The organism is Halomonas organivorans (genome assembly GCF_014192055.1).
Classification (GTDB): Bacteria; Pseudomonadota; Gammaproteobacteria; order Pseudomonadales; family Halomonadaceae; genus Halomonas; species Halomonas organivorans.
Genome location: NZ_JACHXM010000009.1, coordinates 1 through 54,597, shown reverse-complemented (window position 1 = coordinate 54,597; position 54,597 = coordinate 1). Strand labels below are relative to the sequence as shown.

Here is a 54,597-nt window from a genome sequence, read left to right as displayed (position 1 = left end):
CTCGAGACCGTCGACCTGCAGAGCTTCGGTGTGTCGCTGGACCACCACTGGAACGACGCCTGGATGAGTTCCATCGGCACCTCGGTGGTCAGCCAGGACCTGCCGGACGACGCCCCGGCCTTCCAGGGCATGACCGACACCGTGCAGTTCTCCCACGTCAACCTGATCTGGGACGTCAACTCGCGCATGACGGTGGGCCTGGAATACCAGTACGTCGACCTGGAGAAGATCAGCGGCGACGAAGTGGACGCCAGCCGGCTGCAGGCCAGCGCCCAGTTCCACTTCTGATCCGCCCGGCTTCGCCGGGAGCCGGAAGAGCGCCGCTTCGCGGCTGGAAGCTATGAGCTGTAAGAAAAACCGCCCCCAGGCGCTTGCCGTGGGGGCGGTTTCATTTATGTTGCCTGAGCTTCGAGCTTCGAGCTTCGAGCTTCGAGCTTCGAGCTTAGACGGCGTCCTTGTCGGTCTCGCCGGTGCGGATGCGGATCACCTGTTCCAGGGCGGTGACGAAGATCTTGCCGTCGCCGATCTTGCCGGTGTTGGCCACTTGAGTGATGGCATCGATCACCTGCTCTGCCATGGACTCGTCCACGGCCACCTCGAGCTTCACCTTGGGCAGGAAATCGACCACGTATTCGGCGCCGCGATACAGCTCGGTGTGGCCCTTCTGGCGACCGAAGCCCTTGACCTCGGTGACGGTGATGCCCTGGACGCCGATCTCCGAGAGCGATTCGCGTACGTCGTCGAGCTTGAACGGCTTGATGATGGCGGTCACCAGTTTCATGGTCATGTCCTCGCGTTGTCCGTATCCGATGGCGACGCTCGCCATCCGTCTGGGGTCATTGTGCCAGAGCATACACCCGCTGCGGGCGGAAAAAAAAATGGCCCCGCGTGGGGGCCATCTTCGTGGAGCGTCGTGGGCAGGTCACTGGGGACGCGGTGTCATGGGCTGGGGCTGGCCCAGGCCTTCGGAGCGGCTGCGGCCGGTACCGCCGCCGTGCACCTTGGAGGTGGTGAACTCGGGGTAGGCCTCGAGCCCGCATTCGGCCAGGTCCACGCCTTCGTATTCCTCTTCTTCGCTGACGCGCACGCCCATGATCGCCTTGATGATCAGCCACACGACCAGGCTGGCGACGAAGACCCAGGCGAAGATGCCGACGATGCCGATGATCTGGGCACCGAAGGTGGCGCCGTCGTTGGTCAGCGGCACGGCGAGCACGCCCCAGATGCCGGCTACGCCGTGGGCGGAGATGGCACCGACCGGATCGTCGAGCTTGAGCTTGTCGAGGCCGACGATGGCGACCACCACCAGCAGGCCGCCGATGGCGCCGATCAGGGTGGCACCCAGGGCACTGGGCGACAGCGGGTCGGCGGTGATGGACACCAGGCCGGCGATGGCGCCGTTGAGGGCCATGGTCAGGTCGGCCTTGCGGAACCAGGCCTTGGCCAGGATCAGCGCGGCGATCACCCCGCCGGCGGCGGCGGCGTTGGTGTTCACCAGCACCTGCGCCATGTTGTTGGCCGAGCTCACGTCGGACACCTTCAGCTCGGAGCCGCCGTTGAAGCCGAACCAGCCCATCCACAGGATGAAGGTACCCAGGGTCGCCAGCGGCAGGTTGGCGCCGGGGATGGCGAAGATGCTGCCGTCCTTGCCGTACTTGCCCTTGCGCGGGCCGAGCACCAGCACGCCGGCGAGTGCCGCGGCCGCACCGGCCATGTGTACGATGCCGGAACCGGCGTAGTCGGAGAAGCCGACCTCGGACAGCCAGCCGCCGCCCCAGGTCCAGTAGCCGGAGACCGGATAGATGACGCCGGTCATCACCACGGCGAAGGCCAGGAAGGCCCACAGCTTCATGCGCTCGGCCACGGCCCCGGAGACGATGGACATGGCGGTCGCCACGAACACCACCTGGAAGAAGAAGTCGGCGCGCATGGAGTAGTAGGGCGCGTCGCCGCCGCCGGCGGTCACCGCGGCCACGGTGTTCTCGTCGCCCAGCATGAAACCCAGGTTGGGCAGGATGCCGCCCGCGGGGCTGGAGTACATCAGGTAGTAGCCCAGCAGCAGGTACATGGTGCAGGCGATGGCGAACAGGGCGATGTTCTTGGTCAGGATCTCGGCGGTGTTCTTGGAACGCACCAGCCCGGCCTCGAGCATCGAGAAGCCGGCGGCCATCCACATCACCAGGACGCCGCAGATCAGGAAGTAGAAGGTGTCGAGCGCGTAGCTCAGCTCGGTCAACTCAGTCATGACGGTCACTCCTCATGAAAGGGGAAAGGCGGTCGGCTCAGACCGCATCGGCGCCGCGCTCGCCGGTGCGGATGCGGATGACGTCCTCGAGCGGGGTCACGAAGACCTTGCCGTCGCCGATCTTGCCGCTGTTGGCGGCGCTGCAGATGGCATCCAGCACGGTGTCGAGCCGGCCGTCGTCCACGGCGATCTCGACCTTGACCTTGGGCAGGAAGTCGACCACGTATTCGGCCCCCCGGTAGAGTTCGGTGTGGCCCTTCTGGCGGCCGAAGCCCTTGACCTCGGTGACGGTGATGCCCTGCACGCCGTTGTCGGCGAGCGCCTCGCGCACGTCGTCGAGCTTGAAGGGCTTGATGATGGCGGTGATCAGCTTCATCCCGGATCTCCCTGTTGGATGAGCGCGGTTCTCGTGCCGCGCGGTGGATGTGCATGTCTGTCATGCTGCTGCTTAAACCGTGCCAATTTTCTGAATATCACTTTTATTTCATTGTTTTGTGTGGCGGGCGGGACGTCATGGCGCCTCGCTGGTGCAGACTGGCAATGGCCTTTTGCACCGTTCTGGTGCTGATGCGCCGTCGAGCTGCGCCATCCGGGGGCGAGCCTTGGGGGGACGTCGAGAATGCGTCCGTCGAATGGCTTGCGTATCCTTGTCGTCAGCCCCCTACCGTGAGGAGAAAGAACATGGTCAGCCAAGACCGCATCGGCCGTCTGGCCCAGCAGATCGGCGAGCGCCTGCAGGGCGCTTCCCAGGCCCCGGAGGAAGTGCAGAAGGGCATCCAGCAGGTGGTGCGCGGTGCCTTCGATCGCCTGGAGCTGGTGTCGCGGGAGGACTTCGACATCCTGATGGACGTATTGCAGCGCACGCGCGGCCGCGTCGAGGCCCTGGAGAAGCAGGTCGCCGCCCTGGAGGAGGCGCTGGACGCGTCGCGTTCGGGTGAGGCAAGCAAGCCGCCGGCGGTCGGCGAGGAGGCGGCCATACCCGCGGACCGTCCCTCGTCGACGCCCGAGGAAGACGCCGGCGCCGGCGAGACCGGCCGCTAAGGCGACGAGCGGTCCCCGCTGCGCTGGACTAGCCTTGAGGGCAGACAACGTGCGAGGGACCGCCGATGACCCTGTCGATCGTGCGCACCCGGGCCGGCCTCGGTCTCGAGGCGCCCGAGGTGCTGGTGGAAGTCCATCTGGCCAATGGCCTGCCCGGCATCACCCTGGTCGGGCTGCCCGAGGCCGCGGTCAAGGAGAGTCGCGAGCGGGTGCGCAGTGCCCTGGTCAATGCCGGCTTCGACTTCCCGCTGCGTCGCATCACCCTCAATCTTGCGCCCGCCGACCTGCCCAAGGACGGTGGCCGCTTCGACTTGCCCATCGCCCTGGGGCTGCTGGTGGCCTCGGGGCAGATTCCGTCGGAGGCGCTGGCCGATACCGAGTGCGCGGGGGAACTGGCCCTGGATGGTGCACTGCGGCCCGTGACCGGCGTCTTGCCGATGGCCCTGGCCACCCGCCGCGCCGGGCGGCGGCTGATCGTGCCGCAGGCCAACGCCGACGAGGCGGCGCTGGCCGGAGAGCTCGAGGTGCTGCCCGCCGAGCACCTGCTCGAGGTGGTGGCGCATCTGCTGGGCCAGACGTCGATCTCGCCCCATCGGGCCTCGCGGCCACCCGCGAATCCCCGGGCGACCGCCGATCTCGACGAAGTGCGCGGCCAGCACCAGGCGCGACGTGCTTTGGAGGTCGCCGCGGCCGGTGGCCACAACCTGTTGCTGGCCGGACCGCCGGGGACCGGCAAGACCATGCTGGCCAGTCGCCTGCCCGGCATACTGCCGCCGCTGACCGAGGACGAGGCCCTGGAAGTGGCGGCGGTGCGCTCGGTGTGTGGCATGCCGCTGCGCGAGCACTGGGGCCAGCGCCCCTTTCGCGCGCCTCACCACACGGCCAGCGCGGTGGCCCTGGTGGGAGGCGGCTCGCGGCCGCGTCCCGGCGAGATCTCGCTGGCCCACCAGGGCGTGCTGTTCCTCGACGAGCTGCCCGAGTTTTCGCGCCAGGTGCTCGAGGTCATGCGCGAACCCATGGAGTCGGGGCGCATCCATATCGCCCGCGCCAATCACGAGCGCCGCTATCCGGCGCGTTTCCAGCTGGTGGCGGCGATGAATCCCTGCCCATGCGGCCATCTCGGTGACCCGCGCCAGGCCTGCCACTGCACCGCCGCGCAGATCCAGCGCTACCAGGCGCGCCTCTCCGGCCCGCTGCTGGACCGCATTGACCTGCAGGTGGAAGTGCCGGCGCTGCCGCCGGCGCAGTTGACGTCACGGGAAGCTGGCGAGTCGTCGGCCGCGGTGCGCGAGCGAGTACTGGCGGCCCGCGAGCGCCAGTGGGCTCGCGGGGCACTGAATGCCCACCTGGGCGGACGCGAGCTCGAGGCGGCCTGTGCGCTGGGCGGTGACGATCGGGCCTGGCTGGCCGGCGTGCTGGAGCGGTTGCAGCTCTCGGCGCGGGCCTTTCATCGGGTCTTGCGGGTGGCGCTGACCCTGGCCGACCTGGCGGGGGAGCCGCGTCCAAGCCGCGAGCAGCTGATCGAGGCCATCGGCTATCGCCAGCTCGATCGTCTATTGAAAGGCTGAGGGGCGGAAGGAAGAAGGCCTACAGGGCCGTGGCGTCCAGGGCGCCGTCCAGCTGCGATTGCCAGAGCGCTGCCTGGCTGCCGGGGCGTCGCAGGGTCAGCTGCAGGCGATAGGGCAGCAGGGTGCGGTCGGACAGCGTGAGTCGCGGGCCGGCGGCGACCAGCCGGCTGTCCAGGCGCCATTGGTTGGCGCCGGCCCCCTGGGAGAGCGATGGCTGCCAGTCGAGCACCTGGGGGCCCTGGTCGCGGCCCAGCAGGGCGCGGGTCAGGCTCTCGAGCAGGCGGTCCTGCGCCACGCCCAGTTGGGCGTCGACCTCCGGCATGGCCAGCAGCAGCACCTGGTCAGTGGCGGGGCGTGGCAGGGTGGGAGCTGCCACTACCGCTTCCGCGGCTCGCTCGCCCAGGCCGAACAGGGCCTGACGAACCGTCTGCGGACGTTCCGGAGGGCCGGCAGTACAGCCGGCGAGCAGCAGGATGAGCAGCAGGGTCAGCGCACGAGATGTCATCGGTGGCGGGCTCCCGAAGGTGTGGTGTCGTGACGTTCCTCCAGGCCAGCGATGAAGCGCTCGAGCTCCTCGAACAGCACGCGGCGAATCGGCTCGGCCTCGTTGACCAGATGGTGCCTGGCCTCGGGATGGCGATGAATCTCGGCGCGGGGAAACTTGCGTGCCAGGACCTCAAGGTTCCACTCCCAGTCGACCGTCAGGTCCTGTTCCCCCTGCAGGATCAGCGTCGGCAGCTGGCTGGCCGGCATGGCCAGCAGCTGCGGCATCCAGCGCCGCATGGCGTCCACCCACTCCATGGCCAGGCGATCCGGCTGCAGGGGGTCGCCCTCGCGCAGGAAGGCGGCGAAGTCGCTGTCGGTGGAGTTCTCGCGGAAGCGGCGGGGAATCGAGCGCACGAAGGGGCCCACCAGGCGGTGCAGCCAGCTCGACTGGGTCCAGCCCCAGGGGCGCACCAGCGGCGCCAGCAGGGCCAGGCCGTTCCAGTGGCCGTCATCGCCGCGGCGCAAGGCATCGGTGGCCAGGATCGCCGCCCCGGTACTCTGTCCGATGCCCAGCCAGGGCCGCGGGGCCAGGTCGCGAACCGCCAGCTGGGACTGCAGGCTGCGCAAGCAAGCGCCGTATTCGTCGAAATCGGCGATGGTGGCACGGGCACCGCTGGACAGGCCATGGCCCGGCAAGTCCCAAAGCACGACCTGCCAGCCGCGTTCGAGTAGGCACTCGAGCAGGTGACGATACAGGCCCAGATGGTCATAGTAGCCGTGCACCACGAAGATGGTGCCGCGCGGAGCGGGTGGACGCCATACTTGGGTCCACAGGCGAAAGCCCTGGGCGTCCACATACCCCACATGGAGACCGACCCGCTCGGCGAGCAGGGGCGCCAGGCCATAGTGGCCCAGATAGCCCTGTAGCGGGGTGCCGGACGGGTCGGCTGGCGCAATGGGCCCCAGGGCCTGTAAGGGGGTGAAGTCGCTCATTGGATCCTCCGCAATGCCTGCCCATGCTAGCGTTCCGTCAGGGCGGTCGCCAGCGTGATGACGAGCCGCTCATCCAACGCCGGGGTCTCGTCTATTGGTCTAGTCTGCGGGGTGGTTCGCAGGCTTTGGGTTTACATGTGGAAGTATTTTCCACAAAATTGTCATCACGCAGTCACCTTTCCCTGTCCGGCTGTTCGGCGCCAGGGGAGCGCCGAAACGCCCCGCATAGGAGAACGACCCATGACCCAACGCATCACCCGCCACCGCCTGCAGGTGGCCGCCGAGCTGGACCGGTTCATCAATGAGCAGGCCCTGCCGGGTTCCGGCATCGACCCCGAGGCCTTCTGGGCCGGCGTCGACGCCCTCTTTCATGATCTGACACCGAAGAACCGCGAACTGCTCGCCGAGCGCGATCGCCTGCAGGCCGAGCTCGACGGCTGGCATCGCGAAAACAGCGGACCGGTGCGCGACATGGCGGCCTATCGCGGCTTCCTCGAGCGTATCGGCTACCTGCAGCCGGTGCCCGCCGAGGTAGCCGTCACTACCGTCAACGTCGATCGCGAGATCGCCGTCCAGGCCGGTCCGCAGCTGGTGGTGCCGGTGAACAACGCCCGCTATGCACTGAATGCCGCCAATGCTCGCTGGGGCAGCCTCTACGATGCCCTCTATGGCACCGACGCCATCGCCGAGGAAGACGGCGCAGAGAAGGGCGACAGCTTCAATCCCAAGCGCGCCGAGAAAGTCATCGCCTACGCCCGGGGCGTGCTCGATCGTGCCGCACCGCTCGCCACCGGCTCCCATCGCGAGGCGGTCAAGTATGCGCTGCGTGACGGCCATCTGGTGGTGACCCTGGAAGGCGGGCGTGAAACCGGCCTCAAGGAACCGGGCAAGCTGGTCGGCTACCTGGGCGACGCCGCGGCCCCCTCTTCGGTGCTGCTGGTCAACCACGACCTGCACCTGGAGATCCAGGTCGACGCCGGCCACCCGATCGGCAAGACCGACCCGGCCGGGGTCAAGGACGTGATCGTCGAGGCCGCGCTGACCTCGATCATGGATTGCGAGGACTCCGTGGCAGCGGTGGATGCCGAGGACAAGGTCGGCGTCTACGCCAACTGGCTGGGCCTGATGAAGGGCGACCTCGAGGAGCAGATCGAAAAGGGCGGCAAGAGCTTCACCCGCAGGCTGGCGGCGGATCGCTCCTGGACCACGCCGGACGGCGGCGAGATCACGCTGCCCGGGCGCTCGCTGCTGTTCGTGCGCAACGTCGGCCACTTGATGACCACCCCGGCGGTGCTGGATGCCGAGGGCAACGAGCTGCCGGAAGGCATTCTCGACGGCATCGTCACCAGCCTGATCGCTCTCCGCGATCTGCAGAAGGGCGCCGGCGAGGCACGCAACTCCCGCGAGGGCTCGGTGTACATCGTCAAGCCCAAGATGCACGGCCCGGCGGAAGTGGCCTTCGCCAACGAACTGTTCGGACGCATCGAGGACCTGCTGGGCCTCGAGCGCGATACCCTCAAGATGGGCATCATGGACGAGGAGCGCCGCACCTCCGCCAATCTCAAGGCCTGCATCAACGAGGCCACCTCGCGGGTGGTGTTCATCAACACCGGCTTCCTCGACCGCACCGGCGACGAGATGCACACCGCCATGCAGGCCGGCCCCATGGTGCGCAAGGGTGACATGAAGCACACCGCCTGGATCGGCGCCTACGAGCGCAACAATGTCCAGACCGGCCTGGCCTGCGGGCTGCGGGGCCACGCCCAGATCGGCAAGGGCATGTGGGCCATGCCGGACCTGATGGCGGCCATGCTCGAGCAGAAGATCGGCCATCCGAAGGCCGGCGCCAACACCGCCTGGGTGCCGTCGCCGACCGCCGCGACCCTGCATGCCCTGCACTACCACCAGGTCAGCGTGACCGACGTGCAGCGCGAGCTGGAGACCCAGGGTGAACCGGACCTTCTGGACGACCTGCTCAGCGTGCCGGTGGCCGAGTCCCCGACCTGGAGCGACGAGGAAATCCAGCAGGAGCTGGACAACAATTGCCAGGGCATCCTCGGTTACGTGGTGCGTTGGGTCGAGCACGGCGTGGGCTGCTCCAAGGTGCCGGACATCCACGATGTGGGCCTGATGGAAGACCGCGCCACCCTGCGCATCTCCAGCCAGCACGTGGCCAACTGGCTGCATCATGGCGTGGTGGATGCCGATCGCGTGCGGGCGACCCTGGAGCGCATGGCCAAGGTGGTCGACGACCAGAACGCCGGCGACCCGGCCTATCGGCCGATAAGTGCCGACTTCGCTGCCTCGAATGCCTTCCAGGCCGCCTCGGACCTGATCTTCAAGGGCCTCGAGCAGCCCTCCGGCTACACCGAGCCGCTGCTGCATCACTGGCGGGCCGTGCACAAGGCGGGATAATCGGCTGCGGGCTGCGGGCTGCGGGCTGCGGGCTGCGGGCTGCGGGCTGCGGGCTGCGGGCTGCGGGCTGCGGGCCTCGGGCTGCGGGCCTCGGGCTGCGGGTTGCCGGCTTCTGGCCTCGGGCTTCGGGCTCGGGTTGTGAACCCGGGGTAGGGGCTTAGAGTGGTGCTCGTGGCTCATGGCTCATGGCTCATGGCTCGTGGCTCGTGGCTCGTGGCTCGTGGCTCGTGGCTCGTGGCTCGTGGCCACTGTGCGCGACCGTCGGGCTGGGCTATCTTGGGGCCAGCCCTATTCGCCGCAGGGAGTGCGCCCATGACCGTGATGACCGCCGCCGCCATCGAGGAATTCCTCGACGAGGTGTTTCCCCAGCGTGCCGGCACCATCGAGGGCGTCGGCGACTGCCGCGCCACCATGAGCCTGGCCATCGAGGACGAGCACTTGCGCCCCGGGGCCAGCGTCTCCGGGCCGACCCTGATGGGGCTCGCGGACGTTTGCCTCTATGTGGCGATACTGGCCCAGATCGGCCCCGAGCCGATGGCGGTTACCAGCGACCTGCACTGCCGCTTCCTGCGCCGCCCGCGGGGCGATCGTGACCTCATTGCCAATGCCCGATTGCTGAAGCTGGGGCGGCGGCTGGCGGTGGGCGAAGTGCAGCTTTTCTCCGACGGTGAGGAGGAGCCGGTGGCGCTGGTCACGGCCACCTATGTGTTGCCGGACGCTGATTGACGGCGCCAGGCCGTGGCGGCCAGTACCAGCCAGCCAGCGATCAGTAGCCCGCCGCCGAGCGGCGTGATCGCCCCCAGCACCTTCACGCCGGTGATCGCCAGGGCATACAGCGATCCTGAAAACAGCCCCATGCCGGCTAGCCACAGGCCCAGCGTCAGGCGCTGGCCGGGCAGCGGCCGGGCGGCGCGCCAGGCGAGCACGCCGAGCATCGCCAGCGTATGCCAGGCCTGGTAGCGCACTGCGGTTTCGTAGACCGCCATCAGCCGCGCGGACAGCGTTCCGTTCAAGGCGTGGGCGCCGAAGGCCCCGGCCATCACCATCAGGGCGCCGCAAAGCGCCACCACCAGCCACCAGCCTCGATCCCGCATCGCGTCTCTCCGGTTGTCTCACGCGCTTACCGTACCCGGGCGGGCCTCGAGGCGCTACAATATGGGCCCGCGAAATCGCAGCCCTGGAGGATGCCATGCAGATCCAGCTCAATGGCGAGTCTCGCCACCTGGAGGCCGAGGCCTCCGTGGCCCAACTGGTCGAGACTCTCGGCCTGGCCGGACGGCGCATTGCCGTGGAGGTCAACGAGGAGATCGTCCCCAGGAGCGCCCACGGCGAGACGCGCCTGGCCGACGGTGATCGGGTGGAAATCGTCCATGCCATCGGTGGCGGCTGAACCGCCGGCCGCCGAGACCCTTGCACAGGAGCACAACAAGATGACCGACTTCTTCCAGGATGCGCCGCTGCGCGTCGCCGGCCGCGAATTCGCCTCGCGCCTGCTGGTGGGGACCGGCAAGTACCGCGACTTCGACGAGACCGGTGAGGCCATCGCCGCCAGCGGAGCCGAGGTGGTGACCTTCGCCGTACGGCGCACCAACCTGGGGCAGGACGCCTCGGCGCCCAACCTGCTCGACGTGGTCTCGCCGGATCGCTACACCCTGCTGCCCAACACCGCCGGCTGCTACACGGCCCAGGATGCGGTGCGCACCTGCCGGCTGGCCCGCGAGCTGCTCGATGGCCACAACCTGGTCAAGCTGGAGGTGCTGGGCGACGACACCACCCTCTATCCCAACGTCGTGGAGACCCTGGCCGCCGCCGAGACCCTGGTCGAGGACGGCTTCGACGTCATGGTCTACACCAGCGATGACCCCATCGTGGCGCGTGAGCTGGAGCGCATCGGCTGCTGTGCGGTGATGCCGCTGGGCTCGCTGATCGGCTCCGGCCATGGCATCCAGAACCCGCACAACATCCGCCTGATCATCGAGCAGGCCGGCGTGCCGGTGCTGGTGGACGCCGGTATCGGGACCGCTTCCGAGGCCGCCCTGGCCATGGAGCTGGGCTGTGACGGCGTGCTGATGAACTCGGCCATCGCCCATGCCCGCCAGCCGGTGCTGATGGCCGGGGCCATGAAGCAAGCCGTCCAGGCCGGTCGCGAGGCCTTCCTTGCCGGGCGCATGCCGCGCCGCCAGGGGGCCGAGCCGTCCTCGCCGCTGGCCGGGCGCATCAACGCCTGATCCCTCTTTCTTCCTGAGTTTCGACCTTCACGAGTTTCGACGCCGCGCATGAACGACGAACAGAGCCCCGACACCTCCTCGACCACCGGTCCCGAGAGCCCCGACGCGCCGCTGCATCGCCGTGGCATCAAGAGCTACGTGCTGCGTGCCGGGCGCATGACCGCTGCCCAGACCCGCGGCCTCGAGGAGGTCTGGCCGCGGCTGGGATTGACGCTCGCCGACGGCCGCCAGGACCTTGAGGCACTGTTCGGGCGCCGTGCGCCGGTAGTGGTGGAGATCGGCTTCGGCATGGGCGCCTCGCTGATCGAGCAGGCCGAGACCCATCCGGAAACCGACTTCATCGGCATCGAGGTGCATACCCCCGGGGTCGGCAAGCTGCTCGACGAGGCCGACAAGCGTGGCCTGACCAATCTGCGGGTCTATCGTGAGGATGCCCTGGCGGTGCTCGAGCAGTGCCTGCCGGCGGGCAGTCTCGCGACCCTGCAGCTGTTCTTCCCCGATCCCTGGCCGAAGAAGAAGCACCACAAGCGGCGCATCGTCCAGCCGGCCTTCGTTGAACTGGTGCGTACTCGTCTCGCGCCCGGCGGCACGCTGCACATGGCCACCGACTGGGAGGCCTACGCCGAGTGGATGGCCGAGGTGATGGCCGAGGCCCCGGGTTACGAGAACACCGCCGCGGCCGACACTGCGCCCTACGTGCCGCGTCCCGAATTTCGCCCGTTGACCAAGTTCGAGAAGCGCGGCGAGAAGCTTGGCCACGGCGTGTGGGACCTGATCTTCCGTCGCGTCGACTGACCTTCCCGACCGGCGTTCAGCCCCGGCGTGTCGTCGGGGCGCTCGGCCTGACCACGCGCCGCGGCTTGCGCCGCACCGTCGGACTGGCGGTAGCGGCATGGCCGCCGGCACCCCGGCCGTGCCGGCGGCCGCTCGCCAGGGCCACTCCCGCTCCGAGCAGGCCCATGGCCATGCCCATGATACCCATAGCCCCCGGCCACTCGCTGAACATCAGGGCCGTGGCGGCGAGTGTCGCGGCCGGGGTCAGGGCGACCAGGGCCGCACTCTGGCTCACCCCGAAGCGCTGCAGGCTGGCGTTGAAGAAGCCGTAGCCGCCGAAGGTGGCGAGCACGATCAACCAGGCCAGCACGGTGAGCGTCTCCACGGATGGCCGCGGGGCCGGCAACCCGTCGCCGCGCCACAGGGCCGCCACTCCGAAGACCGCGGTGGCCGCCGCCAGTTGGGCGGTCAGTCGCACCGACATGGGCAGGCTTGCCGGTCGCCCGGCGCTCAATACGCTGCCCAGGCTGACCGCGGCCACCGCCAGCAGCGGCAACCCGTAGGCCCAGAGCGCTGCGCCGCCGAGCCCTTGCAGGTCATCCGCCACGCTCAGTCCCGCTCCCAGGGTCGCCGCGGCCAGCCCCAGCCACTGCACCGGCCGAGGACGCTCACCGAGCAGACCGCCGGCCAGCAGTGTTGCCGCCAGCGGCTGCAGGGCGCCGATCAGCGCTGCCACTCCGGCGCTTACCCCGCTCTCTATCGCCAGTAACATGGCCAGCAGGTAGCCGCCTACCGTGAGGCTGCCGACCAGTGCTTCGAAGCCCAGGGCGCTCGGGCGCCAGGCCCCCCTGTTCCGTCGGCCGGCCGAGGCCAGGGCCCACGCGCCGGCCAGCAGGGTGGCCAGGGCAAAGCGCCAGGCATACAGCGACAGCGTGGGGGTGTCCACCGCCAGGGCCAGCCGGCTGCCCACGAAGCCGCTGCTCCAGCACACCACGAAGCCCAGCGCGACGCCGAGGACGGCCAGCTGTCGAGGCTGCCGAAACCGCGGGAGTCGAATCTGTGGTATCGCCAGCATGGGGTTGCCTCCTCCTTCGAGCTTGCGGAAGCGAGTCTGGACCGGATAACGTCTTCAGAGAATCGAAACTTTTTTTATCGAGAGTTCAATATGGCTGAAGTCTCACCACAGGCCCTGGATCTGGAGGCCCTGCGCAGCTTCGTGGCGGTGGCTCGCCTGGGATCGTTGGCCGCCGCGGCGGCGGAGCGTCATCGCACCGTCAGTGCCTTGAGCATGCAGATCAAGCGCCTCGAGGCGCGTCTGGAGAGCCGGCTGCTGGTGCGTGGCGCCCGTGGCATGACGCTGACCGCCAGCGGCGAGACCCTGCTCGGCGAGGCCCGGGAGCTGCTGCGTCATCACGATGGCCTGGTGGCAAGGGTCAGCGGTCGTGGCCTGACGGGGCGGGTACGCTTCGGCATGCCGGAGGACTATGCCAGCCGACTGGTGGGACGCCTGCTGCCGGATTTCCTCGCCCAGCACCCCGATGTGGTGCTGGAGGCGGTGACCGCCACCAGCGGGGAGCTGGCGAGGCGCCTGGAGCGCGGCGAACTGTCGCTGATCGTGGCCCTGGATCGCCCCCATCGGCTGTCCGGGGGTGAGCCGCTGTGGCGGACCATGCCGGTATGGGCCGGTGCTCGTGAACTGGCGCTGGCGCCGGATGCCCCGCTGCCGCTGGCGCTGCACCCGGTGGACTGCCCCTACCGTCAACTGGGCATCGAAGCCCTGGACGGCAGTGGGCGGTCCTGGCACGCGGTGTTCACCAGCACCAGCATTCACGCGGTAGAAACCGCCGTGGAGGCCGGCCTGGCGGTGAGCATTCTCGAGCGTGATCGGCTGACGCCGGCCATGCGGGAACTCGGCGAGGCCGATGGACTGTCGCCGCTGCCCGGCTGTCAGGCCGAGCTGCACTATGGACGCCGGGTGACCGCGGCCTCGTGGCCGGCCGTGGAGGCTCTGGGCACGCTGATCAAGGCGCGGCTGGGGCAGCGCGAGTGAAGAAAAAAGGCCGCCATGACGGCGGCCGAGGCACTTCCCTGAGGGTATCGCAAAAGAAAGCCGCCCTGGGCGGGGCGGCAAGAGACCGTGACTAGCAATGAGGAGGAGAAACCGGCGCGAGGCACTGGCGGGGCCTCGTCCGGGATGGCGCCTCATCAACGCCATGTTGGTAAGGTAAATCATTCTCACCTTATTGGTCAATACAAACGAGAATTCTTTTTGTTTGTGTCGTGGCGTTCCCGCAACGGCTTTCCCGTAACGAAAAAGCCGCCCCGGGTGGGGCGGCAAGAGACCGTGACTAGCAATGAGGAGGAGAATCCCCGCGGGAGACTGGGTCGGCTCCCGCGGGCCATGGCGCCTCATCCGCGCCATGGCCTCAAGGTAAGACAGGCGGCGCTGGACTGTCAATGAAAACGAGAATGTTTTTTATTTAGTTAGGCGGCCAGGCGCAGCCACAGGGGTAGGCTGAGCATGGCGAACAGCGTCTGGCCGGTGATCAGGGCGGCCATCAGTTCGGCATCGCCGCCCAGCTGGCGCGCCAGGATATAAGCCGATGTTGCAGTGGGCAGGGCGGCGAAAAGCAGCGCCACGTCGCGGCTGATCGGGTCCAGGCCGAGCAGCAGTGCGATGCTCAGCACCAGCGCCGGCAACACGGCCAGCTTGATCAGGTTGGCCGCCCAGACGCCTGCATCGCGGCGCAGCAGGGCCTGCGGACGCAGCGCGACGCCCACCGCCACCAGGCCCAGCGGCAGGGCCGCTCGGCCGAGCAGGCCCACCGCTTCGCGACTCCAACCGGGCAGGCCGAGGCCGGAGAGGTTGAGGGCGATTCCGGCCAGGCAGGCCAGAATCAGCGGATTGCGAGCCAGCGCGGCGAGGCTTTTCCCCACGCCGCCCGCGCCGAGGGTGCCGGCGGCCAGGAACGTCAGCACGCACAGCACGTTGACGACCGGTACCATCAGGGCGACGGCCACCGCCGCCACGGTGGCGCCGGTCGGGCCATGCAGGGCGGCGGCGCCAGCTACCCCGACATAGGTGTTGAATCTCAGGGCGCCCTGGAACACCGAGGTGAAGGCCGGCGTGTCCAGGCCCAGGCGACGGCGCAGCGCCCAGAGTCCGGCGCCCAGCACCAGCATGGCGCCGAGCAGCGCGAGGGCGAGTCGCGCGACCGGCACGGCTTGAATGTCGGCTTCGGCCAGGGTGGCCAGGAGCATGGCGGGAAACAGCAGGTAGTAGATCAGCCCCTCGAGGCGCGGCCAGAAGTCGCCGCCCGGCCAGGGACCTCGGCCCAGGATCGCGCCCAGCAGGATCAGCAGGAACAGGGGACCGAGGGCCCCCACTACGCCTTCCATGACGCTTCCTCCTCGATGGATGGTAGGCCCTGGCTCCTCAGTCGCCGTCGGGGGCGGTCTGGAGGCGGTCGAGCATGGACATCAGGGCTTCGACCTGGCTGCCGTCGCGAGAGTCATGCAGCGGGTCCAGTTGCCAGGCGCTCTCGGCGAATCCCCACCAGTCCCAGCAACCCTTGGGGTTGGCCAGGCTCGGCTCCGCCTGAGGGTAGAGCATGATCCTCCGATCGGCGGCCGCCCAGGCGTTGAGGCCGCTGTAGCGAACGAAGCGCTCGTCGCCCTCGGCGGCGCTCATCTCGCAGCCGTGCAGGGCGATGGTGACCGGGCAGCCGCCGGCCTGGCAAGCCTCGGGAATGAACACATAGCCGGTGTCGGCCAGCCCTCGGGCGTCCTGTGTCGACTGGTCGAAGCGAACCAGCCGGCCGGCCGTCACGTCGGGCTCGTGCTCAGGGGCGCCGTGCAGCCAGGTCATGGCCTCGGCGGCGAGGTCACGATCGCAGGCCAGCAGATGGCCATCGCCGCCCTCCTCGCAGTCGGCCAGGACGGCCGCCGGCGCCCGGGTAGCGGTGCCCACCGGCCAGCCGTGGGCGGCGTCTTCGTCACGTTCCACGCGCAGCTGTCGGTCCGGTGAGGCCAGCCAGTCGTTCAATTGCTCGATCAGGGCGTCGCTTAGCGTCGGGTCGACGATGCGATCGTTTCCGCCATGCCAGACGAAGGCGCGCAGCCTGGCCAGGGCCTCGTCCGGGCCGGCCAGGTCGCGTGCCTGGTAGTCCTCGTGACGAGCCTCGATGGCATCCAGGTCCGGTGGGCCGAGGCGGGTGAACATGCACTGGCCGAGTGCCAGGCCAAGCTCGCCTCGGGCACAGCCCCAGGGGCCGGCGGCCACGACGCCCAGCCCCGCGAAGCGCGAGGGCCAGGCCACGGCCAGTTGAGCGGCCATGTAGCCGCCCGAGGAGACGCCGATCACGCTTGTGGACTCGGTGCTGGCGCCCAGGGCGGGCAGCGTGCCCGGCGTTTCCTGCGCCTGAAGCGTGGCGGCCGGCCCCAGGCAGAGGCCGGCCGCCAGCAACGCGGTCTTGAGCGTCATGCGCGTTGGATCACCCTTCCCCGTTGTCGCCTTGTGCCTCGTCGGCGGGGGTGACGTCGAGCAGTTCGACCTTGAACACCAGGGTCTCGTTGGGACCGATCGGGCCCTGGCCGCGGGCGCCATAGGCCAGATCGGCGGGGATCACGACTTCCCAGGTGTCGCCGACGCTCATCAGCTGCAGGGCTTCCTGCCAGCCTTCGATGACCTGGCCGACCCGGAAGCTGACCGGCTCGCCGCGCTCGTATGAGCTGTCGAACACGGTACCGTCGATCAGCTTGCCTTCGTAGTTGACCTTGACGGTGTCCTCGGCGCTCGGAGTGGCGCCGTCGCCGGATTCGATCTCGCGATATTGCAGGCCGGAGTCGGTGACGGTCACGCCGTCCTGCTCGGCGTTCTCGGCCTGGTAGGCCTCGCCTTCGGCCTTGTTGGCCTCGGCGCGCTTCTCGGCTTCGGCGGCGCGCTCCTGCATGGCCTGCTGCTGGAAGGCCTGCATGGTCGAGGCCATTTCCTCGTCGCTCATCTCCAGCTCATCGCCGGCGAAGACGTCCTGCACGGCCTGGGTGAAGGCGTCGACGTCGAGATTCTCGACGTCCTGCTGGATGCTCTTGCCCAGCGTCGCGCCGAGGCTGTAGCCGAGTTTCTCTGCGTCGGTCTCGGGCGCGGCGAGGGCCAGCGGCGCGGCGGTCAGCAGGGCCGTCAGGGATGCAGTGGTCAGCAGTCTCTTCATGAAAATGCCTTGTGTTCTGGCGCCTTGGCGCCAAAGTGGATGGAGTCCTTGGGACTCTAACAGGGCCGGGTCGGTTCCGCACCCGTCATGACGAGGCGGAACCGACCCGGCTGGGGCTGGGGAAAGGAGGCGGGCGTGGGCTCAGACGACCAGTGTTGGGCAGTGAGCCGATCCCGCCACGCGCTGGGAGACGCTGCCCAGCAGCAGGCCCTTGTCGCCGTTGGTGCCCTGGGCGCCGATCACGATCAGGTCGCAGTCTCGCTTGCGGGCGAAGCGCACGATGGTCCGAGAGGGGCGTCCGCCCTTGACGAAGGCGCGCACCTTGTCCGCGGGCACCCCGAGCTCGGCGGCATGGGCCTTGGCCTGCACGGCGATCTCGGAGGCGTACTCCTTGAGGGCATCGTCGGGGATGTCGAGCCGCTCGGGTCGGACCATCGACAGCGAGGCCTCGAGCAGGCTGTGATGCTTGAACACGCACAGGATATACAGTTCGGCGCCGGTGAGCTGCTGGAGGGCAATGGCCTTGTCCAACGCCTTGATCGCGCCCTTGGAACCATCCACCGGCACCATGATCCGTTTGAACATCATGACCTCTCCTCTAGGTGTCAGGGTCAGTCGCTGAAGGCCACGTCGCGCAGGAACAGGGCGATCTGCGGGAACATGATCAGCAGGGCGGCGGCGAGGATCAGCAGGAACACGAACGGCGGGGTGCCCTTGATCACGTCCAGATAGGGCCGCTTGAAGATCGCGATGGCGGTGAAGATGTCACAGCCGAAGGGCGGCGTCGCCGAACCGATGGCCACCTGCAGGGTGATCAGGATCCCGACCAGTACCGGGTCCAGGCCGGTGGCTTCGATGGCCGGCGCGAAGATCGGCGTCAGCACCAGGATGACCACGATCGGATCGACGAACATGCAGGCCACGAAGAAGGCGACGCAGATCGCGATCAGCACCCCGGTGGGGCCGGCCTCGTTGATGCCCACCGCCTCGAGGATCGATTGGGGAATCTGGGCGAAGGAGATGATCCAGGAGAAGCCGTTGCCTACCGCCACCAGGATGAACACCACCGCGGTGATCAGGCCGGTGGACTTGGCGATGGCGTAGATGTGGCTGAGCTGCAGCGAGCGGAAGATCACGAACTCGAGCAGGATGGCATACAGCACGCAGGCCGCCGCGGCCTCGGTGGGGCTGAAGATGCCGCCGTAGATGCCGCCGACGATGATTACCGGGAAGCCCAGTGGCCACAGTGCCATGCGCACCGACGCCATGCGCTCGCCCCAGGTGGCCTTCGGCTCGGTGGGGACCTTGCGGATCACGGCATAGGCCACGCAGTAGACGGAGAACATCAGCAGGATCAACAGGCCGGGCCCGATACCGGCGATGAACAGCTCGCCGATGGAGGTGCCGGAAATGACCCCGTAGATGATCATGCCGATACTGGGAGGGATCAAGAAGGCAATGTCGCTGGAGTTGATGATCAGCGCCAGGGTGAAGGAGTCCGAGTAGCCGGCCTTGAGCATCCGCGGCCGCAGCGGCGAGCCTACCGCCACCACGGTGGCCTGGGTGGAGCCCGAGACGGCCCCGAAGAGGGTACAGGAGGCGGCCGTGCTGACCGCCAGCCCGCCCTTCACGTGGCCGATGAAGGACATCACCATATTGATCAGTCGCTCCGCCGACTGGCCGCGCGTCATGATGTCAGCGGCGAGGATGAACATCGGTACGGCGATCAGCGAGGCCGGCCGGATACCCGCCATCATCTGCTGGATCAGGGTCTCCATCTGCCCCATGCCGTTGAACATCATGTAGAAGCCGATGACGGCCGCCGTGATCAGCGGGATCATCATCGGAAAGCCCAGCAGCAGCAGGGCTATCATGGTTACCACCATTACTGTCGTCATCTTGCGTTCCCCCGGGCAGTGCCCTGCGTCAGACTTCCGTTTCCGTATCCTTGTAGCCGTCGAGCACCGAGGTCGACAGATAGACATCGCGCGACGTCATGTTCTTGATGGCCGTGAGCAGGTACTGGATACCGGTAATCAGGAACCCCAGTGGGGCCCAGACATAGATGATGAAGATGGGAAAGCCCAATGCCGGCAGGATGCGACCCTTGTCGTAGAGGTCGAGGATGTAGAGCACCGAATAGTAGAGCAGGAAGAACATCACCAGCGAGGTGAACAGAGAGATCACGATCATCAGGGCGCGGCGACCGCCGACCGGCAAGGCATCGTAGATCGCCGACATGCGTATGTGGCGGCCGTGACGGGCCGCATAGCCGATGCCGGCGAAGGTGATCATGATGATCAGGATGCGGTTGATCTCGCCGGTGAAGAAGATGCTCTCGCCGAGGAGGAAACGACCGATGACGTTGGCGATGGTGTTGATGGCCATCAACAGTACGCCGAGGGCCAGGACCACCGCCTCGATCTTGCTGATGAAAGTGTCGATGACGCCGAGAAAGCCCGGCAGTCCCGAGCGGTAGTGCTTTTCGGAATCTTCTTCAGTCATGGGCTTACTCCCTTTCAGCGGACATGGCGACGAAGTGGCTTCCCTGTCGAGCAGCGTAATGGCTCGGCGCCATATCGGGCGCCCGCCGGGTCAACGTTGGGTGAACGTTGTCCGCCGAGGCCGGAAACAATTCGGGGGCAGCCAGGCTGCCCCCGTTGCGACGATCCTGTGGATCGCGCTTACTCCTGTTCTTGCTGCACCGACTCGAGGTCGGCCTTGAACTGGTCGAGCAATGCCTTGCCGTCATCGCCGGTCATTTCGAGGAATTTCTCCTCGACCTGCGGGGCGCGCTCCTTGAAGGCCGCGATCTGCTCGTCGTTCAGGCGCGTCACGGTGCACTCGTCGCAGGCTTCCATGATCTTGTCGAGCGACTCTTCGGCCAGGCCCTTGATGTGCTCGATGGTGTGATCGTAGGCCGCATCGGTGGCGTCCTGCACCAGCTGCTTGTCCTCGTCTGACAGCCCTTCATAGAAGTCCAGGTTGGCCATCATGGCGGTGGTGAACCAGCCGTGACCGGTGAAGGTCAGGTTCGGAGACACCTCGTAGAGGCCGCCGGACTCGATCCAGAAGATCGGGTTCTCTTGGCCGTCGATGATGCCGGTCTGCAGGCCGCCGTAGACCTCGCCCCAGGGCAGCGGCGTCGGGGTGGCGCCGAAGGCGCTGTAGGTTTCGGCGAGCAGCGGGTTGGTCATGACCCGGATCTTCTTGTTGTCGAAGTCCGCGGGCTGGGTGATCGGCTCGTCGGCAGTGACCACCATCTCCCCCTCGGGGAACATCTGCAGGAGCTTCAGGCCGTGCTCGGCGTAGAGCTCGGGGAACATCTCGTTGATGGCCTTGCTCTCGTCGAAGAACTTGAGCACGGTGTCCATGTCGGTCGGCATCAGATAGGGAATGAAGAAGATCTGGGCCGCCGGGATCAGGGCTCCGGTAAAGCCGGGTGACTGGTCGACAAACTGCAGAATGCCGTTCTGGGTCTGCTCCATGATGTCATCGGACTCGCCGAGCTCACCGAAGCGATAGACCTGAACGTTGTGGTCGGAGTTCTCCTCCACATAGCGCTTGAATTCCTGGGCAAACACGTCCTGAACGTCGCCTTCGTACTCCTCGTGGGCGTAACGCCAGTTGTCCGAGTAGGCGGCGGTAGACAGGCCGAACATCAGGGCGCCGATGCCGGCGGTGGTCAACAGCTTGTGTGCCTTCATTAGTGCGCTTCCTCTGCAGTGTAGTGTCGGCGAAAGCGATACGTTTTCGCGCGACGAAACGAAGGTTTTGTTTTTACAGTGTTTATTCAGGCTAGCCGGCAGATTAGGAGGGGTCAAGCTGGGCTTTTAACCTTCTCAACGCCGAAAGATGTGATTTTTTCTGTTGCTGTGCGCAAAAAGGCAGCACATTTTCTAGTGAGACTCCCTGGGAGGGCAGGCAGTGCACGGCGTCGCCGGCAAGGCTGAGCGCTTCCAGCCGTGCCAGGGCCTCTCGTTCGGCCGAAAGCTCGGTCGCCTTGAGGTGTTCGCGAATGGCGGCAACGCTCTGGCGTTCGGCGGCCTCGGCCTTGAGCGACCGGCGCAGGCGGCGCAGGGGGACGGTGACCTCGTCCTGCCATTGCCTTACCTCCTCGGGAAAGTCGCCGGCGGCCAGGCCATGGTGAAACAGCCATAGCCGCCACAGCAGCTCGAGTACGTCGACGCCGGCGTCGTCCTGCAGGTGCAGGCAGGCGGCTTCCACGCCGGGGCGGCCATAGAAGGCCAGGGCGAAGTCCCAGAGCGGATCGGCGTCTAGCCGGGCCCGCAGAGTGGCCGGCAATTCGGTAGAATCGGGCGTCATGATTCGGCTGTCGTCACGGCGGCGGCCCTATGCCTTCCTGTGGAGCCTTCATGATTGCACTGCGCCAAGTTTCCCTGCAACGCGGCACCCAAGCGCTGCTCGAGGACGCCGACCTGACCCTGCACGCCGGCCACAAGGCGGGTATCGTCGGGCCCAACGGGGCCGGAAAGTCGAGCCTGTTCGGCCTGCTGCGCGGTGAGCTGGCCCCCGACCGTGGCGAGCTCGAGATGAGCGGCGGACAGCGCATCGCCCACATGGCCCAGGAGGTCGAGGCGCTCGAGCGCAGCATCCAGGACTACGTGCTCGACGGCGACCAGGCCCTGCGCGAGGCGGAAGCCGCATTGACCAGATCCCAGGCAGCCGGCGACGCCCACCGCGAGGCGGAGCTGCACGGCACCATCGAGGCGCTGGACGGCTATAGCGCCCCGGCCAGGGCCGCCCAGCTGCTGGTCGGACTGGGCTTCGACCAGGGCGACCTGACGCGCCCGCTGTCGGACTTCTCCGGCGGCTGGCGGATGCGCGTCAATCTGGCGCGCACCCTGTTCATGCCCTCCGACCTGCTGCTGCTCGACGAGCCCACCAACCACCTGGACCTCGACGCCCTGCTGTGGCTCGAGCAGTGGTTGACCCGCTATCCGGGCACCCTGCTGCTGATCTCCCACGACCGCGACTTCCTGGACGCCGTTTGCGATCACATCGTGCATTTCGATCGTCGCTCGCTGGTGCTGTATCGCGGCAACTACTCCACCTTCGAGCGTACCCGTGCCGAGAAGCTGGCCCTGCAGCAGGCCGAGGCGGCCAAGCAGCAGGCGCGCAAGGAGGAGATCGAGCGCTTCGTGGCGCGCTTCCGCTACAAGGCCACCAAGGCCCGCCAGGCCCAGAGCCGGCTGAAGATGCTCGAGCGCATGGGCGATATCGCCGTGGCCCACGTCGACTCGCCCTTTCACTTCACGCTGCCGTCCGCCGACCGCACCTCGCACCCGCTGCTGGTGCTGGACGAGGCGCGGCTCGGCTACCGCGGCGAGGGCGGCGAGGCCGTCCAGCTCGAGGGCGTCGACATGACCCTGCAGCCGGGGCAGCGCATCGGCCTGCTGGGGCCGAACGGCGCCGGCAAGTCGACGCTGATCAAGTCGCTGACCGGCGAGCTGCCGCTGCTCGGCGGGCGCCGGGTGCCGGGCGAGCACCTGGCCATCGGCTACTTCGCCCAGCATCAGCTCGAGGGGCTCGACCTCGCGGCCACGCCCTTCATCCACGTGCAGCGGCTCTCGCCGCGGGCCGCCGACCTGGATATCCGCAACTTCCTGGGCGGCTTCGGCTTCAAGGGCGACGACGCCTTCGCCGAGGTGGGGCGCTTCTCCGGCGGCGAAAAGGCGCGGCTGGCGCTGGCGCTGGTGGCCTGGCAGAAGCCCAACCTGCTGCTGCTCGACGAGCCGACCAACCACCTGGACCTGGAGATGCGCGAGGCGCTCACCGAGGCGCTGGCGAGCTTCGAGGGCACGGTGATCGTGGTCTCCCACGACCGTCACCTGCTGCGCGCCACCGTGGACGAGTTCTGGCGGGTCGCCGATCACCGCGTCACGCCCTTCGATGGTGACCTGGACGACTATCGCGCCTGGCTCAAGACGCGGCTCGAGAATGAGCGGCGCGAGGTGCGGGCCCAGAAGGCCGAGCGTCAGGAGGCCGCCGAGGCGCCGAAGGAGGATCGCAAGGCCGCGCGGCGGGCGGCCGCCGAGCTGCGCGAGAAGCTGCGCCCGCTCAAGCGCGAACGGGATGCCGCCGAGCGCCAGATGGAGAAGGTCCAGCAGGCGCTTTCGACGGTGGAAGACGCCCTGGGCGATGCCGGGCTCTATACCGACGAGGCGCGCAAGGACGAGCTTACCGCGCGACTGGCCGAGCAGGGCGAGCTTTCCGTGCGTCTCGAGGCGCTCGAACAGGAGTGGCTGGCGGCGGAGGAGGCCCTGGAGCGGCTGCAGGCCGAACTCCAGGACGGCTGAGCGAGGGTCAGGAGGAGGCGCGAGCGCCTTTCAGCGGAGCCCTGCGGGCGTCTTCCTCCTGCATCCTGGTCGCCAGCGCCTCGCGCTCACGGCGCTCGTCGTCGAGGCTCTTGCGGGGCAGGGCGAGGTTCAGGGTAATGGCGACCAGCGCGGCGACCACGATCGGCGAGCCGCCGATCACCAGCCGAATGGTTTCCGGGAAGCCGGCGATGGCCTCCGGCGCGGCGTAGAGGCCAAGGCTCAGTGCCAGCGCCAGGCTGGCGATGGTGATGTTGCGCGATGACAGCTCGTCGCGCGTCAACAGCTGGATGCCGGTCATGGTGATCATGCCGAACACCGTGATGGTGGCGCCGCCGAGCACCGGGTAGGGAATGGTGGCCATCAGGGCTCCCACCTTGGGCACCAGACCGGCCACCAGCATGAAGCCCGCCGCCAGGGCCAGCACCGAGCGGCTGATGACCTTGGTCATGGCCACGATACCCACGTTCTGGCTGTAGGACGCGGTAGGCAAGGCGCCGAACAGCGAGCCCAGGGTGGTGCAAAGGCCGTTGCCCAGCAGCCCGCCGGCGAGCTCGCGGCGGTCGAGCTCGCGGTCCAGGCCGCCCACGGTGGTCGCCGAGAGGTCGCCGATGGTCTGCACCGAGTTGATCACGCAGATGATCACCAGCGAGGCGATGGCTGCCGGGGGGAAGTGCAGCTCGAAAGGCAACAGCCGCGGCGGGCTGAACCAGGCGGCCTGATGTACCGGCGAGAAGTCCACCATGCCAAGCGCCAATGCCAGGCCGTAGCCCACCAGGATCCCGCAGATGATCGCCGCCAGCTTCATGAAGCCGCGGCCGAACTGGGAGAGCAGCAGCACGACGGCCAGGGTCACGATCGCCACCAGCCACTGGCGCGGTTCGCCGTAGCCCGGCTGGCCGACGCCACCCCCCATGTAGTTGACGCCGATGTCGTACAGCGACAGGCCGATCACCAGCACCACGGTTCCGGCGACCACGGGCGGGAAGAAGTGGCGGATGCGCTGGATGCCGAGCCCCACCAGGAGCATCGATACACCGCCGATTACCTGGGCGCCGAGGATGCCCTCGATGCCGTACTGGCTACCCACGGCGGTGAGGGTCGGCACATAGGCGAAGCCCACCCCGAAGATCGCAGGCAAGCGCGCGCCGAAGCGATGCACGCCATAGAGCTGAAGCAGCGTGGAGAGGCCCGAGGCGAGCAGCGAGATCTGGATCAGCAGCATGGTGTCGGCGAGGCTCGCGCCGACGGCGCCGGCCACGATGATCGGCACGGTTACCGTGCCCATGATCATGGCCAGTATATGCTGGAGGGAGAGCGGCAGGGCCCGGGCCAGGGGCGGGCGCCCCTGAAACTCGAAGACCGAGGTGGTGTGGTTAGGCATGGGGGACAATCACCGCTTGTTTTTGTACACAATGAAAGGCGGGCATTGTCCACTATGCGCAAAATATTTCCAAATTATGAAGCTAAGACCAAAGGAGGGGGTGCCCATGCGAGAGCGTGAGGCCCGCCCCCACGGGTGGCATGCCACTTTCCTCCGGCCGTCTGGAGGGCGCGAAGGTTCGGGCTACCGAAAGGTCGCGCCTAGCGGCTCTCCAGCAGGAACGTCACGGGGCCGTCGTTGACCAGTGATACCTGCATGTCGGCGCCGAATTCGCCGGTGGCGACCCGCGGCCAGGCGGCGCTGGCCCGCTCGACCAGGTAGGCGAAGAGTCGTTCGCCCTCGGCCGGCGGAGCGGCGCTGGAGAAGCTGGGGCGCAGGCCCTTGCGGGTATCGGCGGCCAGGGTGAACTGGGAGACCAGCAGCAGTCCGCCATCGGCCTGCTGCAGGTTGAGGTTCATCTTGCCTTGCGCATCGGAAAACACGCGATAGTGCAGAAGCTTGTGGAGCAACCGTTCGGCCTGCTGCTCGTCGTCTCCCTTCTCGACGCCGACCAGTGCCAGCAGGCCGTGGTCGATGGCACCGGTCTCGCGGCCGTCGACGGTGACGCTGGCATGGCGAACGCGCTGTATCAGGGCTTTCATGGCACTTTTCCCCTCATCCCGCCCTAGGCGGCTGGCAAAAGCCGGCAGCCTAGCACGCTCGCGTTCAGCGCCCCAGCAGGTCGTCCCGAAAGCCGTCGCCCAGCGGCGCCTCGCCGAGCCAGATGCCGAACAGGGCGTTGGCCAGCGCCGGCTCGGGCCGTTCATAGAGCGGTTCGCCGTTCAGCGCCAGGGTCAGGGTCTCGCCATTCCAGTTCAGCGCATAGCGATCGCCCGGGGAGACGTTCCGGTAGCGGGCGTTGAAGGCCGACAGCGCCGGCCTCAGTGCGCGAAACTCGGCCTCGCCGAGCTGCTCGCGCAGGGTGTCGCGGGTGACCTCGGCGAAGTCGCCGGCCTCGATGGCATGAAAGTACACCAGCTCCAGGCGCCGCGGCACCTCGCTCGACTGGGGGGCCGGCCGCGGATAGCCTTCGGCCTGGTAGTAGGCGCCGGCGTAGGCGTCCCAGATCATGTAGCGGAACAGCCCGTGGCCGATCAGTTGGTAGGGTCTCCCCTCCACCTTCAGGCTGGAGGCGAAGCGAGCGTTCTTGACCGTTACCTCGGCGATGGCAGGCGTGGCGCCGAGGATCAGGGTCAGCAGCAGGACGACGAGAGGCCAGCGTCGGGTCGGCATGGGCGGTATCCTCCATGGGTGATCTCCCTTTGCCGACATCGAAAATATGTAAAAGTTCTGTACAGTTTTTGGCTCACCAGGCGCGGCACAGCATGATGTCGCAGTGGGGCTCGGCCAGCAGGCGCTCGGTGATCTGGCTCTGGCGTCCCAGTTGGCCGCGGCTGCCCAGCGCCAGGAGGTCAGGCGGCTGGCGGCGCAGGCGCGTCATCAGCACTTCCAGCGGATCGCCCTGTTCCAGCTCGAGCTCCAACTCGGGCACGTCGTCGAGTTCGCTCATCAACTGCTCTGTCTCCTGCTCCAGGTGGCGACGCAGCTTGGCCACCTCCTGGTCCCGCCAGCGGGCGTAGTCGCTATCGGAGCCGAGCTCTCGCTCGCCGGGAATGTTCCAGGCATGCAACAGGGTCAGACGGCCCTCGGGGAAGCGCTTGAGGGTCTCGCGCAGGGTGTGGCGGCAGGTCAGCGAGAAGTCCACCGGTACCAGGATGTCCTGCCAGGCCTGGGTCGCGGGGTGGCTCACCGAGAGCACCGGGCAGGGCGCGCTGCGCAGCACCCGCGCCAGGGTGGTGCCGCCGACCAGGTCCGGCTGTCCGCGCTTGCGGTGGGCGCCGAGGATGATCATGTCGGCCTCGCGCTCGTGGGCCTCGCGGATGATCTCTGCATACGGGGAGCCCGCCACCGTCTGGATCAGGCTCGCGGGCTCCGACAGGGCGTAGTCCTCGCGAATGTCGGTCAGCGTAGCCGCGATGTCCGCCACCACGGCTTCCTCCAGATCGTGCAGGATTCGGCGAGGCAGGTAGGGATCGAGCACGTGGACGATGTCGAGTCGCGCGCCGGTCTCGTTCGCCAGCCGGATGGCGCGGGCGAAGGCGGCACGGTTCTCGGCGGAGAGGTCACAGGCGAACAGCAGGGTCCGGGACATGGCACAACCCTCGAACGGCCGGGAGATGACCGTTTCAGGATGGGCGGCCTCCGCCGACCCTGCAAGCCGATCTCGCTACCACAAGGCGTGGAAGTGATGCACCGGGCCGCGGCCGTGGCCCACCGCCAGCCGGGAGCTGGCGTCCAGGGCGGCGTGCAGCCAGCGCTTGGCCTCGCCGATGGCCTCGATGATCGTCGGACCCGAGGCGTCGGGGGGCAGGTGGGCGAGGCGGGCGGCGATGGCCGAGGACAGCGCGCAGCCGGTGCCGTGCAGGTTGCCGGTGGCGATACGCGGCGCCGGCAACCACTGGCTGCCTTCGGGGGTGGCCAACAGGTCGGGGCAGGTCTCGCCGTGTAGGTGTCCTCCCTTGAGCAGCACGTAGGGGGCCTTCAGCGCCTGGAGTCCGGGCAGCATGGCCTCCATGGCGTCCGGGCTGCGCGGCGCCTCGGTGTCGAGCAGCACCGCCGCCTCGGGCAGGTTGGGGGTGATGACGTCGGCCAGCGGGACCAGCACGTCGCGCACCGCCGCGATGCCGGCGGCGTCGACCAGCACGTCGCCGCTCTTGGCCACCATCACCGGGTCGAGTACGATCCAGCGCGGTCGGCGGCGGCCGAGCACCTCGGCCAGGGTCTCGGCGACCGCGCGGTCGGCGACCATGCCGATCTTCACCGCGTCGATGTGCACGTCGTCGAGCAGGTTCTCGAGCTGCTCGCCGATCACCGCCGCCGGCACCGGGTGAACGGCGGCCACGCCCCGGGTGTTCTGGGCGATCACCGCGGTGATCACGTTGGTGGCGTAGGTGCCCAGCGCCGAGAGGGTCTTGAGATCGCCCTGCAGGCCTGCACCGCCCGAGGGGTCGGAGCCGGCGATGGTCAGGGTATGGGGAATGGAGGACATGATGTTGTCGTCTTGTGGCGTGAATCCGGCGCCTAGCATACGTCAGGGTGGCGACCGCCGGCCATGCTGAGCCTCTTTATGATCGCCCTGGCCAGCGTGCTCCTGGTGCCCGGCGGCTCCGAGGCCTGGCTGATCATAGGTCGACGGCCGGGTGAGCGCCCATGCTGAGCCTCTTTATGATCGCCCTGGCCAGCGCCACCCTGTTGCCCGGCGGTTCCGAGGCCTGGCTGGCCCGGCAGTGGTGCCAGGGCGGCGTGCCGCTGGCGCTGTGGGCGGTAGCCACTGCGGGCAACGCGCTGGGCAGCCTGATCAACGTGGGATTGGGGCGCTATGCCCGCCACTACCGGAATCGGCGCTGGTTTCCGGTCTCGCCGCGCGGGCTGGCGCGGGCGGAACGCTGGTATCGCCGCGGCGGTGAAGCCAGCCTGCTGCTGTCCTGGGCGCCGGTGATCGGCGATCCGCTCACCGTGCTGGCGGGCATCTTCCGGCTGCCCTGGTGGCGGGCCGCGCTGTGGATCCTGGTCGCCAAGGGCGGGCGCTATGCGCTGGTGCTGGCGATGGCCGAGGCCTGGCTGGCGTCCTACTGCGGATAGCCTGACGACGCTTCAAACGCAACAGGGCCGCCCGAAGGCGGCCCCGTCTGCCCTGCGATTGGGCCCGCTGGCCTATTCGGCGGTGGTGGTGTCGCCTTCCGGATTGCGGGCGTTGTAGTAGGCCTGCTCGGAGATGGCGTGGTAGTTCACCACCTTGTCCTGGAAGGCGCTGTAGGAATCGTAGATCTTGCCCGCCATATCGCTGGACTCGGCGAGTTCGGCGACCACGTCGGCGGAGATGCGCTTGGCTTCGGCCAGGACGTCGTCCGGCAGGCGGCGAAGCTCGACGTCGTGCTCGTTGACCAGGGTCTCCAGGGCGTCGTTGTTGCGCGCCGTGTACTCGTCCAGCACGTCCTGGTTCACGTCGCGGATCGCGGTGCGCAGGATGGCCTGGAGATCGTTCGGCAGCGACTGCATGGCCTCGTCGTTGACGATGGCCTCGAACATCACCGTCGGCTCGTGCCAGCCCGGATAATAGTAGTAGTCCGCCGCCTGGTGGAGGCCGAAGGCCAGGTCGTTGTAGGGGCCGATCCATTCGGTGGCATCGATGGCGCCGGACTGCAGGGAGGTGAAGATCTCACCGCCCGGCATGTTGACGATGGCCACGCCCATGCGGCTCATGACCTCGCCGCCGAGCCCCGGCATGCGCATCTTGAGGCCGTCCAGGTCGTCCAGGGAGTTGATCTCCTTGTTGTACCAGCCGCCCATCTGCACGCCGGAGGCGCCGGCGGCCATGACGTCGACGCCGAACGGCTCGTACAGCTCGTTCCACAGTTCCAGGCCGCCGCCGTAGTGCAGCCAGGCGTTCATCTCCTGGGCGTTCATGCCGAACGGCACGGCGGCGAAGAACTGGGCCGCCGGCACCTTGCCTTTCCAGTAGTAGGAGGCGGAGTGCCCCATCTCGGCGGTGCCTTCGGAGACGGCGTCGAAGACCTCGAAGCCGGGCACCAGCTGGCCGGCGCCGAATACCTCGATGGTCAGCCGACCGTCGGACATCTCGTCGACCAGCTTGGCCAGGCGCTCGGGCCCTTGGCCGACGCCTGGGAAGTTCTTCGGCCAGGAGGTCACCATCTTCCACTCGAAGGTCTCCTGGGCCTGAGCGGCGCCCGACGCCAGCATCAGGCTGGCGGTGGCGCCGGTGATGGCCATGGCGAGTGCTTTCGGTTGCATGCGTTTCCCTCTCTTGTGTGCCTTGTGGGAAATGGCCCCGCGGGGCCGGGCGGCCCGGGAGGACGCCCTGCCCTCCCGGTGCTACGGGTTGCGAGTCACTATAGCCGCCCCGGCGTTACCGCGAGGCGACACCTTTCCACGCTGTGATCAGAAGACGCTCGGCAGCCAGGTGGCCAGCTGCGGGAAGAACGACAGCGCGATCAGCATGGCCAGCTGCAGGGCGATGAACGGCATCACGCCCCGGTAGATCGACGACGTCGGCACCGACTCGGGGGCGACGCCGCGCAGGTAGAAGAGCGCGAAGCCGAATGGCGGCGTCAGGAAGGACGTCTGCAGGTTGATGGCGATCATGATGCCCAGCCAGATCGGGTCGAGGCCCATGGCCAGCAGGATCGGACCGACGATCGGCACCACCACGAAGGTGATCTCGATGAAGTCGAGGATGAAGCCGAGCAGGAAGATCACCAGCATGACCACCAGCGTGGCGCCGACCACGCCGCCCGGCATGTTCTCGAAGACGTCGGTCACCAGGTGCTCGCCGCCGTAGGCGCGGAACACCAGCGAGAACAGCGCCGCGCCGATCAGGATCAGGAACACCATGGTGGTGACGTCGACCGTGGAGCGCAGTACCTCCTTGAGGGTCGATAGGTCCAGGCGACGATAGGCCAGGGCCAGCACCAGGGCGCCGAAGGCCCCTACCGCCGAGGCCTCGGTGGGCGTGGCGAAGCCGCCGAGGATCGAGCCCAGCACGATCACGATCAGCACGATCGGCGGCAGCAGCCCCTTGAGCAGCAGCAGGCCCAGGCCGCCCTCGTGGCCAAGCTCCTCCATCAGCTCGCGACGGTCCACGGCCGGGGCGGCGTTGGGCTTGAGCCAGGCGACCACGGCGACGTAGACGATATAGAAGACCACCAGGATCAGGCCCGGCACCAGGGCGCCCATGAACAGGTCGCCCACCGAGACGGTCTTGGGGCTGAAGATGCCCATCGACAGCTGGGCCTGCTGGTAGGCGGAAGACAGCACGTCGCCGAGCAGCACCAGCGCGATGGAGGGCGGAATGATCTGGCCCAGGGTGCCGGTGGCGCAGATGGTGCCGGTGGCCAGCGGCATGCTGTAGCCGCGCTTGAGCATGGTGGGCAGCGACATCAGGCCCATGGTCACCACGGTGGCGCCGACGATGCCGGTGGAGGCGGCCAGCAGCATGCCCACCAGTGTCACCGAGATGCCCAGGCCCCCGCGCAGCGAGCCGAACAGCAGCGCCATGGCCTCGAGCAGCGTTTCGGCCACCCGGGACTTCTCCAACAGTACGCCCATCAGCACGAACAGTGGCACGGCCAGCAGCGTCTGGTTGGTCATGATGCCGTAGAGGCGGTTGGGGAAGGCGGCCAGGTAGCCGCCGTCGAAGTTGGCGTCGATGCCCAGGGACTCCAGGCCGAAGCCAAGGCCGGCGAAGGCCAGCGCGGTGCCGGCCAGCGACAGGGCAACCGGATAGCCAAACATCAGGACGGTGCAGATCACGGCGAACAGCACCAGTGGCATGAACTCCAGCATCACAGGTGCTCCTCGTGGTGGTCGGGGGTGTCGGCATCGGGATCCAGGCGGCCGGTGATGATCAGTACCTTGCGCCAGGCTTCGACCAGTCCTTGCAGGATCATCAGGCCGGCGAACAGCGGGATCAGCGTCTTGAGCAGGAACACCGCGGGAATGCCGCCGGTGTCCGGTGAGCCCTCGAGAATCGCCCAGGACTTGCCCACGTAGCCCAGGCTGGACAGGATCACGAAGACCATGAACGGCAGCAGCAGGCACAGCGTGCCGAGCAGGTCGACCAGCGCCTGACGCTTCGCCGTCATGCCCCGATAGAAGATGTCCACCCGCACATGACCGTCATGGCGCAGGGTGTAGCCGGCGGCGAGCATGAACACCGCGGCGTGCAGGTACATCACCGACTCTTGCATGGGAATGCTGTTGACGCTGAAGGCGTAGCGCAGCACCACGATCAGGAACTGGATCAGCATCATCACCAGGACCAGCCAGGACAGGCAGCGACCTAGCCGTTCGGAGAAACGGTCGAGCCGGGCCAGCAGGCTCGGCAACTCGTGGGATTGGGGCATGGGCGAACGCTCGGAGTTGCAGTGTCGTCTTGATGATAGCGCGGTGTGGTTACACGGCATTGACGACTATACGGCAATTCGCAAACGCCTGTTACATGGCGGCGATCGACATTGGTCTTACCCCTTGCCCATCGAGGCGAGACAGGCCTGGGGGAGGTGGATGTCGATGGCCACCGGCAGGTGATCGGAGAACAGGTGATCCAGCACCTCGACCCGATCGGCCTCCAGGGCGTCGGAGAGCAGGATGTGATCCAGGGCGCGGCGAGGCTGCCAGGAGGGATAGCTGAGCGGCGGGCGGACCGGGTGCAGCGGCAGGGCGTCGCGGAACCGCGAATGGGCGTGGATCTGCTCCGGGGTGCAGTTCAGGTCGCCCATCACCACGACATGGCGCAAGGGACGGATCAGTTCGCTGAGGTAGTCGAGCTGGCGTACGCGGCCGCGATGGCTCAGCGCCAGATGGGCGACGAACACGTGCAGGGCGTCGGGACCGTCACCGAAGCGGGCGTGGATGGCGCCGCGGCCGGGCAGAGTGCCGGGCAGGCGGTACTCCTCGATGCGGGCCGGGGCCAGCCGCGACAGCAGGCCGTTGCTGTGCTGGGCGACCCGTCCCAGGTTGCGATTGAGCTGCTGGTAATGGTGGGGGAAGGCGGCTCGGCCGGCCAGGTACTCCACCTGATTGACGTGGCCGGAACGGAAGCTGCCGCCGTCCACCTCCTGGAGGCCGACGATATCGAAGCCACGCAACACCTCGCTGATGGCATCGAGGCGCTCGCTGCGTCGGGGGTGGGGCAGCAGGTGCTGCCAGCCCCGCGTCAGGTAGTGGTGATAGGCCGAGGTCTGGATGCCCACCTGGAGATTGAAGGTCAACAGCTTCAGGTGGCCCTTTTCCCGGAGCCGGCCTCCTTCCTCGGCCCGGACGCTCATGTCACTCCGCCCGCTCGTCGCGCACCTTGTCCACCAGGGCACCAGCGATCTTCGGCATGTTGTCGAGGCTGCCGGCGCTGCTCGGCGTCACCACGTAGCGGCCGTCGACGATCAGCGCCGGCACGCCCATCAGCTGCATGTTGCGCATCCGCGCATGGGCACGGTTGACCTCGGACTTGACGCCGAAGGAGTCGAGGGCGTCCAGGGCCTCCTGCTCGCTGACCCCGTACTGGCTGAAGAAGGCCGCGATGTCCTCGTTGTCGGTGAGCTGGGCGCCCTGCTCGTGGATGGCGTCGAAGAAGTCGCTGTGGAGTTCCTGCTGGATGCCCAGCTCCTGGGCGGCATAGAAGGCCGTGGCGTGACGGTTCCAGGCGCCGCCCATGGTGGCCGGCATGCGTTGGAAGACGACATCGTCGGGCAGTTCGGCGACCCAGGCGTTGAGGGTGTCTTCCAGGGCATAGCAGTGTGGGCAGCCGTACCAGAAGGCCTCGGTGACCTCGATCTTGTCGTCGGCGACCTGGGTCTTTACCGGCTCGTCGAGCACGGTGTAGTCCTCGCCGGCGACCAGGTCGGCAGCGGAGGCGAGGGTGGACAGGCCGAGGCCGGCCACGGCAACCAACAGTGACTTGAACATGCGGGGCGTCTCTCCTTGAGTGGAATATGGTCCGGAAGCCGTCGTTCGGGGAACGGCGTCCGCGGCCTTGGAGTCGCTCGCAGGCCGCCGGGTTCCCGAAGACGACGAGGGCGGCACGTGGCCGCCCTCGTCCATCGTGCCGGAGTCAGTGCAGGCCGTGGACGTAGTTGGCCACGGCATTCATGTCGCGATCACCCATCTTGGCGGCGATATCGCGCATGATGGCATTGGGATCGTTGGCTCGCTCGCCGGCGGCGAAGGCCTGCAGGGTAGAGACCACATAGTCGCGCTGCTGACCCGACAGCGCCGGGTAGGCGGCGCTGCCGATGCCGCTGCCGGTCGGCGAGTGGCAGGCGGCGCAGGCGGGCAGGCCGCTCTCCAGGTCGCCGGCGCGATACAGCTCGCGACCTTGCTGGACGAGTTCGGTGTCGGGGTCGGCCTGGCCCAGCGCCGGCTCCATGCCGGCGAAGTAGGCGGCCACGTTCCAGGCGTCCTGGTCGGAGAAACCGTCCACCTGCCCGGCCATCTGCGGCACGTTGCGGTTGCCGTCACGGATGTCCATGATCTGCTTGGCCAGGTAAGAGGCCTGCTGGCCGGCCAGGTTGGGAAAGGCGGGGGAGATGCCGATGCCTTCCTGTCCGTGGCAGGCGGCGCAGGCTTGCGCCTTGTCGCGCCCGGCGGCGGCATCCGCGTCCGACTGGAGATCGGCGTGGGCGGCGCCGGCGGCGCTCAGGGTGATGACCAGGCTTGCCAGTAGCTTTCTCATCGCAAATCCACAGTGCCGGTTGTTGTTGAGCGGTCGGGGCGCCGGTCGCTGGCGCCGCACGCACGGTGGTATACTGCCCGGCCCGACCGCAGACAAAATCGACTGCAGTATAAAGGAACACCGGTGTCGCGGAAATGCAACCCGCGGCGACCTTGATCGACGTCAGGAACCCCGCCATGTCGCGCTTCAACTACCAGGCCGCCCGCTTTCTCACCAGTGCTCCCACCCTGGCGAAGTGCCCGACCGACGCCGGGGCAGAGGTCGCCTTTGCCGGCCGCTCCAATGCCGGAAAATCCAGTGCCATCAATGCCCTGACGCGCCAGAAAGCGCTGGCTCGCACCTCCAAGACGCCGGGGCGGACGCAGCTGATCAACTTCTTCTCGCTGGACGAGGGCGACGAGCATCGCCTGGTCGATCTGCCGGGCTACGGCTACGCCAAGGTGCCCGAGCAGGTCAAGCGCGAGTGGCAGCACCACCTGGCCGACTATCTGCGCCGTCGCGCCTCGCTGCGCGGCCTGGTGCTGCTGATGGACGTGCGCCATCCGCTCACCGAGTTCGACCAGACTCTGCTCGGCTGGGCCGACGAGGCGGACATGCCGGTGCAGATCCTGCTGACCAAGGCCGACAAGCTGAAGCGCGGGGCCGCCAAGAGCGCCCAGCAGCAGGTGCGCTCGCGGCTGCGCGAGTGGGAGGACCTGGTGACCGTGCAGCTGTTCTCGGCGCTCAAGAAGGAAGGCATCGAGGAGGTGCATGCCCGCCTCGACGACTGGCTTCTGGCCGAACCCCAGTAAAAAACGGTGCATCGCAGATCAGCGTGAAGCCACTGCCGCGCCCGGTTTGGCATGGTGAGAGTGCTTTTCTTGGGAGCGATCTTCAGATCGCGAAAGATGACGGTACCAACAGAGGGGATGTCCCGGGCGCCTGGCGGCGCCATTCGTCGAGGCGTCGAACCGGCAGAGGATCTGCGCTCCCACGACAACCTGCCCGATGGCTCTGACCCGCTGATGAGGGCGCTTCGTGGGAGATGCTATGTTGCCCGTCAGGCCTTGAAGGGCGCTGGAGCGCCGGACTGAGTGCCCCCGCAACGGTATTCACGCCAAGATGTGAAGAACCAAAAAACCGGGCTGCGTTCGGCCAGGCGGTATCGTCCCCTGAGGCCCCGGCCGAGCGCTTCGCATCATTCCCTTCCCAGTTTCTCCAGCAGTGCCGGCAGCTCGCGGATATGCGAGAGCCGGTGCACGCCGGCCGGCATTGCCTCGCCGTGGGGCGTGTCGCCGGCGATCCAGGCCGCCTGCATGCCCAGCCGCACCGCCGGAAGGATGTCCTCCTGCCACGAATCGCCAATATGCATCGCCCGCTCGGGCGAGGCGCCGAGCTTGGCCAGCGCCATCAGGAAGCAGCGCGGGTCCGGCTTGGGGGCATGCATCTCGCCGGCGGCGATCGAGACTTCGAAGTGGCGCGACAGCGCCAGCCGATGGAAGGCCAGGTTGCCGTTGGTGATCGAGGCCAGCCGGTAGTGCCGGCCCAGTTCGGCGAGCATCGGCTCCACCTCCGGATAGGGGGAAACGCGAAGGCGCAGGGCATGGAAGCGTTCCATGGCCGCGAGCGCCCACAGCCAGGAGGCCGCTCGGGGCAGGCCGAACTCCTCCAGCAGCGCGCACAGGGCCTGTTCGCGAATCCAGGTGAAGTCGCCGCGGCGCAGCGGATGGCGCTCGGCCAGCTCGCGCCGGCGGCGCTGGTAAGCCTCGATCGGCAGGCGCTCGGCGAAGCGACCCAGGTCGCTCTCGTCGCGGGCGGCCAGCCATTCGGCGAGGCGCTCGTCGAGCCAGGCGTAGTGCCCCTGCTCGGTGAGGGCCATTACGCCCTGGTTGTCCCACAGGGTGTCGTCGAGGTCGAAGGTCAGCGCCTGGAGGGGGCGCCGGGAAGAGGGTCGTGTCATGAGGAAGTGTCGCTGTCGTCGGGCCGGCGGCGGCGTGCCCGGGGATGGGCGGCGTCGTAGCCGGCGGCCAGGTGCTGCCAGTCCAGCCGGGTATAGATCTGGGTGGTCGAGAGATGCGCATGGCCGAGGAGTTCCTGGACGGCGCGCAGGTCCTGGCTGGACTCGAGCAGGTGGCTGGCGAAGGAATGGCGCAGCCGGTGCGGATGCAGGTGCTCGTCCAGGCCGCGCGCCCGGGCTTGCTTGACCAGGCGCTGCTGGATGGCCCGATGACCGAGACGACCGCCGCGGGCGCCGACGAACAGCGCCGTCTCGTCGTCTACTGCCAGGGCGCCGCGCACGCCGAGCCAGGCGTCCAGGGCCTGGCTGGCCCGTCGCCCTACCGGCATCTGGCGAGGCTTGGCGCCCTTGCCCAGCACTCGTACCCGCTGGGCCTGAAGATCGCTCAGGTCCAGCGCCGCCAGCTCGGCGAGGCGCAGCCCGCTGGAATAGAACAGTTCCAGCATGGCCTGGTCGCGCACCGACAGCGGCGAGCCGTCGTGGGGGGTGTCGAGGAAACGCGCCAGGGCATCCACGTCTACCGGGCGCGGCAGGTCCTTCGGCGCCTTGGGCGTGCGCACCAGGTCCGCCGGATTGTGCGCCAGCCGCCCGTCGCGGCGCAGCCGCTCGGCGAAACGGGCGATCGCCGCCCGCCGCCGGGCCAGGCTGCGCGGTGCAAGGCCGCGGCTCCGCTCGCCGCCCAGGAAACGGCGCAGCAGGACGACGTCGAGTGCGCCGCCGTCGTCTATTCCCTGGGCGTCGAGGAACTCGACCAGTGCCGCCAGGTCGCGCCGGTAGGCGTCGATCGTGGCTGGGCTGGCGGTCTGGGCGAGCTCGGCGAGGAAGGCCTCGACCTGGCGCGTCAGGGGCGTGGTGTCAGCCATGGCGCGGCGGAGCCAGGCACACCAGCAGCCGGGCCACCACGTCGCCGACGTACTCGGTGAACAGGGTGTCCATGCTGGCGCGGAAGTGGTCGGGGTCGGGGCTGGCCAGCACCAGGTAGCCCAGCGGCTCGCCGAGCGTCAGGCGTGCCAGGGCACAGGAGCCGGCCTTGTCGGGGGGCGGCGCGTGGGGCAGCAGGCGTTTCCAGTCGGTGGGCGTGAGTCGCGCGCAGCGGCTGACTCGCCCATCGAGCAGCGCCCCCAGGCGTTGGGCGGTATGGTCGTCGAGCACGTGACGGGGCGCCTGGGGCGGCCGTGGCTCGTTGTCGGTCAGCGAGGCCGGACACCACAGCGCCAGCGCCGGGGTCTGGAAGCGCTCGCTGAACTGGGTCGCCAGCGCCTGGCCCAGGGCATCGCCGTCCTCGGCCTCGAGCAGCGCCAGCACCAGCTCGCGGGTGCGCCGGTACTGGGCCTCGTTGTGGCGGGCCGACTCGAGCAGCTGCTCGAGCCGCCATTCGGCCTGCTCGGCGCGGCTGCGCAGATCGGCGACCAGGCGCTCCAGCAGCGAAGTGGCGCCCCGGGCCTCGGGGTGCGGCACCCGGAGCTGCTGCAACAGGCCCTCGCGGCCGACGAAGAAGTCCGGGTGGCGGGCCAGCCACTGGGCGACGACGTCGGGATCCAGGGTCTTGCGCGGCTCGGGGGCGGCATGGCTCATGGGCATGTTCTCCTCTGCGTTGGGCGCGCGATTATTTTAGCGGCACGCGTCCCTCGAAGACCCGCGCGGCGGGTCCGGTCATGGTCAGATGGGCTTCGCCGCCGGGCCAGGCGATCTCCAGGTCGCCGCCGGGCAGATGCACCGTGACCGGGCTCTCGAGCCAGCCCAGGCGGATGCCGGTGGCCACTGCGGCGCAGGCGCCGGTGCCGCAGGCCAGGGTCTCGCCGCTGCCCCGTTCGAAGACGCGCAGGCGAATGTCATGGGGCGACACCACTTGCATGAAGCCGGCGTTGACTCGGCGGGGAAAGCGCGGGTGGTGCTCGATGAGGGGGCCGAGGGTCGTCACAGGGGCGCTGTCGACGTCGTCGACCCGCAGCACCGCATGGGGATTGCCCATCGACACCACGCCGACCTCGAGCGATTGGCCCTCGACCTCGAGCCCATGCAGCAGGCGGTCTTCGTCGGCCTCGAAGGGCAGGGCGTCGGGGGCGAAACGTGGCCGCCCCATGTCGACGCGAACTCGCTCGTCATCCTCGACCACCAGTGTCAGGGGGCCGCCGGCGGTCTCGACGCGGATCTCGCGCTTGTGGGTCAGGCGCTGGTCGCGCACGAAGCGGGCGAAGCAGCGGGCACCGTTGCCGCAGTTCTCCACCTCGCTGCCGTCGGCGTTGTAGATCCGGTAGCGGAAGTCCATGTCCGGGTCGCGAGGCGGCTCCACCACCAGCAACTGATCGAAGCCGATGCCGAAGCGCCGGTCGGCCAGCTCGCGGATCTGCGCGTCGCACAGCCGCGCACGCTGGGTGATCAGGTCGACCACCATGAAGTCGTTGCCCAGGCCGTGCATCTTGGTGAAGTGCAGCAGCATCAGGGCGTCTCCGCGCTGTCGTCGGGCAGCGTCGCCTCGCCGGCCCACAGATCCTCGAGCCGCTCGCGACGGCGTACCAGGTGGGTGCGATCGCCGTCCACCATCACCTCGGCCGGACGGGGGCGGCTGTTGTAGTTGGAGGCCATGACGAAACCGTAGGCGCCGGCGGAACGCACCGCCAGCAGGTCGCCCGGGGCGAGCGCCAGTTCGCGGTCCTTGCCCAGGAAGTCGCCGGTCTCGCAGACCGGCCCGACCACGTCATAGGTGCCGGTCTCGCGCGGCGCCGTGGTGTCGACCGGCAGGATCGCCTGCCAGGCCTGATACAGCGAGGGCCGGATCAGGTCGTTCATGGCGGCGTCGACGATGGCGAAGTTCTTCGTCTCGCCGGGCTTGAGGAACTCGACGCGGGTCAGCAGCACGCCGGCGTTGGCGGCGATGGAGCGGCCCGGCTCGAACAGCAGGGTCAGGCGCTCGCTGCCCGGCCAGCGCGATAGCCGCTCGAGCAGTGCGGTGGCGTAGTCGAAGGGCTGCGGCGGGCGCTCGTCGCGGTAGGTCACGCCGAGTCCGCCGCCCAGGTCGAGGTGCTCGATCTCGATGCCTTCCTCGCGCAGTCGTTCGAGCAGCACCAGCAGCCGCTCCAGGGCGTCGAGGAAGGGCGCGGTATCGGTGAGCTGGGAGCCGATATGGCAATCCAGCCCCACGACACGGATGTGCTCCAGGCTCGCGGCCTGGCGGTAGACCTCCTGGGCCTCGTCCACCGGGATGCCGAACTTGTTGTCCTTGAGCCCGGTGGAGATGTAGGGGTGGGTCCCGGCGTCGACGTCGGGATTGACCCGCAGCGAGACCGGGGCGACCTTGCCCATGCCGCGGGCCACGGCCTCGAGGCGCTCGAGCTCGGCCCGCGACTCGACGTTGAAGCACTTGATGCCCACCGACAGCGCGCGTTCGAGCTCGTTCTCTTCCTTGGCCACGCCGGAGAACACCACCTTGGCCGGGTCGCCGCCGGCCACCAGCACCCGCTCCAGCTCGCCTACCGAGACGATGTCGAAGCCGGCGCCGAGGCGCGCCAGCAGGTTGAGCACCGCCAGGTTGGAGTTTGCCTTCACCGCGTAGCAGATCAGGTGCGGATGGCTGCCCAGGGCCTCGGTATAGGCCCGGAAGTGGCGCGCCAGGGTGGCCTTGGAATAGACGTAGCAGGGGGTGCCGAACTCCTCGGCCAGGCGCGGCAGCGGCACGTCTTCTGCGTGAAGCACGCCGTCGCGGTAGTCGAAATGGTCCATCTCAGTCGTCCTCGTCGGCGCTGCGGGTGTCGTCGGCGTTGGCGTCGTTGCCCTGGGAATCGTCGTTGCCCTGGCTGTTGCCGCCCTGCTGGGCGTCGCGGGGGCCGTAGCGTTCGGCCGCGGCCTCGTCGCCGGGCAGGTAGAGCGGGCCCTTCTGGCCGCAGCCGGCCAGCAGGGCGAGCGTCAGCAGGGTGAGGGGCGCGAGGCGGCGCATCAGCCCTCGCCTCCCTGGTTGCCGGTGGCGCTCAGCGCGGCCAGGGCGTCTCGGGCGCGCTGGGCGGCGGCGCGCACCTGGTCCGGGGCGGTGCCGCCGATGTGGTTGCGGGCCGCCACCGAGCCCTCGAGGGTCAGCACCTCGAAGACGTCCTGCTCGATGACGTCGGAGAACTGGCGCAGCTCCTCGAGGCTCATGTCGGAGAGGTCCTTGCCCTCGCGCAGCCCGAAGGCCACGGACTGGCCGACGATCTCGTGGGCGTCGCGGAAGGCTACGCCGCGGCACACCAGGTAGTCCGCCAGGTCGGTGGCGGTGGAGAAGCCCTTGCGCGCGGCCTCGCGCATGTTGGTGGCCTTGGCCTCGATGGCCGGCACCATGTCGGCGAACGCCTTGAGGCAGTCCTGCACGGTGGCCAGGGCGTCGAACAGCGGCTCCTTGTCCTCCTGGTTGTCCTTGTTGTAGGCCAGCGGCTGGGACTTCATCAGCGTCAGCATGCCCATCAGGTGGCCGTAGACGCGGCCGGTCTTGCCGCGCACCAGCTCCGGCACGTCCGGATTCTTCTTCTGCGGCATGATCGAGGAGCCGGTGCAGAAGCGGTCGGGCAGGTCGATGAAGTCGAACTGGGCGCTGGTCCACAGCACCAGCTCTTCGCTCATCCGCGACAGGTGCATCAGCAGGGTGCTGGCGAAGGCGGTGAACTCGATGGCGAAGTCGCGATCGCTGACGGCGTCGAGGCTGTTCTCGGCGGGGCGGTCGAAGCCCAGCAGCTCGGCGGTCACGTGGCGGTCGATCGGGTAGGTGGTGCCGGCCAGGGCGGCGGCGCCGAGCGGCAGCACGTTGACCCGCTTGCGGCAGTCGAGCAGGCGCTCGTGATCGCGGGACAGCATTTCCTGCCAGGCCAGCAGGTGGTGGCCGAAGGTCACCGGCTGGGCGGTCTGCAGGTGGGTGAAGCCGGGCATGATGGTGTCGGCCTCGCGGTCCGCGAGTTCGATCAGTCCCTGGCGCAGCCGGGTCAGCTCGGCGGCGACGGTGTCGATCTCGTCGCGCAGGAACAAGCGGATGTCGGTGGCGACCTGATCGTTGCGCGAGCGGCCGGTGTGCAGCTTCTTGCCGGTGATGCCGATCTTGTCGGTGAGGCGCGCCTCGATGTTCATGTGCACGTCCTCGAGCGCGACCGACCACTCGAAGGTGCCGGCCTCGATCTCCGCCTGGACCTCGTCGAGCCCGGCCAGGATGGCGTCGCGCTCGTCCTCGGTGAGCACACCGACCCGGGCCAGCATGGTGGCGTGGGCGCGCGAGCCCTGGATGTCGTGGTGGGCCAGGCGCCGGTCGAAGTCGACCGAGGCGGTGAAACGGGCGACGAAGGCGTCGGTGGGCTCACTGAAGCGACCGCCCCAGGACTGGTTGGTGCTGGTGTTCGTCGGACTTTGGCTCATCGGGCTGACATCCTGCATGACTGAAGGTGGGGGTGAGGCGGCGGTCGGCGCCGGCTTGACATGGCGGAAAGTGTACCAGAGTCCGGGTGCCAGGCGAGGGACGCCGAGCTGCGTGGGACGCGGCGATTTTTCCTGGCCTCCCGGGTCCTTTATGATGACGGAACATCAGAGATCACCGGGCGCCCGCGCGAAGGCGCCGGCGCAACGAACCGGTACGGGAGAAACACGTGCAAGCCATGACAACGCTGCGTATCGCCACCCGCAAGAGCCAGTTGGCCATGTGGCAGGCCGAACACGTCCGCGAGCGCCTGATGGCGACGCATCCCGGCCTCGAGGTAGAGCTGGTGGCGATGGCCACTCGAGGAGACAAGATCCTCGACACGCCGCTGGCCAAGGTCGGTGGCAAGGGCCTGTTCGTCAAGGAGCTGGAAGAGGCGATGCTCGACGGTCGCGCCGATATTGCGGTGCACTCCATGAAGGACGTGCCCATGCATTTCCCCGAGAGCCTGGGGCTGTCGGTGATTCTGGAGGGCGCAGAGCCCACCGATGCCTTCGTCTCCAACCACTATGCCTCGCTGGACGAGCTGCCCGAGGGGGCGCGCATCGGCACCTCCAGCCTGCGCCGCGGCCTGCAGATGCGCGAGGCGCGCCCCGACCTGCAGGTATTGAATCTGCGCGGCAACGTTCAGACCCGGCTCGGCAAGCTCGACGACGGCGAGTTCGAGGCCATTCTGCTGGCTACCTCCGGCCTCAAGCGCCTGGGACTGGCGGATCGCATCACCATGGAGCTGCCGCCGGAGGTCTGCCTGCCGGCCTGCGGCCAGGGGGCGCTGGGCATCGAGTGCCGCATGCACGATGCCGAGCTGATCTCGCTGCTGGCGCCGCTCGACGATCCGGCCACCGCTACTCGGGTGCGCGCCGAGCGTGCCATGAACACTCGCCTCGAGGGTGGCTGCCAGGTGCCGATCGCCGGCCATGCCATATTCGAGGACGATGGCCAGACCCTGTGGCTGCGTGCCCTGGTCGGCAATCCCGAGGGCACCGAGGTGCTGCGCGCCGAAGGACGTGGCTCGATCCACGAACCCGAGGCGTTGGGCATCCGCGTCGCCGAGGAGCTGCTGGACATGGGCGCCGGCGATATCCTCGCCGAGGTCTACGGCGCCGGCTGATGTCCATGGCGCCGGTACTGATCTGCCGTCCCGGCCCTCGGGCCGCGGCGCTGGCCGAGGCCATGGCCGCGCGCGGTTTTGTCGTCGAGCACGGCGAAGCCATGGCGCTCGAGCCTTTGCCGGAGGATGCGGCGCAGCGTGCCGCCTGGCTGGACTTCGACCAGTTCCGGCGAGTGGTGGTGGTCAGCCCCTTTGCCGCCGAATGCATGGCCGAGGCCGTGGATCGCTATTGGCCTCAACTGCCTGTCGGCATCGACTACTATGCCGTGGGTGCGGCGACGGCCGCGACGCTGCATAGGGAACTGGGCGTGCGCGTGCACCTGCCGCCGGCCGGCGGTGGCGATACCAGCGAGGCATTGCTCGCGCTGGGATCTCTGCAGCGTCTCGATGAACAGCGAGTGCTGCTGGTGGCGGGCGAGGGCGGTCGGCCGTTGCTGGCCGAGACGCTCGCCGCGCGGGGTGCCTGCCTCACCCGACTGGCGGTCTATCGACGCCGCCTGCTCGAGCCTGCCGAGCCGCTGCGGCAGCGATTGACCGCGGGCGACTACCGGGCTCTGGTGGTCACCAGCGGAGAAATCCTCGAACATCTGGCAAGATGGTGCTCGCACACCGCCTTGCACCAACCGCTAATCGTGTCCAGTACCCGGTTGGCTACACTGGCCGGCACGCTGGGGTTTCGTCGCCCCGTCGTGGCGTCTGGGGCCACGCCCGCTGCGCTGGCAGACGCCGTGACCAAGGGAGACCCGGAGAAGGCCGATGTCGATCATGACGATCTCGAAAAGGGCTAGCGACAGATGAGCAAGCAATACAACGATCAGGACGAACAACAGACGCCCTCCGGCGCTCAGCCAGATGCCGAGGCGGCGAGCCAGGGAGGCCCGTCCGAGGCAGGCAAGCCCAGCGGCTCGTCATCGAGGCGATCTCGGCGTCGCGGCAAGGGAGGCAGTGCCTCCCAGGCCAAGGGCGGCGAGACGGCCGGGCAGGCGGCGTCATCCTCTGCCTCGACCGCCACTGCCACGCCAGACAAGATGCAGGAGAGCGGAGCGGCATCGACCGAGGCCACGAGAGAGGATGGTTCCGCCAAGGCATCTGGCGCCACCGCGTCGACCAAGCCGTCGGGCAACAAGGGCGCCTCCGCCACGAAGGCGACGGGGAGCAAGGGCGCGGGCGGCAAGACCACGTCAGGCGGCCAGGCGGGAGCAGCGTCCGGCGGGGGCGATGGCCAGTCGCGCGGCAAGGGCGGCGGCAAGGCCGGTGCCCTGGCGCTGGGGCTGGTGGTCCTGTTGGGCGCCGGGGGTGCCTATTTCGGCTGGCAGGTCTGGCAGCGGCTGGATGCCCAGCAGCAGCGCCTGGCCGCGCTGCCCGAACAGCCCGCCACCCAGGGCGCGCTGGACGACCTGGCGAACCAGCTGCAGAGCGGGCAGAGCGAGCGAGCCTCGGCCATAGAGGCGCTGCGCGGTGAGTTCTCCGACTATCGCGCCAGCGTCGACCAGACCCTCGACAAGGTGCTCGAGGACCTGTCTCGCCAGCAGCAGACCGACGAGCGCGACTGGCTGCATGCCGAGGCCGCCTACCTGCTGCGGTTGGCCAACCAGCGCCTGCAGCTCGAGCGTGACGTCGAGGGGGCCGCGGCGCTGCTGCGCACCGCCGATGCCCGCCTCAAGGAAGCGGACAATCCCGCGTTGATGCCGGTGCGCCGCGAGATCGCCTCGGAACTGGCCGCCCTGTCGTCCGTGCCGCGGGTCGACCGTACCGGCCTCTACCTGGCGCTCAACGCCCAGCAGGAGCAGATCGCCAGCCTGCCGCTGGCCCAGGACATCGAGGAGATCGCCGCCAACTCGACCATCGAGGAAGCGCCCAGCGGTGCCTGGCAGCAGCAGCTGGCGCGTTTCGGCGAGGAGCTCAAGGACCTGGTCACGGTGCGCAAGCATGACGAGGCCATGGAAGCGCTGATCTCGCCGGAGCAGGAGTCCTACCTGCGCCAGAGCGTACGGCTGATCCTCGAGCAGGCCCAGCTGGCGCTGCTCAAGGAGGAGCAGGATCTCTATGAGGCCAGCCTCGACAAGGCATTGACCCTGATCCGCGGCTACTACGACACCGACAATGGCGGCGTTCAGGCGGTGCTGTCTCGGCTCGAGGAGCTCGAGGCCCGCACTATCCGTCCCGAACTGCCGGATATCAGCGGCTCCCAGCAGGCGCTGGCGAGCTTCATCGAGCACCGCTTCGAGGCCGGCGCCGACGGCCAGGGAGATGAGGCATGAGAAAGCTGATTCTGCTCGTGGTCCTGGGCCTGGCGGTCGGGGCCCTGTTCGGCCAGCTGATGATGTCGGTGCCCGGCTACTGGCTGGTGCGCGTGGGCGACACCTCGGTCCAGACTTCCTTCTGGTTCGGCCTGGTGCTGCTGCTGGCCGCCTTCATCGTGCTGCACTTCGTGCTGCGCCTGCTGATGCGCATGACCCGGCCGGTGTCGCGCTTCAAGGTGTGGAACAGCCGCTCGCGCAATCGCACCGCCATGCGGCGTACCGTGCGTGGCCTGGTGGCACTGGCCGAGGGGCGTTGGAAACGCGCCGAGAAGTCGCTGGTCAAGGCCGCCGACGACTCCAGTACGCCGCTGGTCAACTACCTCTCCGCGGCCCTGGCGGCCCACTATCAGGGCCGCTACGAACAGGCCGACACCCTGCTCAAGCGCGCTCACCTGAGTACCGAGGGAGCCGATACGGCGGTCGGCATGATGCAGGCCCAGTTGATGCTGGATCGCCAGCAGTACGAAGAGGCCCTGGCTATCCTCACCCGCCTGGATCGCCACCTGCCCAACCATCCCCAGGTGCTCAAGCAGCTCAAGCAGGCCTATATCAGCCTGAGTGACTGGGATGGCCTGCGTCGTCTGACGCCGCGGCTGGGCGCACAGCAGTTGATCTCTCGTGAGGAGCGCGAGCAGCTCGAGCTGCAAGCCTATCGCGAGCTGATCTCCCAGGAGGCTCGTCAGCCGGGTGACATCGAGCGCGTTCGCAACCTCTGGGCCGACATGCCCGATCACCTGCGCACCAACGTCGAGCTCATCGTGCTCTATGCCGAGGCCCTGGTGCGCGGCAACGAGCAGGGCATCGCCGAGCGGCTGCTGCGCCACTCGCTCAAGGAACAGTGGGACAGCCGTCTGGTACTGCGCTACGGCCTGCTCGAGGTGGATGCGGCCCGTCAGCTGGTGGTGGCCGAGAAGTGGCTGCAGGAGCGGCCCAACGATCCGGACCTGCTGCTGACGCTGGGTCGGCTGTCGTTGCGTAACGCCTACTGGGGCAAGGCCCAGGAGTATTTCGAGGCCAGCCAGCGCCAGCGTCCCAGCGGGGTGGTGTGCGCCGAGCTGGCGCGGCTCTATGCCAACCTGGGCGAGCACAACAAGAGCCAGCTCTACTATCGCCAAAGCGTCGAGCTGCTCGACAAGTCGCTCCCCTCGCTGCCCCAACCCACCGAGCCGGAAGACACCTTGGCGCGCAACAACGGGACTCGCCAGGCATCCTGAAGGCCTGGAGCCGACGCCGGAGGCCGAAAGGCGAGGTCAGGAACAGGGGGGCTGCCGCATGGCAGCCCCCTTTGCGTTGCCGCGGTGGGGGCTGACCAGCGTCCGACTCTCGGATTCTCGACGGTGGGCCTTCGAGACGGCGTCGTGGACGAAATCATGGCATGGGTGTCGGCGTTGCCCGCCCTATCCTCCAGTGGGGATAGGGCAACTCTCGCCCGGGCGGCGCAAGACCCTTGCCTCAAGATCCATACTCGAAGCCCAAAGCCCAAAGCCCGAAGCCTCAAGAACGACAACGCCGGCCCGAAGGCCGGCGTTGTTTCACGACAGTGGAGGAGCGTCGTCAACTACGCGATACCCCGGGACTGGTATCCCCCACGTTGAACGGTGCCTCGGGGTCGACCTCCAGGTCCGCTTCCTTGAGAGCCTCCTCGGGCGGTGCCATGCCTTCATGGGTCGCCTGATCGCGAGCCTCATAGGCATCGGCCCCCACCGGCATGGACTGGTAGTGGGTATAGATGCTCGACAGCATCAGCTTGCGATCCTTGCGCAGCTCTCTCAGCAGCACCACGATCATCAGGTACAGGATGAAGGTGAAGGGCAAGGCCGCCAATACCGATGCCGCCTGAAGCCCCTTCAGCCCGCCCGACGCCAGCAGCGTGAAACAGATGGCGGCCATCAGCACCCCCCACAGCACGCGCTTGAACAGCGGGGGATTGATCGATCCGTTATCGGTCATCTGCGCAATGATGTAGGTGGCCGAGTCGGCGGAAGTCACCAGGAAGATGAAGATCAGCACCATCGCCATGACGGACAGCAGCCCCGAGAACGGCATCAGGTCGAACATCTTGAACAGTGCCACGGTAATGTTGTCCTGAGTGGCCGCGGCCAGACCCAGGCCGTCGTTGGCCAGTTCCATGTGAATGGCCGTGCCTCCGAACACGCCCAGCCACAGGCAGGCGAGCAGTGGTGGTACAAACAGCACGCCGAAGACATACTCCTTGATGGTGCGACCACGCGAGATACGTGCCACGAAGGTTCCCACGAAGGGGGACCAGGCGATGACCCAGGCCCAGTAGAAAACGGTCCATCCCTGCGCCCATTGGTTGTCATTGTAGGGCGACATGCGCAGGCTCATGACGAAGAAGTTCTGCAGGTAATCCCCCAGTCCCATGGTGATGGTCTCGAGAATCTTCAGCGTCGGTCCGGTCACCAGCACATAGATCATCATCAGAATGCACATGATCATGTTGAGATTGGAAAGACGCTTGATGCCCTTGTCCAGCCCCGACCATGTCGACAGCATGTAAGCACAGAACATGCAGAACAGTATGATGAATTTCCACAGCGCATTTTCCGGCGTGCCGAAGACCGCATGCAGGCCGCCATTGGTCTGCAACACACCAAAGCCCACGGAAGTGGCGACCCCCATGACCGTGGCCACGACGGCAAATACGTCCAGGGCGCCATTGAAGTAGGGCTGCATGGTAGGGCGCTTGGCGGTCAGAGGGCGCAGGACGACCGACACCAGGCCAGGCTGGTCCTTGCGGAACTGGTAATAGGCAATGATCAGGCCCACCAGTGCGAAACCGGCCCACTGATGGATGCCCCAGTTGAAGAAGGCGTACTGGATGGCATAACGGGCCGACGCCTCCGTCTCACCAGGCATATCGCCATAGGGTGGCGCAATGTAATGGGTCATTGGTTCCGCCATGCCATAGAATACCAGGCCGACGCCGAAGCCTGCCGCCAGAAGCATGCTGACCCATGAGAAGAAGCTGTATTCCGGTCGTTCGTCCTGTGGTCCGAGGCGTACCTTGCCGTACTTGCTGCAGGCAAGGCCGATCAAGAAGACCACGATAAAGAACACGGAAAGAAGATAGAACCATCCGAAAAGTTTGGTAGCACCCGTGAGCAACTTGCCGGCGACTTCGCCGAACCCGGTGGGGAATATGGCGCCTAGAGCCACCAGCACCAGAATAATGCCAGCAGAGACATAAAAAACCTGCTGGCCCTGTCCTTCTTTCGGTTGCATATTGCCTTCCTGATTTATTGTCAATGACGATTATTGGAAGGCCTGTGCAGCGCCGCTCCGGCATTGATCCCGTCCCCGGACTTTCCGTGTCATGAGATCCTGCTCGGGGGTCAATTCCGAGCAGCCTTTGCAGACCCATGTTGCTTGGTATCCCTTGGCACCGGCAAGAGGCGCCCAAAGCCCGCTCGGGTGAAGGGTTGCAATACCCTGTTCGAGCGTGGCTTCGAGTCGATTATAGCCATCAACGTCTCCATGCCCAGTCACTCGCACTGTACATGACACTATTTGCATGACTTATGCTCGAATTTCGCCTAATGGCGTAAGTATTTTCCTACGGTTTTTCGGAAAAATGTCAGATATCCGCTCGCTCAAAGCTGTTTTTTGATGCTGGGTCTGGCGTCGACCTTTTGACGCCAGTGCCGACCACTTGGATCAAGAGGCTGATGAGCATGTCCCTGATCGACGTCCGGATATCGATCCCGGTATTCGGCGCCCGGCAGGCTACGGCGGAGGGGCTTAGGGGCTCGGGAGGGGGATTCTAGAAGGGGGGCAGTGTGGGAGCGGAAATGAGATGCTGAAAAGCCCAAGGGGGCTGCCGAAGGCAGCCCCCTTGGGATAGCGGGATGGAGGTAATGACGTTGTCAGCCCTCGTCGTCCTGGTTGTGGACCTCGCTGGGGGCCGAAGTGTCGGCAGGGGCGAAGCGGTCGTCCACCGGGTCGCCGTGTTGCCGTGGCTGACCGGCCGGGCTGCCGTCGATGGTGAAGTTCTGCTGCATGACGCGCAGGTTGGCCGGTGGCGCGGCGCCTTCCTTGTCCGCCCCGAAGTAGAGGGTGGTATGCGGGAAGGGGATCTCGATGCCGGCGGCGTCGAAGCGCAGCTTGACCAGCCGGTTGTAGGCGCGGCCCACGGCCCACTGGTTGCCCGGGGTGGTCTTGATGCGCACCCGGATGTTCACCGAACTGTCGGCCAGAGCGATCACCCCGGCCACCTCCAGCGGTTCGAGCAGGTTGATGCTCTGCTCCTCGTCCGTGGAGAGGTCGTCGAAGGCATCGCGCAGGGCCTGGATCGCCTCGTCGATGTCCTCACGGTAGGCGATGCCGTACTCGCCGACGTGGTAGGCGAAGTCACGCATGTAGTTGGAGACGGTGTCGACGCTGGAGAAGGGCACGATGTGGTAGGTGCCGCTCAGGTCGCGGATGCCCACGGAGCGGATGCTCAACCGTTCGGCAGTGCCGGTGATGCCGCCGACGGTGATCACGTCGCCGGTATTCATGGCGTTTTCCACCTGGATGAAGACCCCGGTGATGATGTCCTGAACCAGCTTCTGGGCGCCGAAACCGATCGCCAGGCCCAGCACCCCGGCGCCGGCGATCAGCGGACCGATGTTGATGCCGATCTCGGCGAGCACGATCATTGCCGTCAAGGTGATCAAGACGATGGCCAAGGCGTTGCGAAACAGCGCCAGCAGGGTCTGTGCACGGGCCGTGGGGACGCCGCTGCCGGTCTCGGGGTTGAGCTTGTGCTCGATCAGGCTGGCCAGGCCCAGCCAGACGGCGGCGGCCACCACCAGGATCACGAATACGTTGATCAGCTTGCTGACCAGGCCGCGGCCCGCCTCCGAGGCATACCAGGCGGCCAGATCGAAGGCGCCCCAGGCGCTCAATACCACCATGATGACGGCGATCAGGATCACGGCGCGAATCGCCCTCAGGGCGCTGGGTACGTAGCGATTGAGGCGCGGCTCGAGCAGCGGCAGCTTGCGCCGCAGGTCGTCACCCAGCCGGATGCGCCGACCAATGGTCTGGGTCAGGAAGGAGGACACCAGCATGCCCACCAGTACCGCTACCAGTGTCTGCAGGGTGGCCAGTAGCACGAAGGGCAGGGCATCCTCGGGACGCGTCAGCGTCAGCACCAGCACCATCGTGAAGTAGGCCAGGGCGAACAGGTGCCAGGTACGGGCGAACAGTTGCAGCGAGACGCGGCTGGCGGTCATGGTCGTCTGATTCGCCTTGTGGTTCAGGGCGTCGCGCAGGCGCAGGCGGTTGCGCAGCACCACGGCCACCGCATAGGCGAAGGCGCCGAGCATGATCAGGTTGCCCACGGCGGCGCCGAGCGTTGGCGATAGATAGGCGTTGACCAGTGGCACCACCACCATCAGGCCGTAGCCGGCCAGTCCGATCAGCCGTGCAATCCAACGGTTCCAGTAGGAGGCATCGGCGGCACTGATGGGCAGCAGACGCAGGCCCTCGTAGCGCGAGGCGAACAGCATGCGCACGGCGGCCTTGAGCAGCTCGATGACCAGGAAGGCGTTGAGGAACAGCGAGGCGCGAGTCGTGAGGTCGCCGCTCTCGCCCACCGCAAAGGTGGCCACCAGGTTGCCGCCCACGTAGGCCAGGGATACGACCAGCACATCGATCAGCGCCGCCAGGCCCACGCTGAGCACCAGGCGCAGCAGCGGCTGCAGTCCTGGGCCATTCAGCGACCACAGGCTGAGTCGGGTGAACAGCGATCGGGCGAGACGACGAATGACGACGAACAGTGCGAACGTCGCCAGGATCACCAGTCCCAGGTTGATGGTGGCACTGGTCATGGCCGCCATGTCGAAGGTGCCGTCGGAGAGCCCGCCGCCGAACAATCGGCCAAGGGTGTCGACCAGGCGGCTGAACTGGTTGCCCAGGTCACCTGCCACGTGGCTGGTGGCCTCGGCCAGCCGGCGGGGCAGCGAGGGTTCGCTCACCGCATCGGTGGCCTGGGGCGCTGCAGTTTCGGCCTGCGCGCGCAGCTGATCGATGAGTTGCTGCCGCGTCTCGGGATTCTCGAGCAGCTCGGCCAGGGTGGCGTTGGCCGTCTGCTGGGGGTCGGTCGTCTGTGCCTGAAGCGGGCCCGAGGCCAGCAGCAGACAGGCCAGTAGCCAGCCACTGACCAGGGGGATGAGTCGTCTGTGGTGCACGCGATTGGCCTCCGTGTCTGGGGGTGGATGTGTCTCGTTCGGGAAATCTTCCCAGTCTGATTCGGGAGCGTCGACCCCCATTCGCTTTCTCATGGTGTACGAATATTGTACATATGTCGAAATTTGTGACATTTTAAGTTGCAGGTATCGAGCGATACCCCCTGCAAGGCAAGCATCTACTGACGCCACCCACCCGGGTGGCGTTTTTTTGTGGCCGGTGCCGGGCTCCGCTAGCATGGTGGCGAATTGACAGGGAGACACATCATGAGTGTCGGCATCGTCGGCCTGGGGCTGGTGGCAATGGGGGGCGCGCTGGGCGGCATGTCGCGCCTTGCAATGAGCGAGCTGGCAGGGCGCTGGCTCGGTCGTGCCTTTCCGTGGGGCACCCTGGCGGTCAACGTGCTGGGCTGTCTGGCGATCGGTGCCTTGGCGCCCGCCCTCGATTGGCCGATGACGACCTCTCCGGCCTGGCTGGTCCTGGCGGTCGGTGGACTGGGGGGCTTCACGACGGTCTCCTCCTTCAGCCTGCAGACGCTGAGCCTATGGCAGGAAGGGCGTCACGGACTGGCCGTCACCAACGTGCTGGTTACGCTGCTGGCGGGGCTCGCCGCGGCGGCCCTGGGCTGGTGGCTGGTGGGAGGCGGCGCATGACGAGCTGGCGGAGCTACCTGGCGGTGGGTCTGGGCAGCGGCCTGGGGGCGCTGGCCCGACACCTGGTGGGGCTGGCGCTGATCAAGGGGCTGGGCAGCGCCTTCCTGTGGGGCACCCTGGCCGTCAACCTGGTCGGCTCCTGGCTGATCGCCGCTTTTGCCGCCCGGGCGGCGCACCGCATCACCGGTCGTGCCGCCCGTTGGCAGCCCTTCCTGGTGGCCGGTTTCTGCGGCGGTTTCACCACCTTTTCGCTGTTCGGTCTGGAGACGCTCTACCTGCTGGAGACGGACCGGACCGGGCTGGCACTGACCTATGTCCTGGGCAGCGTGCCGCTGTGGCTGGTCGCCGCCTGGTGGGGGCAGAAAGTCGGGCGCCGCGCATCATAGGCGCCCGGAGATGCGCCGCTAGATGCCGCCGGGCGTACTGGCCCGACGGCACCCTTCTGGCTTCAGGAAGAGGCCTTGCGGCGTTTGCTCCTGGGCTTGGCGGGTTCGGCGGCTGGCGTCTCCCGCGGGGTGGCGCCATTAGCGGGGAAGTGCGCGCGGACCAGATTGAGCAGGCCCTGGGTGGAGCCGTCGAAGTCCTGGCTGTGTTCGTCGATGCGCTCGCTGATCTCGCCGGCGATGCGCTTGCCGAGCTGTACGCCCCACTGGTCGAAGGAGTTGATGTTCCAGATCACCCCCTGGACGAACACCTTGTGCTCGTAGAGCGCGATCAGCGCGCCGAGGTTGCGGGGCGTCAGCTCGTCGAGCAGCAGGGTGCTGGAAGGACGGTTGCCGGGACAGCTGTAGGGGTCCAGATCGCTGCCCTTCTGACTGCCCTCCATGAAGGCGTTGGCCTGGGCCAGCATGTTGGTCAGCAGCGCGAAGTGGTGATCCTCCACGCCCGGCTCCGGCTTCAGGGAGGCGATGAAGTCGATCGGCACGTAGCGGGTGCCCTGGTGGAGCAGCTGGAAGAAGGCATGCTGGCCGTTGGAGCCGGTCTGCCCCCAGACGATTGGCCCGGTCTTGTAGTCCACCGGGTGGCCGAAGATGTCCACCGACTTGCCGTTGGACTCCATGTCGAGCTGCTGGAGGAAAGCCGGTAGCTGGTGCAGCGCCTGGTCGTAGGGCACGATGGCCTGAGTCTCGGCGCCGGTGAAATTGATGTACCAGATGCCGATCAGTGCCATCAGCACCGGCATGTTGGCGGCGTTGGGCGCGGTCAGGAAGTGCTGATCCATCTCATAGGCGCCCTCCAGCATCTCCATGAAGCCTTCGAAGCCGATGGCCAGGGCGATCGGCAGGCCGATCGACGACCACATGGAGTAGCGGCCGCCGACCCAGGCCCAGAATTCGAAGACGTTCTCCTCGCGGATGCCGAACGCCATGGCCGCCTTGCGGTTGGTGGAGGCGGCGACGAAGTGGGCGCCCACGTCGGCGTCATCGCCGGCCTGCTCCAGGAACCAGCGCCGCGCGGTGTTGGCGTTGAGCAGCGTTTCCTGGGTGGAGAAGGTCTTGGTGGAAACGATGAACAGCGTGGTGGCAGGGTCGAGCCCCCGCAGTACCTTCTGGATATGGGCGCCGTCGACGTTGGAGACGAAGTGGAAGTTCAGCTCCGCATGGCGGTACTTGAGCAGCGCCCGGCAGGCCATGTTGGGGCCCAGGTCCGAGCCGCCGATGCCTATGTTGACCACGTCCTTGATGCGCTCGCCGCTGTAGCCCTTCCATTCGCCGCTGCGTACCGCTTCCGAGAAGCGCTGGATCTGTTCGCGGGTACGCTGGATTTCCGGCATCACGTCCTTGCCGTCGACCATCAGCGGTCCCTCGCCGACGTTGCGCAGGGCGGTGTGCAGCACCGGCCGGTCTTCGGTGACGTTGATGATGTCGCCGGAAAACATCTGGGCACGACGCTGCACCAGGGCCGAGTGATCGGCGAGTTCGAGCAGCTTGTCGAGCACGGCGTCGGAGATGTGATGCTTGGAGTAGTCGAGGAACAGGCCTCCGACGCGCAGGCTCATCTTGTCGAAGCGCTGAGGGTCGGCGGCGAAGTAGTCGGCGATGCGGTCACCGGCGGTGTCGTCGTGGAGGCGCTTCAGGGCCTGCCAGGTGACGCTGCGAGTAAGCTGGAACATGCGGGATATACCTCGTCGTGGTCTTGTTCTCGGCGGTCAGCCGGTGCGCTGCGAGATCCAGCTCCCGGCGTCGGGGATGGTCATCTCGAAGTCGCGGTCGAGCCAGGGGGAACTGAGCAGGAAGTCGGCGCTGGCCGGATTGCAGGCCACCGGGACGTTCCACAGCGCGGCCAGGCGCAGCAGCGCCTTGACGTCGGGGTCATGGGGCTGGGGAGCGAAGGGATCCCAGAAGAATACCAGCAGGTCCAGGGCTTGCTCGGCGATGCGCGCGCCGATCTGCTGGTCGCCACCCAGGGGGCCGCTCATCAATGGCTCGACCTCCAGCCCCAACTGGCTGGCGATACGGCGGGCGGTGGTGCCGGTGCCGATCAGTTGGTGCCTCGCCAGGGTGTCTCGCCAGCGTTCGGCCCATTCCAGCATTTCCTCCTTCTTGCCGTCGTGGGCGATCAGGGCGATGCGCTTGCGGGCCGGCAGGGTGCGGCGGACGTCGCGCCGCGGGCGTGTGTCACTCATGCTGGGCTCCCACCTCGAGAATCCTCAGGGTATTGGTGCCGCCGTGGGCGTTCATGTGATCGCCACGGGTGAGGATGACGTGATCCCCCGGGGCGGTGATGCCCTGAGCCACCACCCAGGCCAGGGCCCGGTCGTTGAGCTCGTCGGCGCTCATCTCGCTGGTGTCGAAGGGCAGCGAGATCACCCCACGATACAACGCCATGCGCCGCTGGGCGACGGGGCTGTGGGCCAGCCCGACGATCGGCAGCCCCGAGCGGATCCGCGAGGCGATCAGCGGCGTGTAGCCGGTGGACGTCATGCAGGCGATGGCCGCCACC

The 54,597-nt window shown here is 67.6% G+C and carries 55 protein-coding genes and 1 pseudogene (1 of these 56 only partly in view); 18 read left to right on the top strand and 38 right to left on the bottom strand.

The window, feature by feature from the left end:
• Positions 1-288 carry the 3' portion of a DcaP family trimeric outer membrane transporter gene (locus tag FHR96_RS11135; RefSeq protein ID WP_183387758.1) on the top strand. The gene continues 924 nt to the left of window position 1, outside the view, so only the last 288 of its 1,212 coding nucleotides appear in the window; its start codon lies off the left edge, out of view; it ends in the stop codon at positions 286-288.
• Positions 289-442: 154 nt separating this feature from the next.
• Here the strand turns inward: FHR96_RS11135 and glnK are convergent, their stop codons facing one another.
• The 3 genes from glnK to FHR96_RS11120 all read right to left on the bottom strand — a co-directional run bounded on the left by glnK (position 443) and on the right by FHR96_RS11120 (position 2,621).
• Positions 443-781 carry a P-II family nitrogen regulator gene (gene glnK / locus FHR96_RS11130; protein WP_183383023.1) on the bottom strand — a complete coding sequence of 113 codons (339 nt, stop codon included), beginning with the start codon at positions 779-781 and terminating at the stop codon, positions 443-445.
• 141 nt (positions 782-922) lie between these two features.
• The gene (locus FHR96_RS11125) at positions 923-2,245 is read right to left on the bottom strand and encodes an ammonium transporter (protein WP_183387757.1); all 1,323 of its coding nucleotides are present in this window, start codon (positions 2,243-2,245) and stop codon (positions 923-925) included.
• 37 nt (positions 2,246-2,282) lie between these two features.
• Complete coding sequence (locus FHR96_RS11120) at positions 2,283-2,621, bottom strand: P-II family nitrogen regulator (protein WP_016855902.1); 339 nt, start codon at positions 2,619-2,621, stop codon at positions 2,283-2,285.
• Between the two features lie 305 nt (positions 2,622-2,926).
• Between FHR96_RS11120 and FHR96_RS11115 the strand changes: the two genes are divergently transcribed.
• Together FHR96_RS11115 and FHR96_RS11110 are read left to right on the top strand one after the other, a co-directional pair.
• Entirely contained in the window at positions 2,927-3,286 is a 360-nt protein-coding gene (locus tag FHR96_RS11115; RefSeq protein WP_183387756.1) for an accessory factor UbiK family protein, read from the top strand.
• Between the two features lie 65 nt (positions 3,287-3,351).
• Positions 3,352-4,854 (top strand): YifB family Mg chelatase-like AAA ATPase, encoded by a 1,503-nt coding sequence (locus tag FHR96_RS11110; protein ID WP_183387755.1) that lies wholly within the window; start codon positions 3,352-3,354, stop codon positions 4,852-4,854.
• Between the two features lie 19 nt (positions 4,855-4,873).
• Here the strand turns inward: FHR96_RS11110 and FHR96_RS11105 are convergent, their stop codons facing one another.
• Entirely contained in the window at positions 4,874-5,359 is a 486-nt protein-coding gene (locus FHR96_RS11105) for a hypothetical protein (protein ID WP_183387754.1), read from the bottom strand.
• Entirely contained in the window at positions 5,356-6,333 is a 978-nt protein-coding gene (locus FHR96_RS11100; protein ID WP_183387753.1) for an alpha/beta hydrolase, read from the bottom strand. Before FHR96_RS11100 ends, FHR96_RS11105 begins: the two co-directional genes overlap by 4 nt.
• 240 nt (positions 6,334-6,573) lie before the next feature.
• Between FHR96_RS11100 and FHR96_RS11095 the strand changes: the two genes are divergently transcribed.
• Positions 6,574-8,748 carry a malate synthase G gene (locus FHR96_RS11095; protein WP_183387752.1) on the top strand — a complete coding sequence of 725 codons (2,175 nt, stop codon included), beginning with the start codon at positions 6,574-6,576 and terminating at the stop codon, positions 8,746-8,748.
• A gap of 312 nt (positions 8,749-9,060) precedes the next feature.
• On the top strand, positions 9,061-9,474 hold the full coding sequence (locus tag FHR96_RS11090) for a PaaI family thioesterase (RefSeq protein ID WP_183387751.1): 414 nt from the start codon (positions 9,061-9,063) through the stop codon (positions 9,472-9,474).
• Here the strand turns inward: FHR96_RS11090 and FHR96_RS11085 are convergent.
• Entirely contained in the window at positions 9,450-9,842 is a 393-nt protein-coding gene (locus FHR96_RS11085) for a DUF423 domain-containing protein (protein WP_183387750.1), read from the bottom strand. The genes FHR96_RS11090 and FHR96_RS11085 overlap by 25 nt on opposite strands.
• 95 nt (positions 9,843-9,937) lie before the next feature.
• On the opposite strand from FHR96_RS11085, the gene thiS reads away from it, so the two are divergent.
• From thiS to trmB, 3 genes are read left to right on the top strand one after another with little or no spacing between them, the layout of a single operon-like run.
• Positions 9,938-10,138 (top strand): sulfur carrier protein ThiS, encoded by a 201-nt coding sequence (gene thiS, locus FHR96_RS11080; protein WP_183387749.1) that lies wholly within the window; start codon positions 9,938-9,940, stop codon positions 10,136-10,138.
• Positions 10,139-10,178: 40 nt separating this feature from the next.
• Positions 10,179-10,976, top strand: a complete 798-nt coding sequence (locus FHR96_RS11075) for a thiazole synthase (RefSeq protein ID WP_183387847.1) — start codon at positions 10,179-10,181, stop codon at positions 10,974-10,976.
• A 48-nt stretch (positions 10,977-11,024) separates the two neighbouring features.
• Positions 11,025-11,771: a tRNA (guanosine(46)-N7)-methyltransferase TrmB gene (gene trmB / locus FHR96_RS11070; protein WP_183387748.1), complete on the top strand. Its 747-nt coding sequence runs from the start codon at positions 11,025-11,027 to the stop codon at positions 11,769-11,771.
• A 16-nt stretch (positions 11,772-11,787) separates the two neighbouring features.
• On the opposite strand, the gene FHR96_RS11065 is transcribed toward trmB, so the two are convergent.
• Positions 11,788-12,825, bottom strand: coding sequence for a DMT family transporter (locus FHR96_RS11065; protein ID WP_183387747.1), 1,038 nt, complete (start codon positions 12,823-12,825; stop codon positions 11,788-11,790).
• Positions 12,826-12,915: 90 nt separating this feature from the next.
• On the opposite strand from FHR96_RS11065, the gene FHR96_RS11060 reads away from it, so the two are divergent.
• Positions 12,916-13,800, top strand: a complete 885-nt coding sequence (locus FHR96_RS11060) for a LysR substrate-binding domain-containing protein (RefSeq protein ID WP_183387746.1) — start codon at positions 12,916-12,918, stop codon at positions 13,798-13,800.
• A gap of 434 nt (positions 13,801-14,234) precedes the next feature.
• Here FHR96_RS11060 and FHR96_RS11055 read toward each other — a convergent pair whose 3' ends face one another.
• The 8 genes from FHR96_RS11055 to FHR96_RS11020 all read right to left on the bottom strand — a co-directional run bounded on the left by FHR96_RS11055 (position 14,235) and on the right by FHR96_RS11020 (position 21,286).
• Entirely contained in the window at positions 14,235-15,149 is a 915-nt protein-coding gene (locus FHR96_RS11055; protein ID WP_183387745.1) for an AEC family transporter, read from the bottom strand.
• 37 nt (positions 15,150-15,186) lie between these two features.
• Positions 15,187-16,233, bottom strand: coding sequence for an alpha/beta hydrolase family protein (locus FHR96_RS11050; protein ID WP_183387744.1), 1,047 nt, complete (start codon positions 16,231-16,233; stop codon positions 15,187-15,189).
• 10 nt (positions 16,234-16,243) lie between these two features.
• Complete coding sequence (bamJ, locus tag FHR96_RS11045) at positions 16,244-16,960, bottom strand: BamJ family beta-barrel-assembly machinery protein (protein ID WP_183387743.1); 717 nt, start codon at positions 16,958-16,960, stop codon at positions 16,244-16,246.
• 141 nt (positions 16,961-17,101) lie between these two features.
• A complete protein-coding gene (locus FHR96_RS11040; protein WP_183387846.1) occupies positions 17,102-17,545 on the bottom strand; it encodes a universal stress protein in 444 nt (147 codons plus the stop codon).
• Between the two features lie 26 nt (positions 17,546-17,571).
• On the bottom strand, positions 17,572-18,858 hold the full coding sequence (locus FHR96_RS11035; protein ID WP_183387742.1) for a TRAP transporter large permease: 1,287 nt from the start codon (positions 18,856-18,858) through the stop codon (positions 17,572-17,574).
• 28 nt (positions 18,859-18,886) lie between these two features.
• On the bottom strand, positions 18,887-19,465 hold the full coding sequence (locus FHR96_RS11030) for a TRAP transporter small permease (protein ID WP_183387741.1): 579 nt from the start codon (positions 19,463-19,465) through the stop codon (positions 18,887-18,889).
• A 179-nt stretch (positions 19,466-19,644) separates the two neighbouring features.
• The gene (locus FHR96_RS11025) at positions 19,645-20,667 is read right to left on the bottom strand and encodes a TRAP transporter substrate-binding protein (protein WP_183387740.1); all 1,023 of its coding nucleotides are present in this window, start codon (positions 20,665-20,667) and stop codon (positions 19,645-19,647) included.
• A gap of 103 nt (positions 20,668-20,770) precedes the next feature.
• Positions 20,771-21,286, bottom strand: coding sequence for a TIGR02444 family protein (locus FHR96_RS11020; protein ID WP_183387739.1), 516 nt, complete (start codon positions 21,284-21,286; stop codon positions 20,771-20,773).
• 50 nt (positions 21,287-21,336) lie between these two features.
• Between FHR96_RS11020 and FHR96_RS11015 the strand changes: the two genes are divergently transcribed.
• Positions 21,337-23,280, top strand: coding sequence for an ABC-F family ATP-binding cassette domain-containing protein (locus FHR96_RS11015; protein WP_183387738.1), 1,944 nt, complete (start codon positions 21,337-21,339; stop codon positions 23,278-23,280).
• A 7-nt stretch (positions 23,281-23,287) separates the two neighbouring features.
• Here the strand turns inward: FHR96_RS11015 and FHR96_RS11010 are convergent, their stop codons facing one another.
• The 5 genes from FHR96_RS11010 to thiD form a co-directional block, all read right to left on the bottom strand.
• Entirely contained in the window at positions 23,288-24,682 is a 1,395-nt protein-coding gene (locus FHR96_RS11010; protein WP_183387737.1) for a uracil-xanthine permease family protein, read from the bottom strand.
• Positions 24,683-24,882: 200 nt separating this feature from the next.
• A complete protein-coding gene (gene dtd / locus FHR96_RS11005; protein ID WP_183387736.1) occupies positions 24,883-25,323 on the bottom strand; it encodes a D-aminoacyl-tRNA deacylase in 441 nt (146 codons plus the stop codon).
• Between the two features lie 64 nt (positions 25,324-25,387).
• Positions 25,388-25,954: a chalcone isomerase family protein gene (locus FHR96_RS11000; protein WP_183387735.1), complete on the bottom strand. Its 567-nt coding sequence runs from the start codon at positions 25,952-25,954 to the stop codon at positions 25,388-25,390.
• 73 nt (positions 25,955-26,027) lie between these two features.
• Entirely contained in the window at positions 26,028-26,873 is an 846-nt protein-coding gene (locus FHR96_RS10995) for a universal stress protein (RefSeq protein WP_183387734.1), read from the bottom strand.
• 75 nt (positions 26,874-26,948) lie between these two features.
• The gene (gene thiD / locus FHR96_RS10990) at positions 26,949-27,770 is read right to left on the bottom strand and encodes a bifunctional hydroxymethylpyrimidine kinase/phosphomethylpyrimidine kinase (protein ID WP_183387733.1); all 822 of its coding nucleotides are present in this window, start codon (positions 27,768-27,770) and stop codon (positions 26,949-26,951) included.
• 161 nt (positions 27,771-27,931) lie between these two features.
• On the opposite strand from thiD, the gene FHR96_RS10985 reads away from it, so the two are divergent.
• Positions 27,932-28,363, top strand: a complete 432-nt coding sequence (locus tag FHR96_RS10985; protein WP_183387732.1) for a YqaA family protein — start codon at positions 27,932-27,934, stop codon at positions 28,361-28,363.
• A 72-nt stretch (positions 28,364-28,435) separates the two neighbouring features.
• On the opposite strand, the gene FHR96_RS10980 is transcribed toward FHR96_RS10985, so the two are convergent.
• From FHR96_RS10980 to FHR96_RS10955, 6 genes are all read right to left on the bottom strand, one after another.
• Positions 28,436-29,533, bottom strand: coding sequence for a TRAP transporter substrate-binding protein (locus tag FHR96_RS10980; RefSeq protein ID WP_183387731.1), 1,098 nt, complete (start codon positions 29,531-29,533; stop codon positions 28,436-28,438).
• 147 nt (positions 29,534-29,680) lie between these two features.
• Complete coding sequence (locus tag FHR96_RS10975; protein ID WP_183387730.1) at positions 29,681-31,084, bottom strand: TRAP transporter large permease; 1,404 nt, start codon at positions 31,082-31,084, stop codon at positions 29,681-29,683.
• Positions 31,084-31,644 carry a TRAP transporter small permease subunit gene (locus tag FHR96_RS10970; protein ID WP_183387729.1) on the bottom strand — a complete coding sequence of 187 codons (561 nt, stop codon included), beginning with the start codon at positions 31,642-31,644 and terminating at the stop codon, positions 31,084-31,086. The genes FHR96_RS10975 and FHR96_RS10970 overlap by 1 nt, the downstream gene beginning before the upstream one ends.
• Before the next feature lie 117 nt (positions 31,645-31,761).
• On the bottom strand, positions 31,762-32,568 hold the full coding sequence (locus FHR96_RS10965; RefSeq protein WP_183387728.1) for an endonuclease/exonuclease/phosphatase family protein: 807 nt from the start codon (positions 32,566-32,568) through the stop codon (positions 31,762-31,764).
• A 1-nt stretch (position 32,569) separates the two neighbouring features.
• Positions 32,570-33,202 (bottom strand): thiol:disulfide interchange protein DsbA/DsbL, encoded by a 633-nt coding sequence (locus FHR96_RS10960; protein ID WP_183387727.1) that lies wholly within the window; start codon positions 33,200-33,202, stop codon positions 32,570-32,572.
• 145 nt (positions 33,203-33,347) lie between these two features.
• Positions 33,348-33,968, bottom strand: coding sequence for a c-type cytochrome (locus tag FHR96_RS10955; protein ID WP_183387726.1), 621 nt, complete (start codon positions 33,966-33,968; stop codon positions 33,348-33,350).
• Between the two features lie 176 nt (positions 33,969-34,144).
• Between FHR96_RS10955 and yihA the strand changes: the two genes are divergently transcribed.
• The gene (gene yihA, locus FHR96_RS10950) at positions 34,145-34,759 is read left to right on the top strand and encodes a ribosome biogenesis GTP-binding protein YihA/YsxC (RefSeq protein WP_183387725.1); all 615 of its coding nucleotides are present in this window, start codon (positions 34,145-34,147) and stop codon (positions 34,757-34,759) included.
• A gap of 386 nt (positions 34,760-35,145) precedes the next feature.
• Here yihA and FHR96_RS10945 read toward each other — a convergent pair whose 3' ends face one another.
• From FHR96_RS10945 to argH, 7 genes and pseudogenes are all read right to left on the bottom strand, one after another.
• The gene (locus FHR96_RS10945; protein ID WP_183387724.1) at positions 35,146-35,907 is read right to left on the bottom strand and encodes an HAD family hydrolase; all 762 of its coding nucleotides are present in this window, start codon (positions 35,905-35,907) and stop codon (positions 35,146-35,148) included.
• Complete coding sequence (locus FHR96_RS10940; protein WP_183387723.1) at positions 35,904-36,827, bottom strand: tyrosine recombinase XerC; 924 nt, start codon at positions 36,825-36,827, stop codon at positions 35,904-35,906. Before FHR96_RS10940 ends, FHR96_RS10945 begins: the two co-directional genes overlap by 4 nt.
• Positions 36,820-37,539, bottom strand: a complete 720-nt coding sequence (locus FHR96_RS10935) for a DUF484 family protein (protein WP_183387722.1) — start codon at positions 37,537-37,539, stop codon at positions 36,820-36,822. Before FHR96_RS10935 ends, FHR96_RS10940 begins: the two co-directional genes overlap by 8 nt.
• 31 nt (positions 37,540-37,570) lie before the next feature.
• Positions 37,571-38,404: a diaminopimelate epimerase gene (dapF, locus tag FHR96_RS10930; RefSeq protein ID WP_183387721.1), complete on the bottom strand. Its 834-nt coding sequence runs from the start codon at positions 38,402-38,404 to the stop codon at positions 37,571-37,573.
• Positions 38,404-39,684, bottom strand: coding sequence for a diaminopimelate decarboxylase (gene lysA / locus FHR96_RS10925; protein ID WP_183387720.1), 1,281 nt, complete (start codon positions 39,682-39,684; stop codon positions 38,404-38,406). The genes dapF and lysA overlap by 1 nt, the downstream gene beginning before the upstream one ends.
• 103 nt (positions 39,685-39,787) lie before the next feature.
• A pseudogene (lptM, locus tag FHR96_RS22745) lies at positions 39,788-39,898 on the bottom strand (LPS translocon maturation chaperone LptM); the annotation flags it as partial.
• Positions 39,898-41,334, bottom strand: a complete 1,437-nt coding sequence (gene argH, locus FHR96_RS10915; protein ID WP_183387718.1) for an argininosuccinate lyase — start codon at positions 41,332-41,334, stop codon at positions 39,898-39,900. The gene argH and the pseudogene lptM, both read right to left, overlap by 1 nt.
• 236 nt (positions 41,335-41,570) lie before the next feature.
• Here argH and hemC point away from each other — a divergent pair, with 236 nt between their 5' ends.
• Genes hemC through FHR96_RS10895 form a run of 4 tightly spaced genes read left to right on the top strand, consistent with a single transcriptional unit; the run spans position 41,571 to position 46,020 of the window.
• Entirely contained in the window at positions 41,571-42,503 is a 933-nt protein-coding gene (gene hemC, locus FHR96_RS10910) for a hydroxymethylbilane synthase (RefSeq protein WP_221195788.1), read from the top strand.
• A complete protein-coding gene (locus FHR96_RS10905; RefSeq protein ID WP_183387716.1) occupies positions 42,503-43,291 on the top strand; it encodes a uroporphyrinogen-III synthase in 789 nt (262 codons plus the stop codon). The genes hemC and FHR96_RS10905 overlap by 1 nt, the downstream gene beginning before the upstream one ends.
• 6 nt (positions 43,292-43,297) lie before the next feature.
• Positions 43,298-44,764 (top strand): uroporphyrinogen-III C-methyltransferase, encoded by a 1,467-nt coding sequence (locus FHR96_RS10900; RefSeq protein WP_183387715.1) that lies wholly within the window; start codon positions 43,298-43,300, stop codon positions 44,762-44,764.
• A complete protein-coding gene (locus FHR96_RS10895; RefSeq protein ID WP_183387714.1) occupies positions 44,761-46,020 on the top strand; it encodes a heme biosynthesis HemY N-terminal domain-containing protein in 1,260 nt (419 codons plus the stop codon). Before FHR96_RS10900 ends, FHR96_RS10895 begins: the two co-directional genes overlap by 4 nt.
• Before the next feature lie 340 nt (positions 46,021-46,360).
• On the opposite strand, the gene FHR96_RS10890 is transcribed toward FHR96_RS10895, so the two are convergent.
• Together FHR96_RS10890 and FHR96_RS10885 are read right to left on the bottom strand one after the other, a co-directional pair.
• The gene (locus FHR96_RS10890) at positions 46,361-48,052 is read right to left on the bottom strand and encodes a BCCT family transporter (protein WP_183387713.1); all 1,692 of its coding nucleotides are present in this window, start codon (positions 48,050-48,052) and stop codon (positions 46,361-46,363) included.
• A gap of 641 nt (positions 48,053-48,693) precedes the next feature.
• On the bottom strand, positions 48,694-51,003 hold the full coding sequence (locus FHR96_RS10885; protein ID WP_183387712.1) for a mechanosensitive ion channel domain-containing protein: 2,310 nt from the start codon (positions 51,001-51,003) through the stop codon (positions 48,694-48,696).
• Positions 51,004-51,267: 264 nt separating this feature from the next.
• Here FHR96_RS10885 and crcB point away from each other — a divergent pair, with 264 nt between their 5' ends.
• A complete protein-coding gene (crcB, locus tag FHR96_RS10880; protein ID WP_183387711.1) occupies positions 51,268-51,654 on the top strand; it encodes a fluoride efflux transporter CrcB in 387 nt (128 codons plus the stop codon).
• Complete coding sequence (locus tag FHR96_RS10875) at positions 51,651-52,040, top strand: fluoride efflux transporter FluC (protein WP_183387710.1); 390 nt, start codon at positions 51,651-51,653, stop codon at positions 52,038-52,040. The genes crcB and FHR96_RS10875 overlap by 4 nt, the downstream gene beginning before the upstream one ends.
• Positions 52,041-52,102: 62 nt before the next feature.
• Here the strand turns inward: FHR96_RS10875 and pgi are convergent, their stop codons facing one another.
• The 3 genes from pgi to FHR96_RS10860 all read right to left on the bottom strand — a co-directional run.
• The gene (gene pgi / locus FHR96_RS10870) at positions 52,103-53,767 is read right to left on the bottom strand and encodes a glucose-6-phosphate isomerase (protein ID WP_183387709.1); all 1,665 of its coding nucleotides are present in this window, start codon (positions 53,765-53,767) and stop codon (positions 52,103-52,105) included.
• 36 nt (positions 53,768-53,803) lie between these two features.
• A complete protein-coding gene (locus FHR96_RS10865; RefSeq protein WP_183387708.1) occupies positions 53,804-54,280 on the bottom strand; it encodes a methylglyoxal synthase in 477 nt (158 codons plus the stop codon).
• Positions 54,273-54,597 (bottom strand): pyruvate kinase alpha/beta domain-containing protein (locus tag FHR96_RS10860; protein WP_281378393.1); only part of this gene is annotated, 325 nt, incomplete at its 5' end. The genes FHR96_RS10865 and FHR96_RS10860, both read right to left, overlap by 8 nt.

Coding starts and splice junctions, on each gene's coding strand:
- glnK (WP_183383023.1), bottom strand. CDS start 781: ATGAAACTGGTGACCGCCATCATCAAGCCGTTCAAGCTCGACGACGTA.
- FHR96_RS11125 (WP_183387757.1), bottom strand. CDS start 2,245: ATGACTGAGTTGACCGAGCTGAGCTACGCGCTCGACACCTTCTACTTC.
- FHR96_RS11120 (WP_016855902.1), bottom strand. CDS start 2,621: ATGAAGCTGATCACCGCCATCATCAAGCCCTTCAAGCTCGACGACGTG.
- FHR96_RS11115 (WP_183387756.1), top strand. CDS start 2,927: ATGGTCAGCCAAGACCGCATCGGCCGTCTGGCCCAGCAGATCGGCGAG.
- FHR96_RS11110 (WP_183387755.1), top strand. CDS start 3,352: ATGACCCTGTCGATCGTGCGCACCCGGGCCGGCCTCGGTCTCGAGGCG.
- FHR96_RS11105 (WP_183387754.1), bottom strand. CDS start 5,359: ATGACATCTCGTGCGCTGACCCTGCTGCTCATCCTGCTGCTCGCCGGC.
- FHR96_RS11100 (WP_183387753.1), bottom strand. CDS start 6,333: ATGAGCGACTTCACCCCCTTACAGGCCCTGGGGCCCATTGCGCCAGCC.
- FHR96_RS11095 (WP_183387752.1), top strand. CDS start 6,574: ATGACCCAACGCATCACCCGCCACCGCCTGCAGGTGGCCGCCGAGCTG.
- FHR96_RS11090 (WP_183387751.1), top strand. CDS start 9,061: ATGACCGTGATGACCGCCGCCGCCATCGAGGAATTCCTCGACGAGGTG.
- FHR96_RS11085 (WP_183387750.1), bottom strand. CDS start 9,842: ATGCGGGATCGAGGCTGGTGGCTGGTGGTGGCGCTTTGCGGCGCCCTG.
- thiS (WP_183387749.1), top strand. CDS start 9,938: ATGCAGATCCAGCTCAATGGCGAGTCTCGCCACCTGGAGGCCGAGGCC.
- FHR96_RS11075 (WP_183387847.1), top strand. CDS start 10,179: ATGACCGACTTCTTCCAGGATGCGCCGCTGCGCGTCGCCGGCCGCGAA.
- trmB (WP_183387748.1), top strand. CDS start 11,025: ATGAACGACGAACAGAGCCCCGACACCTCCTCGACCACCGGTCCCGAG.
- FHR96_RS11065 (WP_183387747.1), bottom strand. CDS start 12,825: ATGCTGGCGATACCACAGATTCGACTCCCGCGGTTTCGGCAGCCTCGA.
- FHR96_RS11060 (WP_183387746.1), top strand. CDS start 12,916: ATGGCTGAAGTCTCACCACAGGCCCTGGATCTGGAGGCCCTGCGCAGC.
- FHR96_RS11055 (WP_183387745.1), bottom strand. CDS start 15,149: ATGGAAGGCGTAGTGGGGGCCCTCGGTCCCCTGTTCCTGCTGATCCTG.
- FHR96_RS11050 (WP_183387744.1), bottom strand. CDS start 16,233: ATGACGCTCAAGACCGCGTTGCTGGCGGCCGGCCTCTGCCTGGGGCCG.
- bamJ (WP_183387743.1), bottom strand. CDS start 16,960: ATGAAGAGACTGCTGACCACTGCATCCCTGACGGCCCTGCTGACCGCC.
- FHR96_RS11040 (WP_183387846.1), bottom strand. CDS start 17,545: ATGTTCAAACGGATCATGGTGCCGGTGGATGGTTCCAAGGGCGCGATC.
- FHR96_RS11035 (WP_183387742.1), bottom strand. CDS start 18,858: ATGACGACAGTAATGGTGGTAACCATGATAGCCCTGCTGCTGCTGGGC.
- FHR96_RS11030 (WP_183387741.1), bottom strand. CDS start 19,465: ATGACTGAAGAAGATTCCGAAAAGCACTACCGCTCGGGACTGCCGGGC.
- FHR96_RS11025 (WP_183387740.1), bottom strand. CDS start 20,667: ATGAAGGCACACAAGCTGTTGACCACCGCCGGCATCGGCGCCCTGATG.
- FHR96_RS11020 (WP_183387739.1), bottom strand. CDS start 21,286: ATGACGCCCGATTCTACCGAATTGCCGGCCACTCTGCGGGCCCGGCTA.
- FHR96_RS11015 (WP_183387738.1), top strand. CDS start 21,337: ATGATTGCACTGCGCCAAGTTTCCCTGCAACGCGGCACCCAAGCGCTG.
- FHR96_RS11010 (WP_183387737.1), bottom strand. CDS start 24,682: ATGCCTAACCACACCACCTCGGTCTTCGAGTTTCAGGGGCGCCCGCCC.
- dtd (WP_183387736.1), bottom strand. CDS start 25,323: ATGAAAGCCCTGATACAGCGCGTTCGCCATGCCAGCGTCACCGTCGAC.
- FHR96_RS11000 (WP_183387735.1), bottom strand. CDS start 25,954: ATGCCGACCCGACGCTGGCCTCTCGTCGTCCTGCTGCTGACCCTGATC.
- FHR96_RS10995 (WP_183387734.1), bottom strand. CDS start 26,873: ATGTCCCGGACCCTGCTGTTCGCCTGTGACCTCTCCGCCGAGAACCGT.
- thiD (WP_183387733.1), bottom strand. CDS start 27,770: ATGTCCTCCATTCCCCATACCCTGACCATCGCCGGCTCCGACCCCTCG.
- FHR96_RS10985 (WP_183387732.1), top strand. CDS start 27,932: ATGCTGAGCCTCTTTATGATCGCCCTGGCCAGCGCCACCCTGTTGCCC.
- FHR96_RS10980 (WP_183387731.1), bottom strand. CDS start 29,533: ATGCAACCGAAAGCACTCGCCATGGCCATCACCGGCGCCACCGCCAGC.
- FHR96_RS10975 (WP_183387730.1), bottom strand. CDS start 31,084: ATGCTGGAGTTCATGCCACTGGTGCTGTTCGCCGTGATCTGCACCGTC.
- FHR96_RS10970 (WP_183387729.1), bottom strand. CDS start 31,644: ATGCCCCAATCCCACGAGTTGCCGAGCCTGCTGGCCCGGCTCGACCGT.
- FHR96_RS10965 (WP_183387728.1), bottom strand. CDS start 32,568: ATGAGCGTCCGGGCCGAGGAAGGAGGCCGGCTCCGGGAAAAGGGCCAC.
- FHR96_RS10960 (WP_183387727.1), bottom strand. CDS start 33,202: ATGTTCAAGTCACTGTTGGTTGCCGTGGCCGGCCTCGGCCTGTCCACC.
- FHR96_RS10955 (WP_183387726.1), bottom strand. CDS start 33,968: ATGAGAAAGCTACTGGCAAGCCTGGTCATCACCCTGAGCGCCGCCGGC.
- yihA (WP_183387725.1), top strand. CDS start 34,145: ATGTCGCGCTTCAACTACCAGGCCGCCCGCTTTCTCACCAGTGCTCCC.
- FHR96_RS10945 (WP_183387724.1), bottom strand. CDS start 35,907: ATGACACGACCCTCTTCCCGGCGCCCCCTCCAGGCGCTGACCTTCGAC.
- FHR96_RS10940 (WP_183387723.1), bottom strand. CDS start 36,827: ATGGCTGACACCACGCCCCTGACGCGCCAGGTCGAGGCCTTCCTCGCC.
- FHR96_RS10935 (WP_183387722.1), bottom strand. CDS start 37,539: ATGAGCCATGCCGCCCCCGAGCCGCGCAAGACCCTGGATCCCGACGTC.
- dapF (WP_183387721.1), bottom strand. CDS start 38,404: ATGCTGCTGCACTTCACCAAGATGCACGGCCTGGGCAACGACTTCATG.
- lysA (WP_183387720.1), bottom strand. CDS start 39,684: ATGGACCATTTCGACTACCGCGACGGCGTGCTTCACGCAGAAGACGTG.
- argH (WP_183387718.1), bottom strand. CDS start 41,334: ATGAGCCAAAGTCCGACGAACACCAGCACCAACCAGTCCTGGGGCGGT.
- hemC (WP_221195788.1), top strand. CDS start 41,571: ATGACAACGCTGCGTATCGCCACCCGCAAGAGCCAGTTGGCCATGTGG.
- FHR96_RS10905 (WP_183387716.1), top strand. CDS start 42,503: ATGTCCATGGCGCCGGTACTGATCTGCCGTCCCGGCCCTCGGGCCGCG.
- FHR96_RS10900 (WP_183387715.1), top strand. CDS start 43,298: ATGAGCAAGCAATACAACGATCAGGACGAACAACAGACGCCCTCCGGC.
- FHR96_RS10895 (WP_183387714.1), top strand. CDS start 44,761: ATGAGAAAGCTGATTCTGCTCGTGGTCCTGGGCCTGGCGGTCGGGGCC.
- FHR96_RS10890 (WP_183387713.1), bottom strand. CDS start 48,052: ATGCAACCGAAAGAAGGACAGGGCCAGCAGGTTTTTTATGTCTCTGCT.
- crcB (WP_183387711.1), top strand. CDS start 51,268: ATGAGTGTCGGCATCGTCGGCCTGGGGCTGGTGGCAATGGGGGGCGCG.
- FHR96_RS10875 (WP_183387710.1), top strand. CDS start 51,651: ATGACGAGCTGGCGGAGCTACCTGGCGGTGGGTCTGGGCAGCGGCCTG.
- pgi (WP_183387709.1), bottom strand. CDS start 53,767: ATGTTCCAGCTTACTCGCAGCGTCACCTGGCAGGCCCTGAAGCGCCTC.
- FHR96_RS10865 (WP_183387708.1), bottom strand. CDS start 54,280: ATGAGTGACACACGCCCGCGGCGCGACGTCCGCCGCACCCTGCCGGCC.